The sequence below is a fragment of the Halocatena halophila genome (assembly GCA_027563145.1).
GTDB lineage: Archaea > Halobacteriota > Halobacteria > Halobacteriales > Haloarculaceae > Halocatena > Halocatena halophila.
Genome location: CP071306.1, coordinates 1,245,211 through 1,302,227 on the forward strand (window position 1 = coordinate 1,245,211; position 57,017 = coordinate 1,302,227).

Annotated in this window: 57 protein-coding genes and 1 pseudogene (2 of these 58 only partly in view); 32 read left to right on the top strand and 26 right to left on the bottom strand. The window is 59.0% G+C overall.

Annotated features, from left to right (window positions below):
- Positions 1-474: the 3' portion of an NUDIX domain-containing protein gene (locus JXQ78_RS06625; RefSeq protein ID WP_330632691.1), read on the top strand. 120 nt of this gene lie to the left of the window's left edge; 474 of the gene's 594 nt are visible here — the last part of the coding sequence; the start codon falls outside the window, past its left edge; the stop codon is at positions 472-474.
- Here JXQ78_RS06625 and JXQ78_RS06630 read toward each other — a convergent pair.
- Positions 457-960: a gamma carbonic anhydrase family protein gene (locus JXQ78_RS06630; RefSeq protein ID WP_330632692.1), complete on the bottom strand. Its 504-nt coding sequence runs from the start codon at positions 958-960 to the stop codon at positions 457-459. The genes JXQ78_RS06625 and JXQ78_RS06630 overlap by 18 nt on opposite strands.
- 79 nt (positions 961-1,039) lie before the next feature.
- Between JXQ78_RS06630 and JXQ78_RS06635 the strand changes: the two genes are divergently transcribed.
- The 5 genes and pseudogenes from JXQ78_RS06635 to JXQ78_RS19030 all read left to right on the top strand — a co-directional run.
- Positions 1,040-1,825 carry a BtpA/SgcQ family protein gene (locus tag JXQ78_RS06635; RefSeq protein WP_330632693.1) on the top strand — a complete coding sequence of 262 codons (786 nt, stop codon included), beginning with the start codon at positions 1,040-1,042 and terminating at the stop codon, positions 1,823-1,825.
- A gap of 49 nt (positions 1,826-1,874) precedes the next feature.
- Positions 1,875-2,855: a PLP-dependent cysteine synthase family protein gene (locus JXQ78_RS06640; protein WP_330632694.1), complete on the top strand. Its 981-nt coding sequence runs from the start codon at positions 1,875-1,877 to the stop codon at positions 2,853-2,855.
- 278 nt (positions 2,856-3,133) lie between these two features.
- Complete coding sequence (locus tag JXQ78_RS06645) at positions 3,134-4,495, top strand: hemolysin family protein (RefSeq protein WP_330632695.1); 1,362 nt, start codon at positions 3,134-3,136, stop codon at positions 4,493-4,495.
- A gap of 86 nt (positions 4,496-4,581) precedes the next feature.
- Positions 4,582-5,463: a universal stress protein gene (locus JXQ78_RS06650; protein WP_407934042.1), complete on the top strand. Its 882-nt coding sequence runs from the start codon at positions 4,582-4,584 to the stop codon at positions 5,461-5,463.
- A 154-nt stretch (positions 5,464-5,617) separates the two neighbouring features.
- Positions 5,618-5,806, top strand: a pseudogene (locus JXQ78_RS19030) (cysteine synthase); the annotation flags it as partial.
- Positions 5,807-5,816: 10 nt separating this feature from the next.
- Here the strand turns inward: JXQ78_RS19030 and JXQ78_RS06660 are convergent.
- On the bottom strand, positions 5,817-6,473 hold the full coding sequence (locus JXQ78_RS06660) for an HD domain-containing protein (RefSeq protein WP_330632698.1): 657 nt from the start codon (positions 6,471-6,473) through the stop codon (positions 5,817-5,819).
- A gap of 120 nt (positions 6,474-6,593) precedes the next feature.
- Between JXQ78_RS06660 and JXQ78_RS06665 the strand changes: the two genes are divergently transcribed.
- Positions 6,594-7,562: a hypothetical protein gene (locus JXQ78_RS06665; RefSeq protein WP_330632699.1), complete on the top strand. Its 969-nt coding sequence runs from the start codon at positions 6,594-6,596 to the stop codon at positions 7,560-7,562.
- Positions 7,563-7,762: 200 nt separating this feature from the next.
- Here JXQ78_RS06665 and JXQ78_RS06670 read toward each other — a convergent pair whose 3' ends face one another.
- From JXQ78_RS06670 to JXQ78_RS06680, 3 genes are all read right to left on the bottom strand, one after another.
- A complete protein-coding gene (locus JXQ78_RS06670; protein WP_330632700.1) occupies positions 7,763-8,464 on the bottom strand; it encodes a hypothetical protein in 702 nt (233 codons plus the stop codon).
- A gap of 170 nt (positions 8,465-8,634) precedes the next feature.
- Positions 8,635-9,528 carry an ABC transporter permease gene (locus JXQ78_RS06675; RefSeq protein ID WP_330632701.1) on the bottom strand — a complete coding sequence of 298 codons (894 nt, stop codon included), beginning with the start codon at positions 9,526-9,528 and terminating at the stop codon, positions 8,635-8,637.
- On the bottom strand, positions 9,525-10,610 hold the full coding sequence (locus JXQ78_RS06680) for an ABC transporter ATP-binding protein (RefSeq protein ID WP_330632702.1): 1,086 nt from the start codon (positions 10,608-10,610) through the stop codon (positions 9,525-9,527). The genes JXQ78_RS06675 and JXQ78_RS06680 overlap by 4 nt, the downstream gene beginning before the upstream one ends.
- 242 nt (positions 10,611-10,852) lie before the next feature.
- Here JXQ78_RS06680 and JXQ78_RS06685 point away from each other — a divergent pair, with 242 nt between their 5' ends.
- Positions 10,853-11,527 (top strand): helix-turn-helix domain-containing protein, encoded by a 675-nt coding sequence (locus JXQ78_RS06685; RefSeq protein ID WP_330632703.1) that lies wholly within the window; start codon positions 10,853-10,855, stop codon positions 11,525-11,527.
- A gap of 64 nt (positions 11,528-11,591) precedes the next feature.
- On the opposite strand, the gene JXQ78_RS06690 is transcribed toward JXQ78_RS06685, so the two are convergent.
- The 3 genes from JXQ78_RS06690 to JXQ78_RS06700 form a co-directional block, all read right to left on the bottom strand.
- Entirely contained in the window at positions 11,592-11,960 is a 369-nt protein-coding gene (locus tag JXQ78_RS06690; protein WP_330632704.1) for a hypothetical protein, read from the bottom strand.
- Between the two features lie 261 nt (positions 11,961-12,221).
- Positions 12,222-12,749: a hypothetical protein gene (locus JXQ78_RS06695; protein ID WP_330632705.1), complete on the bottom strand. Its 528-nt coding sequence runs from the start codon at positions 12,747-12,749 to the stop codon at positions 12,222-12,224.
- A 411-nt stretch (positions 12,750-13,160) separates the two neighbouring features.
- Entirely contained in the window at positions 13,161-13,634 is a 474-nt protein-coding gene (locus JXQ78_RS06700) for a plastocyanin/azurin family copper-binding protein (protein WP_330632706.1), read from the bottom strand.
- Positions 13,635-13,981: 347 nt separating this feature from the next.
- On the opposite strand from JXQ78_RS06700, the gene JXQ78_RS06705 reads away from it, so the two are divergent.
- Together JXQ78_RS06705 and JXQ78_RS06710 are read left to right on the top strand one after the other, a co-directional pair.
- A complete protein-coding gene (locus JXQ78_RS06705) occupies positions 13,982-14,854 on the top strand; it encodes a hypothetical protein (RefSeq protein WP_330632707.1) in 873 nt (290 codons plus the stop codon).
- A 126-nt stretch (positions 14,855-14,980) separates the two neighbouring features.
- Positions 14,981-15,826, top strand: coding sequence for a COG1361 family protein (locus JXQ78_RS06710; protein ID WP_330632708.1), 846 nt, complete (start codon positions 14,981-14,983; stop codon positions 15,824-15,826).
- Here JXQ78_RS06710 and gpmI read toward each other — a convergent pair.
- Positions 15,823-17,331, bottom strand: a complete 1,509-nt coding sequence (gene gpmI / locus JXQ78_RS06715) for a 2,3-bisphosphoglycerate-independent phosphoglycerate mutase (RefSeq protein WP_330632709.1) — start codon at positions 17,329-17,331, stop codon at positions 15,823-15,825. The genes JXQ78_RS06710 and gpmI overlap by 4 nt on opposite strands.
- A gap of 97 nt (positions 17,332-17,428) precedes the next feature.
- Here gpmI and JXQ78_RS06720 point away from each other — a divergent pair, with 97 nt between their 5' ends.
- From JXQ78_RS06720 to JXQ78_RS06730, 3 genes are all read left to right on the top strand, one after another.
- Positions 17,429-18,655 carry a DNA double-strand break repair nuclease NurA gene (locus tag JXQ78_RS06720; protein ID WP_330632710.1) on the top strand — a complete coding sequence of 409 codons (1,227 nt, stop codon included), beginning with the start codon at positions 17,429-17,431 and terminating at the stop codon, positions 18,653-18,655.
- A 60-nt stretch (positions 18,656-18,715) separates the two neighbouring features.
- The gene (locus JXQ78_RS06725; RefSeq protein WP_330632711.1) at positions 18,716-20,473 is read left to right on the top strand and encodes an ATP-binding protein; all 1,758 of its coding nucleotides are present in this window, start codon (positions 18,716-18,718) and stop codon (positions 20,471-20,473) included.
- A gap of 80 nt (positions 20,474-20,553) precedes the next feature.
- Positions 20,554-20,979 carry a universal stress protein gene (locus tag JXQ78_RS06730; RefSeq protein ID WP_330632712.1) on the top strand — a complete coding sequence of 142 codons (426 nt, stop codon included), beginning with the start codon at positions 20,554-20,556 and terminating at the stop codon, positions 20,977-20,979.
- Here JXQ78_RS06730 and JXQ78_RS06735 read toward each other — a convergent pair whose 3' ends face one another.
- From JXQ78_RS06735 to JXQ78_RS06760, 6 genes are read right to left on the bottom strand one after another with little or no spacing between them, the layout of a single operon-like run.
- Entirely contained in the window at positions 20,980-21,918 is a 939-nt protein-coding gene (locus JXQ78_RS06735; protein WP_330632713.1) for a DMT family transporter, read from the bottom strand. It lies immediately after the preceding gene.
- A gap of 21 nt (positions 21,919-21,939) precedes the next feature.
- Positions 21,940-23,160, bottom strand: a complete 1,221-nt coding sequence (locus tag JXQ78_RS06740; RefSeq protein ID WP_330632714.1) for an ABC transporter ATP-binding protein — start codon at positions 23,158-23,160, stop codon at positions 21,940-21,942.
- Positions 23,157-24,332, bottom strand: coding sequence for an ABC transporter ATP-binding protein (locus JXQ78_RS06745; protein WP_330632715.1), 1,176 nt, complete (start codon positions 24,330-24,332; stop codon positions 23,157-23,159). Before JXQ78_RS06745 ends, JXQ78_RS06740 begins: the two co-directional genes overlap by 4 nt.
- A complete protein-coding gene (locus JXQ78_RS06750; RefSeq protein WP_330632716.1) occupies positions 24,329-25,348 on the bottom strand; it encodes an ABC transporter permease in 1,020 nt (339 codons plus the stop codon). The genes JXQ78_RS06745 and JXQ78_RS06750 overlap by 4 nt, the downstream gene beginning before the upstream one ends.
- Positions 25,348-26,337 (bottom strand): ABC transporter permease, encoded by a 990-nt coding sequence (locus tag JXQ78_RS06755; protein ID WP_330632717.1) that lies wholly within the window; start codon positions 26,335-26,337, stop codon positions 25,348-25,350. Before JXQ78_RS06755 ends, JXQ78_RS06750 begins: the two co-directional genes overlap by 1 nt.
- A 3-nt stretch (positions 26,338-26,340) precedes the next feature.
- Positions 26,341-27,930 carry an ABC transporter substrate-binding protein gene (locus JXQ78_RS06760; protein ID WP_330632718.1) on the bottom strand — a complete coding sequence of 530 codons (1,590 nt, stop codon included), beginning with the start codon at positions 27,928-27,930 and terminating at the stop codon, positions 26,341-26,343.
- Between the two features lie 237 nt (positions 27,931-28,167).
- On the opposite strand from JXQ78_RS06760, the gene JXQ78_RS06765 reads away from it, so the two are divergent.
- Positions 28,168-28,803, top strand: coding sequence for a ribonuclease H family protein (locus JXQ78_RS06765; RefSeq protein ID WP_330632719.1), 636 nt, complete (start codon positions 28,168-28,170; stop codon positions 28,801-28,803).
- A 1-nt stretch (position 28,804) separates the two neighbouring features.
- Here the strand turns inward: JXQ78_RS06765 and JXQ78_RS06770 are convergent, their stop codons facing one another.
- Positions 28,805-30,532, bottom strand: a complete 1,728-nt coding sequence (locus tag JXQ78_RS06770; RefSeq protein ID WP_330632720.1) for a heme-binding protein — start codon at positions 30,530-30,532, stop codon at positions 28,805-28,807.
- A 119-nt stretch (positions 30,533-30,651) separates the two neighbouring features.
- Between JXQ78_RS06770 and JXQ78_RS06775 the strand changes: the two genes are divergently transcribed.
- From JXQ78_RS06775 to JXQ78_RS06785, 3 genes are all read left to right on the top strand, one after another.
- Positions 30,652-31,437, top strand: coding sequence for a PHP domain-containing protein (locus JXQ78_RS06775; RefSeq protein ID WP_330632721.1), 786 nt, complete (start codon positions 30,652-30,654; stop codon positions 31,435-31,437).
- Between the two features lie 28 nt (positions 31,438-31,465).
- Positions 31,466-31,945 carry a DUF3995 domain-containing protein gene (locus tag JXQ78_RS06780; RefSeq protein WP_330632722.1) on the top strand — a complete coding sequence of 160 codons (480 nt, stop codon included), beginning with the start codon at positions 31,466-31,468 and terminating at the stop codon, positions 31,943-31,945.
- Positions 31,946-32,059: 114 nt separating this feature from the next.
- Positions 32,060-32,485, top strand: a complete 426-nt coding sequence (locus JXQ78_RS06785) for an HIT family protein (protein WP_330632723.1) — start codon at positions 32,060-32,062, stop codon at positions 32,483-32,485.
- Here the strand turns inward: JXQ78_RS06785 and JXQ78_RS06790 are convergent, their stop codons facing one another.
- From JXQ78_RS06790 to pyrH, 4 genes are all read right to left on the bottom strand, one after another.
- The gene (locus JXQ78_RS06790) at positions 32,486-33,394 is read right to left on the bottom strand and encodes a hypothetical protein (RefSeq protein ID WP_330632724.1); all 909 of its coding nucleotides are present in this window, start codon (positions 33,392-33,394) and stop codon (positions 32,486-32,488) included. It lies immediately after the preceding gene.
- 75 nt (positions 33,395-33,469) lie between these two features.
- A complete protein-coding gene (locus JXQ78_RS06795; protein ID WP_330632725.1) occupies positions 33,470-35,251 on the bottom strand; it encodes a site-2 protease family protein in 1,782 nt (593 codons plus the stop codon).
- Positions 35,252-35,357: 106 nt separating this feature from the next.
- Positions 35,358-36,986 (bottom strand): lysine--tRNA ligase, encoded by a 1,629-nt coding sequence (gene lysS / locus JXQ78_RS06800; RefSeq protein ID WP_330632726.1) that lies wholly within the window; start codon positions 36,984-36,986, stop codon positions 35,358-35,360.
- A complete protein-coding gene (pyrH, locus tag JXQ78_RS06805; protein WP_330632727.1) occupies positions 36,983-37,663 on the bottom strand; it encodes a UMP kinase in 681 nt (226 codons plus the stop codon). Before pyrH ends, lysS begins: the two co-directional genes overlap by 4 nt.
- A 96-nt stretch (positions 37,664-37,759) precedes the next feature.
- On the opposite strand from pyrH, the gene JXQ78_RS06810 reads away from it, so the two are divergent.
- The 3 genes from JXQ78_RS06810 (at position 37,760) to JXQ78_RS06820 (ending at position 40,442) form a co-directional block, all read left to right on the top strand.
- Positions 37,760-38,653, top strand: coding sequence for a molybdopterin synthase (locus JXQ78_RS06810; protein WP_330632728.1), 894 nt, complete (start codon positions 37,760-37,762; stop codon positions 38,651-38,653).
- A 292-nt stretch (positions 38,654-38,945) separates the two neighbouring features.
- A complete protein-coding gene (locus JXQ78_RS06815) occupies positions 38,946-39,209 on the top strand; it encodes a DUF7123 family protein (RefSeq protein WP_330632729.1) in 264 nt (87 codons plus the stop codon).
- Positions 39,210-39,302: 93 nt separating this feature from the next.
- Entirely contained in the window at positions 39,303-40,442 is a 1,140-nt protein-coding gene (locus tag JXQ78_RS06820) for a site-2 protease family protein (RefSeq protein ID WP_330632730.1), read from the top strand.
- A 3-nt stretch (positions 40,443-40,445) separates the two neighbouring features.
- On the opposite strand, the gene JXQ78_RS06825 is transcribed toward JXQ78_RS06820, so the two are convergent.
- The 3 genes from JXQ78_RS06825 to thiL all read right to left on the bottom strand — a co-directional run bounded on the left by JXQ78_RS06825 (position 40,446) and on the right by thiL (position 43,333).
- Entirely contained in the window at positions 40,446-41,129 is a 684-nt protein-coding gene (locus JXQ78_RS06825) for a hypothetical protein (protein WP_330632731.1), read from the bottom strand.
- Complete coding sequence (locus JXQ78_RS06830; protein ID WP_330632732.1) at positions 41,129-42,319, bottom strand: outer membrane protein assembly factor BamB family protein; 1,191 nt, start codon at positions 42,317-42,319, stop codon at positions 41,129-41,131. Before JXQ78_RS06830 ends, JXQ78_RS06825 begins: the two co-directional genes overlap by 1 nt.
- 150 nt (positions 42,320-42,469) lie before the next feature.
- A complete protein-coding gene (gene thiL, locus JXQ78_RS06835; RefSeq protein ID WP_330632798.1) occupies positions 42,470-43,333 on the bottom strand; it encodes a thiamine-phosphate kinase in 864 nt (287 codons plus the stop codon).
- A gap of 97 nt (positions 43,334-43,430) precedes the next feature.
- Here thiL and JXQ78_RS06840 point away from each other — a divergent pair, with 97 nt between their 5' ends.
- The 8 genes from JXQ78_RS06840 to JXQ78_RS06875 all read left to right on the top strand — a co-directional run bounded on the left by JXQ78_RS06840 (position 43,431) and on the right by JXQ78_RS06875 (position 50,990).
- Positions 43,431-44,456 carry a lysylphosphatidylglycerol synthase transmembrane domain-containing protein gene (locus tag JXQ78_RS06840; protein WP_330632733.1) on the top strand — a complete coding sequence of 342 codons (1,026 nt, stop codon included), beginning with the start codon at positions 43,431-43,433 and terminating at the stop codon, positions 44,454-44,456.
- Between the two features lie 46 nt (positions 44,457-44,502).
- Positions 44,503-44,952, top strand: coding sequence for a 30S ribosomal protein S19e (locus JXQ78_RS06845; RefSeq protein ID WP_330632734.1), 450 nt, complete (start codon positions 44,503-44,505; stop codon positions 44,950-44,952).
- A 100-nt stretch (positions 44,953-45,052) separates the two neighbouring features.
- Positions 45,053-45,397: a DNA-binding protein gene (locus tag JXQ78_RS06850; protein ID WP_330632735.1), complete on the top strand. Its 345-nt coding sequence runs from the start codon at positions 45,053-45,055 to the stop codon at positions 45,395-45,397.
- A gap of 48 nt (positions 45,398-45,445) precedes the next feature.
- Positions 45,446-46,741: a histidine--tRNA ligase gene (gene hisS, locus JXQ78_RS06855; protein ID WP_330632736.1), complete on the top strand. Its 1,296-nt coding sequence runs from the start codon at positions 45,446-45,448 to the stop codon at positions 46,739-46,741.
- Positions 46,741-47,547 carry a tRNA pseudouridine(38-40) synthase TruA gene (gene truA / locus JXQ78_RS06860; protein WP_330632737.1) on the top strand — a complete coding sequence of 269 codons (807 nt, stop codon included), beginning with the start codon at positions 46,741-46,743 and terminating at the stop codon, positions 47,545-47,547. The genes hisS and truA overlap by 1 nt, the downstream gene beginning before the upstream one ends.
- Positions 47,548-47,637: 90 nt before the next feature.
- Complete coding sequence (locus JXQ78_RS06865; protein ID WP_330632738.1) at positions 47,638-48,570, top strand: hypothetical protein; 933 nt, start codon at positions 47,638-47,640, stop codon at positions 48,568-48,570.
- 67 nt (positions 48,571-48,637) lie between these two features.
- Positions 48,638-50,431 (top strand): oligoendopeptidase F, encoded by a 1,794-nt coding sequence (pepF, locus tag JXQ78_RS06870; protein WP_330632739.1) that lies wholly within the window; start codon positions 48,638-48,640, stop codon positions 50,429-50,431.
- A gap of 7 nt (positions 50,432-50,438) precedes the next feature.
- Positions 50,439-50,990: a GNAT family N-acetyltransferase gene (locus JXQ78_RS06875; RefSeq protein WP_330632740.1), complete on the top strand. Its 552-nt coding sequence runs from the start codon at positions 50,439-50,441 to the stop codon at positions 50,988-50,990.
- Here the strand turns inward: JXQ78_RS06875 and JXQ78_RS06880 are convergent.
- Both JXQ78_RS06880 and JXQ78_RS06885 read right to left on the bottom strand, forming a co-directional pair.
- Positions 50,948-51,529 carry a response regulator transcription factor gene (locus JXQ78_RS06880; RefSeq protein ID WP_330632741.1) on the bottom strand — a complete coding sequence of 194 codons (582 nt, stop codon included), beginning with the start codon at positions 51,527-51,529 and terminating at the stop codon, positions 50,948-50,950. The genes JXQ78_RS06875 and JXQ78_RS06880 overlap by 43 nt on opposite strands.
- Before the next feature lie 109 nt (positions 51,530-51,638).
- Complete coding sequence (locus JXQ78_RS06885) at positions 51,639-52,268, bottom strand: Sjogren's syndrome/scleroderma autoantigen 1 family protein (protein ID WP_330632742.1); 630 nt, start codon at positions 52,266-52,268, stop codon at positions 51,639-51,641.
- Between the two features lie 217 nt (positions 52,269-52,485).
- Here JXQ78_RS06885 and mdh point away from each other — a divergent pair, with 217 nt between their 5' ends.
- Complete coding sequence (mdh, locus tag JXQ78_RS06890) at positions 52,486-53,400, top strand: malate dehydrogenase (protein ID WP_330632743.1); 915 nt, start codon at positions 52,486-52,488, stop codon at positions 53,398-53,400.
- Between the two features lie 127 nt (positions 53,401-53,527).
- On the top strand, positions 53,528-54,283 hold the full coding sequence (locus tag JXQ78_RS06895; protein ID WP_330632744.1) for a bacteriorhodopsin: 756 nt from the start codon (positions 53,528-53,530) through the stop codon (positions 54,281-54,283).
- Here JXQ78_RS06895 and JXQ78_RS06900 read toward each other — a convergent pair.
- Positions 54,280-54,525, bottom strand: coding sequence for a ferredoxin (locus tag JXQ78_RS06900; RefSeq protein ID WP_330632745.1), 246 nt, complete (start codon positions 54,523-54,525; stop codon positions 54,280-54,282). The genes JXQ78_RS06895 and JXQ78_RS06900 overlap by 4 nt on opposite strands.
- A gap of 88 nt (positions 54,526-54,613) precedes the next feature.
- Between JXQ78_RS06900 and JXQ78_RS06905 the strand changes: the two genes are divergently transcribed.
- Positions 54,614-56,851 carry an ATP-dependent DNA helicase gene (locus tag JXQ78_RS06905; protein WP_330632746.1) on the top strand — a complete coding sequence of 746 codons (2,238 nt, stop codon included), beginning with the start codon at positions 54,614-54,616 and terminating at the stop codon, positions 56,849-56,851.
- Positions 56,848-57,017 carry the start of a KEOPS complex subunit Cgi121 gene (gene cgi121 / locus JXQ78_RS06910; protein WP_330632747.1) on the top strand. Its footprint extends 319 nt past the window's final position, so the window shows 170 of its 489 coding nt (coding positions 1-170); its start codon is at positions 56,848-56,850; its stop codon lies off the right edge, out of view. Before JXQ78_RS06905 ends, cgi121 begins: the two co-directional genes overlap by 4 nt.

Consider the following 57,017-nt stretch of genomic DNA (forward strand, 5'->3'; position numbering starts at 1 on the left):
CAGTGGCGTGCGCTCTCTGAAGATGGGTACGTCGGCAGTGCCTACGCGCTCGTTCGCCGCCAGCCAGCTGATCGACCGCCGCTGTCGGCGTCGATGCCCGACGACCTCGACGAACGGCCGTCAACGCTGCTGATCCGCCACCGTGGCGGGACGCTGTGGGCCGCGCCGGGTGGCGGCCACGAAGCCGGCGAAACCATGGCAGAGACCGTGGTCCGAGAGGTCACAGAAGAGACAGGGATCGACTGTACGCCAACGTCGATCAACCATTTCAGACACGAAATCTCAACCTGCGAGGGCTATGACGAGCGATTGCACTGTTTGCGCGTCTTCTTTCATGGGACGTATACGGATGGCTCGATTTCGATTCAGCCGAGCGAACTGAACGGCGCGGCCTGGTTCGAGACACCGCCCGAAGAAAGCCAGCTCACAACCGGCACACGGCGGTTGTATTCGGAGTCAATCGAGTTGTTCTGAGTGTTCCTGATAGCGGTTTGCGAGCTCAACGTAGTGATCGCCGGCGTACGTCCAGGGCGTTTCGTCATCGGTCCGTTTCACCTCTGCGGGCGTCCCAATCGCAAACGACTGCGGTGGGATGTCGGTGTTCTCCGTGACGACACTACCAGCGCCGATGAGCGCGCGATCGCCGATCGTCGCACCATCAAGCACTGTCGCCTGCATGCCGATCAGCGCCCGCTCACCGACCGTGGCCGCATGAACGATCGCGGTGTGACCAACCGTTGCGTAGGGGCCGATTTCGACGCCCTCGTGACAGACCGCATTGTCCTGAACGTTTGCGCCCTCCCTGATGACGATCTCGCCGTGATCGCCACGGAGCGTCGTGTTGGGCCAGATGCTCGCATCCTTCTCGATCGTCACGTCACCGATGATGACGGCCGTCTCATCTATGTACGCGGAGTCGTGAATCGTCGGTTCTGATCCCTCAAACGAACGGAGTACCATATCGAATCGCTGGGACACAGCGCTATAAATCGTCGGTCAGCATCCGAACGGAAAAGTAGACGCTCCTGCCAGAAGAGACATGGTACGCATCGACGGCTCGACCATCATTGGAATGGTCCATCTCAAGCCACTCGCTGGGGCACCGGGATTCGACGGCGATCGAGAAGCGATCATCGATCGCGCACTGTCTGATGCACGAACGCTCGCCGAGGGCGGTGTTGACGCCGTGTTGGTCGAAAACTTCGGCGACGCGCCGTTCTACCCCGACAACGTGCCACACCATGTGGTCGCGGAGATGACACGCGTAGGGACGGCCATTCAGAATGCAATCGACATCCCGGTGGGTATCAACGTGCTCAGAAACGATGCTACAGCAGCGCTCTCGGTCGCCGCGGCCACTGGTGGCGAGTTCATCCGCGTCAACGTCCACACCGGCGCGAAAGTCACCGATCAGGGACGAATCGACGGACGGGCCCACGAAACGCTCAGACTCCGCGAGCACATCGACGCAACGCAAGTACGCGTGTTCGCCGATGTGGGCGTCAAACACGCCAGCACACTCGGAACAGAATCGATCGACGACGAAACCAGAGATCTCATCGAACGCGGCAACGTTGATGCCGTGATCGTCTCCGGAGCCGCCACCGGCGAGTCGACCGATGCCGGCGAGCTACGAACGGTAACGGAAATTGCTCACCAGGCCTCGATACCGGTGCTCGTTGGTAGCGGCGCAACGCCCGACACCATCAGCGAACTGCTCACCATCGCAGACGGCGCTATCGTCGGCTCAGCATTGAAAGTCGATGGGAACCCATCCAAATCAGTGGATGGGGACCGCGTAGAGCAAATTGTGAGCGCCCGGTAGATCCCTCAGGGAACATTAATATGTCGCGTCGTGCAAGTATTGCCAGTTAATGACCGAACACGAGCAGCCGTTGTCCTCAGTCCTCGAGACAGTTGGCGAGACGCCGCTGGTTGCGATCGACGTTGGGCCGCCGTCGGTGGACGTGTACGCCAAACTGGAGACATTCAATCCTGGTGCGAGCGTGAAAGATCGCATTGGCCGCTACATGCTTCGAGCGATGTTAGACCGTGGTGAGATCGATCCCGGCGGGACGGTGATCGAGCCGACGGCCGGCAACACTGGAATCGGACTCGCGATTGCTGCCCAGCAGCTGGGATTGAACGCAATATTCGTGGTTCCCGAGCGGTTCAGCAAGGAGAAACAACAGCTCATGCAAGCGCTGGGTGCCCGTGTCGAAAACACCCCGACAGAAGACGAAATGAGCGGTGCTGTCGATCGAGCCCACGAGCTTGCCGACGAAATCGATAACAGCGTCGTTCCCCAGCAGTTTGCGAATCCGTTGAATACGGAGGCCCACTACGCGACGACCGGCCCGGAGATCTATGGAGCACTCGCAGACGAGGTTGGTGCGATCGTTGTCGGCTGTGGCACCGCTGGAACACTGATGGGGATCGCCAAATACGCCAGAGAACAGAACGGTGACACGCATATCTGTGCCGTCGAACCGGAAGGCTCGGTGTACGGTTCGTTGCTCGATGGGTCCCCAGAGCACGAGGAGTATAAGATCGAAGGAATCGGTACCTCGGATCCCACCACGAACGAACTGTTCGATCCTACACTGGTCGATACAATCGAGCAAGTGAGCGATCGCGATGCACACACCGAGCTGAAACGGCTGGCACGAGAAGAGGGCCATCTCGTCGGCTCAAGCGCAGGCGCTGCGAGCCACGCTGCCAGGGCTGTCGCAAACCGGATTGACCGGGACGAGCTCTCAGTTCCACACCAGACCGTCGTCACAGTGTTTCCCGACACAAGCGAGCGCTATCTCTCGAAGGGGATTTATAATTCATTCGAAGAGTGGAGCGGATGAGCTGACTCATCGTGTCCCGAAAGCGCATGCTCGTAGTATGGAAGTGCGATTGAGCGTGCCAGCGCAGGAAGATCGTCACTCATCGCACATTTGAATGCTAACGTATACTGATCGATGAAAACTCCCCTCCCAATCCGAAGTCCAGTGACAGTCAAAACCCAGACGGTCCGATGAAGTTGAAACAGTTATTTCTTCCCACAATTCCTTCATTCTATCGAAAACAGACCGTAGAGGCGTGCACAAGTGTTAATTCTGGCCACAAGTAATAGCCAACACTGATGAGGATACCCGGACTCACAGTAGCATCTGCGGGAGGTAGCATATTGTACACGGTACCGATAGTAGGTGTCGAACTGGGACAATCAGAAATCACTGCCATCGGCATCGTTCTGATTTTGCTCCTTCTCATGGGATCAGGATTTTTTTCGTCTTCCGAGATCGCGTTGTTTTCACTGCCAGTGCATCGCGTTGATGCGATGATTGAGGAGGGAAAGCGGGGAGCACAGGTGGTCAAATCGCTCAAAGAAGACCCACACCGCTTGCTCGTGACGATCCTGGTTGGCAACAACATGGTCAACATCACGATGTCCTCGATTTCGACGACTGTCGTCGGGTTTTATTTCGATCCTGGAACCGCCGTGCTCGTCTCTTCGTTCGGGATCACGTCGATGGTCTTGCTGTTCGGTGAGAGTGCGCCCAAGTCCTACGCCGTCGAGAACACTGGCAAGTGGGCCCGGACAGTCGCCCCACCACTGAAAATTATCGGTAAACTGCTCTGGCCACTCATCACGCTCTTCTATTATTTGACCAGAGCCGTCAACAAACTCACTGGTGGCGGCACATCAATCGAATCGTCGTACGTTACCCGCACCGAGTTGCAGAATATGATCAACACCGGGGAGCGCGAGGGCGTCCTCAACGAGGAGGAACGTCAGATGCTCCAGCGAACGCTCCGATTCACCGATGCGACCGCCAAGGAAGTGATGACTCCCCGTCTCGACATTCAGGCGATCGAGGGCGAAGCGACCATTCAGGAGGCGATCGCCGCGTGCATAGAGGCAGGACACGCTCGGATGCCCGTGTACGAGCAGTCGCTCGACAACGTGATCGGTGTGTTCGACATCCGTGAACTCCCAGATGGCTCTCAGGCGACACACAGTGACCAGACGGTCGATTCGGTGGCAACCCCCACATTGCACGTTCCTGAATCGAAAAACGTCGACGAGCTCCTTTCGGAAATGCGCGAAGAGCGGATGCACATGGTCATCGTGGTTGATGAATTCGGAGCCATGGAGGGGCTTATCACGATGGAAGACGTGATCGAAGAGATCGTCGGTGAGATTCTCGGTGGTGGTGAAGAACATCCGATCGAGTTCGTCAACGACGACACCGTGCTGGTCGATGGGTCTGTCAACATCGAACAGGTCAACGAGGCGCTTGCGGTCGTACTCCCCGAGGGTGAGGAATTCGAGACGATCGCTGGCTTTCTGTTCAATCGGGCCGGCCGACTCGTCGATCAAGGCGAGGAATTCACCTACGAAAACATCACACTGCGCGCTGAACAGCTCGATAACACCCGTATCCAGAAGGTTCGCGTCTCCGTCGATCGTGACCCAAAAGAACCTACCGAAGAGGAGTAGTGGTCGTCGATGAGAGCCCGGAGATACCGACGGCACTGCTGGCACAACCATTAGGGAACCGGCCCTCATACAGCCCCCACCGGATCATGTACGAGTCCATTCTCATTCCATATGACGGCAGTGACGGTGCAGCCACGATTCTCCATCACGCCGGCGAACTCGCTCACTGGGCTGGTGCGACAGTCCAGGTCCTCTACGTCGCAGATACAACACGGGATAGCGTCACCGTTATCAAGGGCAACACGGTCGATGCACTCGCAGAACGGGGCGAAACCGTCGTTTCAGAGGCAGGCGACACGCTCGATTCGCTCGGTGTGGAATACAGCACGGACGTCGTGCAGGGCAATCCAGCACCGACGATCGCCGAGTACGCAGAGCGCTACGGGTACGATCTCGTCGTACTGCCAACGCACGGACGGACTGGACTCTCTCGGTATCTCATCGGCAGCACAACCGAGAAGGTGGTGCGTCTTTCATCAGTTCCGGTGTTGACAGCCCGAATGCAGCCGGACGAACAGTTTGCGTTCCCTTACGACGACGTGCTCATCCCCACCGACGGAAGCGAGACAGCAGCGCATGCAGCAACCCACGGGCTGTCGCTTGCCTCGTCACTGGCGGCAACGGTTCATGTGCTCTCTGTCGTGGACGCGAACACTCACGACACTGATCTACTCTCGACAGAGTCCGCAAAAGCCCCTGTGCAACCAGCACAGGATGCTATCGACGAGCTGGTTTCGATGGCGGCCGAACAGGGCATCGACACTGTAGAGCAACATCTCGAAACGGACAGTCCAGTGGATGGCATTCTCGACTGCATCGAGACGAATGATATCGACGCCGTCGTTATGGGAACGACTGGGCGGCGTGGCACAGAGCGCATTTTGCTCGGAAGCGTTGCTGAAACAGCTGTCCGGTCAGTGCCAGTGCCGGTCATCACCGTCGGTTCCGAGGATGCTGCTCACGAGTGATCACACGTGCACTGATCACGATCCGTCATCGATCCTGATTTCCTGTTGGACAGCCGAAGCTGCGATACTGGCAGGAACATTGAGCAGTTCGATCATCCCTACTGGCGCATTCTGACAGCCTGGCCTGTCGATCGTTTCGAGTGGGGATTCGGACCAAGAGAAGGGCCATCTCGTCGGCTCAAGCGCAAGCGCTGCGAGCCACGCTGCCAGGACTGTCGCAAACCGGATTGACCGGGACGAGCTCTCAGTTCCACACCAGACCGTCGTCACAGTGTTTCCCGACACGAGCGAGCGCTATCTCTCGAAGGGGATTTATGGCTCGTTCGAAGGGTGGGACGGGTGAAAGTGGACGATCACGCAGTATCTAACTCCGCGTCAAACCGTTCGAAAAATGTCTCGACGAACGCCCAGCGGGATTCGCCGAGCCGTCTGGCTCCAGGAGTGTGTAACGCCGCAAGGCGCTCTTTCGCCCACCCCTTGAGCAGGGCTACGTCCGGTCGGTCCGGTGGCGTCAGCTCGTGTGCTGAACCGACATCGAGGCTCGCGTACGCCGATCCCGCTCGACCGGATCGCTCACCAACGATACACGCCAGTCGGACGATGCCAATCGCGCCGATCGCATCTAGCTTATCCGCATCGAACAGGAGTCGTGCCTCTGGCGTGTCCGGTGTTGGCGAGCTATCACGAATCGAGTGCGAGCGGATACACGCACAGATCCGTTCGACGCGCTCGGAGTTGACCCCTGCGTCGGTGAGAAGCACTCTGGCTTTTTTCGCACCCCAGCGGTCGTGATCGTCGATCGACCCGGTTCGTTCTCGTGGGCGTCCGATATCGTGCAACCAGGCCCCAGCTGCGAGCAGTTCGAGATCAACGGATTCATCGAGTGTGTCAGCCAGTCGAATAGAGAGATCACGCACCCTGGCGGCGTGATACTGATCGTGGCCAGGGAGTGCATCCTCATAGTACGGAATAGCGAGCGAACGAGCGAGTGAGGAGAGGTTCGGTGACATCGACAGAGACTCTCCGCTACGCACAGGGAGATGTTTCGATTACATACCGATTCTCAGCGGCTGGTACTTCCCTCAAAACCTATATAATACCGACAGTTATTGGGAGATAGATCGTCACAAATGACATACCGACCACCATATCACGGCCAGGGGCTTGCCGTGATTGGCGTCTGTCTCGTCGTCGTTCTCACAGGATGTCTTGGTGGTAGCTTCGACGGTTCCCAGGAGGGACCACCCTCTGCAACCAACACCAGCAACGGTGGGACGGAGTACACCGAGACGATGGGGCCCATCCCTCCGATGAGTGAAAAAACGAACGCCGTGATGGAGGAGCTCGATGAGAAACACGACAGAATATCTAGTTATGAGGCGTCCATCACCGAACGAACGGTGACAGAGCTTTCGAACGGAAGCACGATGGAACACGTCATGAACTGGCACGTGCAGGTGAAATACACCGACGATGGCGTGCTCACCAACGTTTCCCGATGGTCGCCAGACACGGCCGAGAAAAAGTCGTTCCACATCCGAAATCGGAGTGCCGAAATCACCTACCTCCCTGATCAAAACGAATATGCAATCGAACGATACGACCGCTCTCGGAATACTGACCGAGAGAATCCCGGATACGCCCACTTCAGATCGTACAATGGCGAGTACAATATCTTCGATGCAAATCCCGCGGAGTTGAAACGCGAAAACGCGATCGAATTCGCGGGCAACGAAACAGTTCGTGGAGAAAAAGCGTACGTAATCGAGCTCGATGGAAATCCAAACGGAGGACACAAAGCGTACTACGCCGCCCAGACGTTCTACGTCGACACCGATACTGGCGTCGTGTTGAAACAGACGGCACAGAAACCCCACCTCGATTCGATGGCAAACATAACGGTCGATGAGCTAGAGGACCCAGGAGACAGAAGCGTTAGGAACGACACCGACGATCCCGACGATGCGGTGTATCTCGGTGATAAGACGATTACCACCACGTATACGAACGTGAGCGTCAACAGCGTTTCTGATGATGCGTTCACGCTGGATCTCACCGCAGACGACGATGTAGAAGTCATCTCCGACGACGAAGGGTAGCTCACGGCGGGCACCACTCACTGGGGAGCAACAACACAACTGGATATAGAACTGCTATATTCCGAAGGGTTTTTTACCTATATTATTTTCAGAGTAATACAATGGGCGCAAAAAAGGTGCAGTGTGATAACTGTGGGTTCTGGACGGAGATTGACACCACAACCAACGGGAACAAGCTCTGTCGTCGCTGTTCAGAAAAATTATACTACTGAGTCCTGGTGCGGTCGGTTGGCGAGTTCGGCGAGTGCCTCGACGCCCGCCTCGTAGACGCCGGTGGCGATCTGATTGAGAGCGGGAAGATTCCAGCGTTGTTGGAGCGTCGAAAAGCGATCGCGCATTTGTTTTCCTTCCTCAATTGCCTGTTCGTATCGTTCGATGGAGTCATCGTGGACGTAGAAGACAAATCGCGTGTATGCGATCTCTTGTGGGCTAAACTGGCCCGTTCGGACGAGATCACTCGGTTGCGTTCGCTCGCCGGGCGGCGTTGTGGCGAAAAACTCGATTGCGGATGGCGGGTAGCCGAGGATGGTACCGAGTCGTCTGTGCCAGGCGAGATTGCCCACGGTTTTATCAGTCGATGGGAGAAGATCCAGGCGGCCACCGTTCGGTGCGACGAACCAGTCGCTTGCGACGCCAGGACCGATCCGTCGCGTGGAGAGGTCGAACAGCTCACAGAGCTCGAACAGGCCTCGATGGGGTGCCCACCGGTGGTTCGGGAATGCAAATTCGTGGGCAGTGATATCCGCGGCGGGTTTATCGCCCGCAAGCACGAGCGCGAACAACAGCGGATCCCGATACCAGACTGGTTGCTCGACGTACCGTGCACAGTAGGCACGCAAAGCCTCGTGCTGTGCGGGGGTGCAATCATCCGCGCGCGGCGAAATCGTGGAGGGGACGAGCACGGTCGCTCCGTTGACGTTCGAACAACTAAACTACTCCGGGAGAAACCCAGGAGATAGGTTCTGAGAGTGGAATATTCAACTGTCCTGGTGGTGTGACGGCGCTACGGATGGTCGTCTGGTGGTATCGCGACGCGCTTGCACCATTGGATAGCTATGTAGTTCTCCTGGGATCAATCGACCTGTGAGCTCGATACGCGGTGCAACAAGACGGCGGCGATCCCACCCAGTACGATGTCGAGCACACCGAGCAGTACGATCGCTGGCACAATCGTGTTCCAGATGCCAGAAAACGCCGTCACATTGATCACCGAGAGGACATCTTGGCCGAGCATCAGCGCACGGAGGGCATCTACGCCGTATGTGACCGGATTGACTGTTGCCAGGACCTGCATCCACTCCGGGAGAAAACTGATTGGCAGAAACGCGCTTGAGGAGAAAAGCAACGGGTAGTGCGTCATATACATCCAGATACTGGCCGATTCAATATCTTGTGTCACGAGCGCGATGATGATTGAGAAGGCCGTAAACCACAGCGAATACACGATGACAATGGCGAAGATTCCGAGTACGCCTCCCAGTCCCGTCTGGATGTAGGGCCCGACCGAGCCACCGGAACCGATCCACAAGAGCAGGTATCCGAGCACGAGAACGATCGCCGATTGGAAGGCGATCCTGAGCACATCAGCGAGGGCTTTTCCAAGAAATATCGCCCCCCGGTGGGTTGGTGAGACGAGTATTTTTTCGAACATGCCACTATCCATGTCCTGGATCAGTCCCGTTCCAGATTGGATGGCTACCGTCATGGCAGTGACAATGATGATCGCCGGCGTGAGAAAGGTGATATAGTTGATGTCTGCTCCGAACAGGTCTTGAATCGGCCCGCCGGCAAGTTTCCCGAACACCTGCGTAAACAATATCAGAAAGATAAACGGCGATAGCAGTGCCTCGAACACTATACTCGCGTTACGGACGGCTTTCTTGAGCCAGCGTTTGAGCGTGACCCACACGTCGACAGAGAAGCTGTTGCCAGCCGCCAGTCGTTCGGCTGTGTCGGTCGTACTCATCGATCCCCCTCGTCCTGGGCGAGGGCTTCCGGTTGGGCACGACTGTTACCCAAGCTTCGCTCGTCAATATTGCCAGACTGCGTCTGGCTGTTAACCGGAACGTCTCGCGTTCCGGTGATAGCGAGGAAGACGTCGTCAAGCGTCGGTGATCGAACGTCGAACCCTGTCACCGTGAGGCCCGCATCTCGCAGCGCGACGAGGAGGTCGGTCCCCTCTCGGCGCGCGTGCTCGGACGCGATAGCGATACCTTCGTCGGTGGTCTCGATCGTACAGTCCGCGAATACACCTGACTCACGGGCGACTCGTTGGGCGTGCGCTCGGTGATCGGCAGTCGAGCCTTCGATCGTGAGTTCGAGGATGTCACCGCCGACCTGCGATTTGAGCGCATCCGGTGAATCGGTGGCGACGAGTTTGCCATCTTGAATCACCGACAGACGGTCACAGAGTTCGTCGGCCTCTGCCAGATACTGCGTTGTAAGAAACAGGGTCGTCCCCTGCCGATTGATTGCCCGGAAGTACTCCCACAGGCGGTTTCTGGCCCGCGGATCCAACCCGGTCGTCGGTTCGTCCAAGAAGACGAGTTGGGGCTCATGCACGAGTGCAGTCGCGATATCGAGACGCTTTTTCATCCCACCTGAGAAATCGCTGGGCTGCTTGTCCGCGACATCCACGAGATCGACGAGTGCTAACAGGTCATCAATCCGCTCAGCTCGCTTGCTCCGGGGGACGCCGTACATCTCACAGGCGAACTGGATGTTCTCGCGGGCGGTGAGTTCCGTATCGATACTCGTCTCCTGGGCCATGTAGCCAATCGACGACCGAACCGCTCGAGAATCAGTAACCACGTCGTAGCCGTTGACGGTCACCGATCCGCCAGTGGGCTCTAACAACGTTACGAACGTTTTGATTGCGCTAGTTTTCCCCGCGCCGTTCGGGCCCAAAAATCCGAAGCATTCGCCCCGAGGAATCTCGAGATCGATGCCGCGTACTGCATGGGTGCCATCCGCGTACGTGAGTTCGACGTTGTTCGCCGTGATCGCAGTCGTGCATGTCGTTGGTGTTTCGGTCGATTCAGTTACCATGGTCGTTCGATCTTGCTTTCTGGTCGTTCTGAGTGTCTGTACATCCGCCGTTGATGGGCTTCAGGATTAGTTCATCCATCAACTGAAGAGAAACGCCGTTCCACAACAGGAATTACCCCGATTATAATCGGGTTATTTATATGGAGTAGCGGTTTGGATCACGTGTATGCCCAGACCGATTCCAGCGGTGCTCGGGAGAGGAGACCGGAGAGCAACACAATGAGTGCGTCGTTCCACCGAGTATGAGATACATCACGGTTGTCTTCTCTCTGAGTGAAGAGTACGTTCGTTCACAGAGCGAGCAGGGAACAACCACAGATCCGAGAGAGATCTGGATGGATGGGACGCTCATCGCAACACAGGAGGCAATTCAGTACCAGAACCTGCTTGAGGATGGGACCGCCGTTGCGATCGTCCAGTTTCGTGGGGATGCTGACCGGTTCGAATCGATAGCAGACGAGGAACCAGAGATCATCTCCTGTGCAGTGACGGGCGGTGATCCGTGGCTGGCGTATCTCCAGTTCGAACCGGAAGCATTGCAAATGACACTGTTCGAGCTTTTCGACAGGGAAGCGATCAGCATTGATTGGCCGATGCGAGAGACACCCGATGGATTACGAGTCACGCTGTTCGGAGAAGACGCAGCGCTGCAGCGAATGATGACCAGCATTCCCCAGGAGATGGAGTTTCGCCTCGAACGGGCCGGCGAATACCGACCGGAGCTAGCCGATCCCATTGCTCAGTTGACGGACAGACAAAAAGAGATCGTCCGGACGGCAATCGCTGCGGGCTATTACGAGCTGCCACGGCGTGCAACGCAAGCGGATATAGCCGACGAGCTCGGCCTGGCGCAGGGGACAGTTGGAGAGCATCTTCGCCGCGCAGAGGCGAAGATCATCCAGTCGGTCGTTGTTTGAGGCGACTGCAAGGGACAACCAAAAAAGGATCATAATTCGCTACTCGCTCTCAGTGACAGTCAGATCACCGATCTTCAATGGTGTAGGTGATGCCGTCGTTTGGGGGGATATCGATGTATCCGTGGAAATAGAACGTGTCCTCGTAGTTGGCGTAGACGGTGCCGTCGAGTCCATAATCGTACCACGTTCCATCATATTTGATGGCCTGTGGGTATTCGAACGACGAATCCGTTCCGTTTTCATCGGGGCCATCACCACCCCAGATTGGCTTCGTCGAATAGATTATGTAGCGGGTGCGATCAGCGACACCCCGCACAGTGACCCGATTCGCGGCCTGTGCGTGGATCCCCTCGGAGGTCTCGCTTGCTGTCGCCGTTTTTGCGCCAGCAGTGATGCCAGCAATGCCGAGCATTCCGGCTGCAGCCCCTTTCAAAAACCCACGCCTGCTGTCTGTGTGAGTTTCAGAGTTGATTCGATTCTCTGTTGATGCAGATCGATTGTTTTGTTCTTTAACTACCATTTACTTACCATTGCCGCATCTGAAGAGATGTGCGCCCCACCCATAAATTCATCGTCGATTTATTAATTATAATTAAATTCTGGTATTTTACATTTGATACGGTGTCGTTTGATAATTCAGGAGTTCATCCCGTTCGATCGCGATTGCTTGAGCGAGAAAGAACGGCGGCCGTTCTTACTCGGTCGTGATCCGTGCCAGCGCGGGGTGCTGGTCTTCGAGGCCGGTTGGACAGCCGAGACTGCGATAACGTCCATACGAATCGAGCAGCTCGATCAGTCCAGCAGCTGCACTTGAACAGCCAGGTCGGTCGATCGTTTCGAGTGGTGATTTGGGATCCGTTGCGGGGAAGGTGAGCTGATGGATTTCGCCAGTTCGGGTTTCGTGGTAGCGGACTTTAGCGCCCGTATCGAAGGTTGCGGCCACCACTGTTTCTCCGGTGGCGTGATAGCGCGTGATCCGCTCAATACCGGGTAAGTGTTCGTAGGCGGTTCGTTCGCTTGCGAGATCGGCCATTGTGAGGATCTGTTCGATTCTGGTGGCGTGCGGACAGCCAGTCGATTGACACGGGCGACACCACGTTCCCTGGCCGATATCCACCACGTGATAGAGCTCCGCTTCGGAGAGTTCGTCGCGTGAATCCACAGTGGAAAGGTTCACGCAGTTGCGGTCGTCGTCCCTGAACAGAAAGAGGGGCAGCGTCATCGTCGCCCCCAGAGTGGACAGCCAAGGTGGTGATCGCGATGACCACGGAGCTGGCGGCGACAGACGACACAGCTGTGGCTGTAGTGGTTCAACGAGTCGGTACAATTACGGTTGCGTGTGTTCTCCCATTGCATGGGCAATCGCTTCTCGTGAGAGCCCAGCGTCGGGTGCTTGGACCACCCGGCGCATTCAACACGAACGCGCAACGCCCCGTGGCGCATCTGTGCTCTCGTGTTGCATTGCCTTCCCGATCGCTTATAAAGTTATGTAGGAATAATTGTGAAAGACTGTTCGAATAACAGGTTTGTGGGAGAGTGCTCCATCGAAGAATGAATTAGGCACTGGATTGGGGTCACGATTCACGTCACTGAGGAAACGCCTCGCTCCATATCCAACGATGAAATTCCAATACTAATGTGTAGATGTCTCAGACTGAGTACCTGAATCTGCAACCACGACTGCTCCTTTCATCCCCGATTCTTTGTGGGGCTCACAGTAATAGTAGTGCGTGCCAGGAGACTTGAACGTATGCGTGAAGATACCATTTGGCTTGGGATCACTGCTATCAAACTTCTCGTCTGTGGCTACGACATTGTGACCTCCCCATCCATCCCATTTCCATGTTACGGTCGTTCCTGGGGAGATTTTGATCGCGGCCGGTTCGAACTTGTAAATATCATCTGCGTTATTATGCCGTTGCGATTCATTCCAAGATGTTTGGGGGTGTTCTGGTGTATTTAGTTCATCGGGACCGACCGTTACAGCAACCGATTTATTACCAATCATATATTGAATGGAATCATCATACCCTTTCGCATGAGCGAGCCAATTCTCAACGCTTTCCGGTTCTTCATCCTCTGACTGACATCCTGCTAACAGTCCCATAACTGCGATACTCCCGGCGGCCCGGAGAACTGTTCGTCTCCCGGTTTGTTGGTTGTATGTCACTATTTCTGTTGTCCAATATATAAGTGGAAATGACATATTCCCTGCGACTCGTTCGACGTACCATCCGAACAACGCGGCGACGACGAATCAGACATCTACTACTCATTCGATTGGCCTGGAGACCGAACGTTTCGATCGATACGAATCAAGAACAAGTGATGATACCCCAACTAATGAACCACTCTGTGGGTCTAGACCACCATCGCTTCAACCACCTTTAGAATAGCCCTATCTGTATTCCAGTACACCACAAAGAATTTACAAAACCCCTCAGATGAGCCACCATGCGACGGCGCACGCTTCTCTCTGCCTGTGGACTCGCGCTCTCGGGGCTCGCTGGCTGTTCAAGCAACACCGGCGAGGAGGAAACAACACCGACCGAAACGCCCGAACCAACTGTCGTAGTCAATGAAACACCATCCCGTCCGGGACCAGTCACGTTTCTCTCACTCCAGCCAAAGTTAGTACGAGTCAATAGGTATGCCGCAGAATTGACTCGTGGTGAAAAATCACAGTATCTCTATCTCGACCTCGATTTTACGGACGAAAAACCGCCAGCGCGCGAGGATTTCACCGTCGAGTTCAGTGGCAGAACGATCTATCCGATGGCCAGGGTCAACACCATGTCGATTCTCAACAACTACGGCCCAGAATACACCAGACACCGAGGAACCGGATGGCTTCTCTTCGAGTTGCCAGCAACGGGTGACGCAACCGACGCCAGATTGCGCTGGTCAGACGACGAATGGATTCCAACCGAACGCATTCGAACGCGACTCGCTGAGCAACACCCACGGTTTTCGGCTAATATCTCAATGGAAACGAAGATCTCTCCAGGATCAGTGCCGTCGATCACGGTCGAAATGACGAATGAGGGCTCCATTGCGGGACGGTTCCTGGGAACGCTCAATCGAGGTGGCCCCAAACAGGGGGGAGCCACGCGCCTCCGTGGTTTCTCCGAATTTCCAGTCGCCAAAATCTCAGAATTCATCCCAGCTGGTAAAACGAAACGAATCAATCTGACAGAATCTGACGAATCATTCGACGTACCACCCGAACAACGTGGGGACGACGAAGAGGATCTCTACTACTCGTTCGATTGGCCCGGATCCAGATCGAGGAAAATCGTACGAGTCGAGATCAAAAACGAACAGTGACGATACCTGACGACCAAGTAGCCACGCTGGAAATGCAACCTCCATCGCTGCAATCTCCATTTGAGCAGCTCTGTCTGCATTTCAGTACACCACAAGGAATTTACAATTCCCTCCAGATAAGCCACCATGCGACGGCGTACGCTTCTCTGTGCTTGTGGGATCGCACTCTCTGGGTTCGCTGGCTGTTCGAGTAACACCGGCGAGGAGGGAAAGGAAACGACGGAACATCCGACCGAAACGCCCGAGCCGACCGTCGTAGCCGACCCAACGACGATCCCCACCGGACCGATCTCATTGCTGGCACTCCAGCCGGCGCTGGTGAAAATCGATACAGACGTGGCACGATTCAGCGGGGGTAATAGCACACAGTATCTGTATCTCCATTTCGAATTCACCGACAAAAAACCGCCAGCACACGAAGATCTCACGTTCCAGTTCGACGGCGAGAGCCACGAGCCGATCGCGAAAACCCACTCAATTCTCAACAGCTACGGCGCACAGTACACCAGGCGGCGTGGGAAAGGATGGGTCCTTTTCGAGTTGCCAGCGTCAGGCGACGGGAACAACGCCGGATTGTGCTGGCCCAACGGCGAGTGGACGCCATCCAGTCAGCTCCAAAATCGACTCGCCATGCCCCACCCATCGCTTTCGGCCGACGTATCGATCGAGGAAACGATTGCTCCGGGCTCGGTGCCCACAATCACGGTTGAAGTGACGAACGAGGGCTCCATTGCGGGCCGATTCGTGGGAGCGCTCAGTCGATCCGGTCCCGAAGCCACCGCAATGCCCGTTGGCGAAGTCACCGAACTCGTCCCCGCTGGCGAGTCGAAAACAATCGAAGTGACCGAATCGAACGAATCGTTCGACGTATCCGCCGACCAACGGAATGACGGCGAACGAGACCTCTCCTACGAATTCACATACGACGGAAACAAAATCACTCAATCAGTGCGGATCACGACGGACAACTAGCGACGATACTCGACGAGTGGGGTGCCATCCATTGTGTCTGGAATCTCGAGTTCCATCGCCTCGAGCACGGTTGGAGCGACATCAGCGAGCGTGCCACCGTCCCGAATGGCGGCCACGTCATCAGCGACCGCCACGAACGGCACCGGATTCGTGGTGTGTGCGGTGTGGGGATCATCTGCTGGCCCCATCTCGTCTGCGTTCCCGTGATCAGCGAGCACGAAGAGATCCGCGCCGGCGTTGCGCGCCGCCTCGACAAGCCGACCGAGCTGTTCGTCCACCGCCTCCACCGCAGCGACGGCAGCTTCATAGTCGCCGGTATGACCGACCATATCCGGATTGGCGTAGTTGAGAACGAGCAACGAGGGATCCTCCGTCTCGATGGCCGCTATCGCCTCGTCGGTGAGCGAGTGGGCGTTCATTTCGGGCTGCTCGTCATACGTGGGCACATCCGGACTCTTCACGATCGTCCGTTGTTCGCCGTCGAACTCGACCTCACGACCGCCGTTGAGAAAGTAGGTCACGTGCGCATACTTCTCCGACTCGGCGAGTCGATACTGCGTCTTGCCGGCATCGGCAACAACCTCACCCAGCGTCTCCGTCGGCTCGTTCGGTGGAAACACCACCGGAAGATCGAACGTGCTGTCGTACTCGGTCATCGTGACGATCTCGGTGGCCGGTGGATCGGTGTCGAACGACCACTCCGGACGGATGTCTGCGAGCATGCGCACCAGCTGGCGAGCGCGATCAGCCCGGAAGTTGAACCAGAGCACCGCATCACCATCAGAGAGCGCCGGCGCGCCCTCGATGAGCGTGGGTACGACGTACTCGTCGGTGACATCCTCCTCGTAGGAGCGCTCCAGCGCCGTGATGGCGTCGGGGGCAACACGCTCGGCGTCGCGATTGACGATCGCATCGTAGGCGCGTCTGGTCCGCTCGAAGTTCTCGTCACGATCCATCGCGTAGTAACGACCGGAAACGGTGGCGATTGCACCCGTGCCGACGCGATCAATCACCGCCGAGAGGTCGGCAAGATACTCCACGCCACCAGTGGGTGCGGTGTCGCGTCCATCAGTGAACGCGTGCGTAACCGCATCAACGCCCTCGTCTGCGAGCAGTTCGAGCAGTGCGTGAAGATGGCGCTGGGCGGAGTGGACGCCGCCATCGCTCAGTAGTCCACAGAGATGCACCCGCCCATCGTGCTCGCGTGCGAACTCGATCGCGTCCTGAATCGCCCCATTGTCAGCGAGCGAGCCGTCATCGATCGCCCGATTGATCCGCGTCGAGCTCTGCAGAATCACCCGTCCAGCCCCGATCGTGAGATGACCGACCTCGCTGTTGCCCATCTGCCCCTCGGGCAGCCCTACCGAATGGCCATCCGTCCGAAGCGTTGTCGAACGAAAGCGTTGTGTGAGCCGATCCATCGTGGGTGTCCGAGCGCCCCCAACCGCATCGCGGAAGCCACTCCCGATTCCCCAGCCATCGAGCACAACCAGCGCAGCGTCCATACCGAACGCTGGCGAGCGATCAGTAACTAGCCTTCGCTTATGAGAGGACCACTCGACACTCGGGGGCTTTTTACCACCGGCCGGCGACATCACCACCGTGACTCTCGATCCGGTCCATTTCAAGGGAATCACGCAGCTCGCCGATCGGATCCAGCGGGACGCAAGCCTGATGGACTACCGCGATCTCGCCGAAGCGATCTGGACCGAACAGCTCGACCCGCTGGAATGGCAGGGAAGAACGCTGCTCGAACCGATTGGTGAGCTCTCGCGTCGCAAGGTGTCGATCGAAGGGATTGCGCTGGCCGACGATCCGTTCGAAACACGCCACGGACTGGATTCGGGAACGATCAACCCAACGACGTTCAAAAACGGCCTCGTGCTCGACGTTGCCCAGGCCGTGATGAGCGCCATTCCATCGGATCTCGACCTCCATCGTCGTCGAACCGTTGTAATGACCGTCCACTCGAACGACGCGACGATCGATTTTCATGGTGGCTGGCGACGGCGCGACGACGGGTTCATGCGAAAACGCGTGCTCCACACCCCGCGCGTGAGCCGTGGCGAATCCGCCGTTGTCCACGATCTCGCGCTGTATCTCGCAGAAAGCGAGCACGTCCTCGAACAGGCCGACCGCGTCGAAGAGCTGCTGGTGCTCGACGGCCCGATCTACCCGCGTGGACTGCTGAACTGGCAGCGCAGCGAAGAGCTACGACGACTGCTCGACGACAACGAACGGCCACACGACGTGATCGAGAACTACATCCGCATCGTCGAGCGGTTCGCAGAACGCGACGTTCCCCTGGTTGGCTTCGTGAAAACGCCGCTGTCGCGAATGATCACCAGAACCGTCGAGAAACGGCGTGGAAACGCACCGTGGGTCAACGACGCCGCCTTCTTTTCACAGCTGTTAGAGCCCGATGACGACGAGGCACTGACGTTCACCAACTGGTTCCGATCACGCGGCGGCCAGGATGAGCTGCTATCGGCCGACGGTGACGCCTGTGGCGTCGAACGGCGGCGCGACCCCGCCGAGTACGAGGTTACCTACTGTGTGATCTACGATCCTCGCGACGGGATCGTCTACCGACTGGAAGCGCCTGCCGTCTTTACCCGGGATAAAACCCGGCGTGAACAGCTCACCCGGCAGATTCTCAAAGGCGTGGCCGTCGAACAGGGGCCACCGCTGGCTGTGGAGAAAGCAGACAGCTTAGCGAAAATCAGCAAAGACGAAACCCGAGCGCTCCAGTCCGCACTCGAACAGACGCTCGAAGCCGAACGCGACAGCAGCTACGACGCCAAACGAACGGAGCGCTGGGGCCTCTGAGAGACCATCAATTCGGACGAACTGAAAAAGCTGTTAGTAGCTCCTCCTCCCATACGGCGTATGGAGGAGTTCGAGGACGTCACGGAGGTGACCTTCGACGACGAGTCCCTGAGTGAAACGTTCGATGAGCTTTCTGTTTCTCAGCAGGGACAGGACCACGGCATCGGCATGTTGTCCGCGTCCGAAGGGCTAAAAATCGACGAGGAGCCCGACGACACCTGCCTGCGGGCGTATATCACCGTCGAGAACCGACAGGACGTTCGCATTGGCACGTATCTGCTCGTTCCGTATCCCGACGAAGAGCGGCTGTTTGCCCGGATCACGGGACTGGAGTACGCCCAGGAGTTTCGCTCGGACGACGCCAACGAGATCCATGCCAGGCGAGCAATGCGCTCCGAGGAGATCGACGAGCACGATTATAAGTTCATCGCGACGCTTGAGCCGGTGGCCGTGCTGTACGAACAACACGAGGAGCTCACCCGACGGATGACCGACCGGGTGCCGATGCCAGAAACGATCGTCGAGCGGGCAACGGACACCGAAGAGATCAAAACGGGGCTGAAAATCCCGGACACTGGTGTGTTTCTCGGCCATCTTGCAGTCGGTGGCCAGAAAGTCAAAACAGCGGCGGAACCACCAACGATCGATTATCGGCTTGATGACTCCGATGAGGGTGGCGACCCCCTCGTCTTTCGGCACTCGCTGATCGCCGGTGGCACCGGATCGGGAAAAACCCACGCCGCAAAGAACATCCTCAGGCAGTATTTCGAACGCCGCTATGAGATGCCCGACGGTCGTTCGCCCCAGCTGGCGCTTGTGCAGTTCGATCCACAGGACGAGTACGCACAGCTCCACGACGACAACGACACACTGACGACAGAAACGGCTCGTCAGTACGACCAGGAAAGCATTGCTCACGGTGGCCACGAGGATACGAAAGCGTTCGTTCCCGTCGTCGGATCGGCCAGCTACGGCGGTGGACACCACCGCGCCGAACAGGTTCCGTTCACAATTTCGTTCTCGATGGTGCAGTCCAATCCATGGCTCATCGCCCGAGGCGGACTCAATGAAAACCAGTATCCCGCACTCATCGATCTGATCAAGCGATTTTTCAGCGAGCAACCGGACGGCAGCTACCGGGCGTTTCGCGAGTTTTTATCGGATGATCTTCGCGAGCGACTGAGCGACAGCGGTCGGATTCATGAGGCGACGTTCAACGCCGTCCGGAGACGCACCGGCGGCTTCGGGCCGATCTTCGACCAGGACGCACCACCGATCACCGACCTCGTCGAACAGTTCGTCAGACCCGGTGGCGTCAGCGTTGTGCCTACCTATCATCTCAATAGCGCACGCGCGAAAGAGACGGTCGTGCTCGCGCTGGCGAATCTTCTCATCAGCCAGAAGCTCTCGAACGACGCCGACTACGAGCGGATCGCACACACACCGCTCGTCATCGGCATGGACGAGGCACACAACTTCCTCACCGACGCCGATACGCCACAGGCACAAAAGGTGATCCAATCGTTCACAGAAGCCGCAAAACAGGGCCGAAAAGAGCGCCTCGGACTGTTTCTTATCACGCAGGATCCACAGGATATCGCCGACCCGGTGTTCAAACAGATCAACACCACGATTGTCCTCAATCTCGGCGACGAGGACGCCATCAAGGCCGTCAATATCCCGCGTAGCCTCGAATCGAAAGTACCGTACATGGAGAAGGGACAGATGGTCGTCTACTCACCCGACAATTCAGAACCCGTCGAAATTATCGGATTATCGAACTGCGTTACCAGACACGGCCGCGAAAGCACTGAATAGGGCCCAAATCTTCTACATTGAAACGATCAGCTTTCCGAGCTACCGGTGAATTCTTATCCGGATGCAGACTATCAGTAGATATGGTGCGGCATGTGCTCATTCCACACGATGGTTCCGAACCGGCAGAGCGTGCGCTTACGCACGTGACCGAGGCGATGGCGGACGCCCGGGTGACGCTGTTGTGCGTGATCGACCCGTCTGCGGGCTTTGGTGCTGGTGCTGGCGCTCCCGGCGCAGCAGAGGTGTGGTATCGATCCGAAAAAGAACGCGTCGAAGATCGACTGACCGACGCACAGTCGACGATCGAAGAGCGTGGGATGAACGCGCGGACAGAGGTGAAGATGGGCCAACCCGCCCGGACGATCGTTGATCACGTCCACGACACCGACGTTGATCGGGTGGTGATGGGCAGCCACGGGCGACGCGGCGTGTCTCGGCTCTTGCTCGGGAGCGTTGCCGAAACGGTCGTTCGTAACTCTCCGGTCCCTGTGACGGTGGTTCCGTGATCAGTCGTCCGCTGGTGGATGCGATGTCGATCGAACGTCGGAAATCGCATTCCGGAGTGCCGTTCGCTTGAGAAGAACGAAACCAATGAGCACGATAGAAAAGCCGAGCACGCCCTGGAGCGTGATTCGCTCACCGAGCACGAGAAAGCCCGAGATCGCCGCAACAGGCGGTGCAGTGTACGAAACGAGATTGATCTCGATTGGACCAAGCCGTTCTAGCAACTCGAAATAGATCAGAAAGCCGATCGCTGAGGAGAAAATCGAGAGATACCCGAGCGCAAGCAGTGCCTCACCCGGATGAGCGATCGACTGCATCGATTCGCCGAGTAAGAGACTCAGCCCGTGCATCAACAGCGCACCGCCAACCATCGAGTAGGCCTCCATCGATTCGATCGGCAGGCCGGTGTCGGACCGCTGGGTGAGCACGCTCCCGAACGAAAACGAGAGCGTTGCTACAAAGATCAATCCAGTGGCAATCACGTCGCTGGCGAGGAGATTCGACGGATCTGGATCCGTCAGGACGATCACGCCAACGAGCCCTAACAGCATGCCGAGCCAGCCAATCGGCGAGAGCCGTTCGTCTGGCAGGAGGACGCGCGCACAGCCAGTGGTCAACACCGGATTGAGCGAGACGACAATGGCCGCAGTCGCGCTGGTCACCGCCGGATCCTGTTCACCGATGAACAACAGTGCGTGATAGATTGCGATCAGAAACACCGATCCAATGGCGATTTGCACCCACTGCGCTCGTCCGCGTGGAATCGGGTCCTCAAGCACGTACCAGGCGTACCCGAGCATGAAGACGCCGGCGATGTCGTAGCGAAGCGCGGCGAACAACACCGGCGGAAAGCCAAGATCGAGCCCTGCTTTGATCGCCATGAACGCAGAGCCCCACACCACTGCGAGAACGCCAAACAATCCAAGGGTACGATAGCGCACGTTGGGCCTCAGTATGCTGTCTCACTCACAGTTGTGATCCCGGCAATCGGCGTCGGCGTGCAGATGACAGCTCACGCGGTGGGGTGTCGTGTGTTCGTCGGGAGAAGTGGTTTCACAGACGCTCTCGAACGTCGCATCGAGCCGGTCGAGGGCTTTCGTCCGATCGCCGGTCTCGAGGGCAGCGATTGCCTCCTCGATTGCTTGCTGGACAGTCGCTGTACAGTCTGAGCAATCGAATTCGTCCAGTGCGACCGATTCACCACGTTCAATCTGGCTGCGGAGTCGAAACACGGCTCGGTAGGTCGCCTGATCGATCTCGAGATCGGCGGGTGGGATGATTTTCGGACAGCGGGTGTGGAATCGACAGCCCGACGGTGGATCGCTGGGTGAGGGGAGCGCCCCCGCAAGATGATCGATCGATCGGTCGCGTTCGTTCGCGCGCGCCCGCGGAACGCTCTCGAGCAACGCGCTCGTATAGGGGTGTGCCGGCGCGTCAAACACCCGTTCGAGTGGACCAACTTCGACGAGTTCGCCCAGATACATCACGGCGACACGATCACAGAGCGAGCTGACGACCGAAAGATCGTGGGTGATAAACAGATACGTCAGTTCCAGTTCGTCCTGGAGTTCGGCGAGCAGCGAAAGGATCTGTGCCTGGACCGACACATCAAGCGCACTCACAGGCTCATCGAGGACGATGAACGACGGTTCGAGCGCCAACGCGCGAGCGATCGCCACGCGCTGGCACTGGCCACCGGAGAGTTCGTGGGGATAGCGGGGGGCCATCACAGCCGACAGCTCGACCCGTTCGAGCAAATCACGAGCTCGGTTGTGGCGCTCACGTTCGGTGCCGATCTCGTTGACAACGAGCGGTTCGCAGATGATTTCCTCGACTGTCATTCTGGGATCGAGGCTCGAAAACGGCTCTTGAAAGACGATCGCTGTTTCCTGGCGAAAGCGGCGTCGCTCGGCTGCAGTCTGGGCTGCGATTGGCCTGCCGTCGAATGCCACCGTTCCGGCTGAGGGCTCCTGGAGTCCGAGCAGCAGCTGTCCAGTCGTCGATTTCCCACAGCCAGATTCACCAACCAGCCCCACAGTCTCTCCACGTTCGATTGAGAGCGAAACGTCATCGACCGCAGTGATCGTCGAACCCTCACGGCCGCGAAGCCGATCGAGAATGGAGACGCCATCGGTAAACCGCTTTGTGAGTCCGGACGCGCCGATGAGCGGATGATCGCTCACTGGTGATCACGCTCCATCTGTTGGGCTGTGCCACCGCCAAGCGCGTCGTCCGGGTCGAACGCTCGGTCTGTGAGCACACAGCGGGCTGTATGGCGCTCAGTCTCGTCCACCGGACGTTCTTCGGGATGCTCTTGACAGTCAGTCATCGCTTTCGGACAGCGGTCTGCGAAATAACAGCCCTCTGGGAGCTCGTCGGCGTGTAATCCAATCATTCGCCCGGAGAGCGACGCTGGTGGCGTCACAGTGGTGTCGAGATCCGGAACTGCCCCAAGCAATCCCTGGGTGTAGGGATGAACCGGCGCGTCGAACAGCCGATCGATCGGGGCGCGTTCGACGAGTTCGCCGGCATACATCACGCCCACACGGTCGCTGTGATGTGCAACGACTCCGAGATCGTGCGTGATCATCACGACCGAAAGCGCCGTCTCGGCCTGGATCTCTTTCAGCAGCGAGAGGATCTGTGCCTGTATCGTCACATCGAGCGCGGTCGTTGGCTCATCGGCGAGCAACAGCCGTGGTTCGCCGGCAATCGCCTGTGCGATCATCGCCCGCTGGAGCATGCCACCGGAGAATTCGTTAGGATGCTGTTCGGCTCGCTTCGCCGGATCTGGAATGCCAACGCGCTCTAGGAGTTCGATTGCCCGCTCGCGACTCGATTCGCTCACGAAGCTACGGGTTGGAAGCAATGAATCACGAAGGAGCGAACCGAGTCCATATCCCTCCGTTCTGGCCCGCGTCGAGCGGGGTCGGGCCGACGCCCGCTGCTGGACCTCGACGGCTTTGGCGATCTGTGTGCCGACCGTCGCGGACGGATCGAACGATGACATCGGATCCTGAAACACCATGGCGATTTCGGTGCCACGGAGCGACCGACGGGCGGACGCAGGGAGTGTTGTCAGATCGACGAACTCGCCGTCGACTTCGTGTTTACCCGTTGTCGCCGCGAGCTCGGGAGCACGAAACCAGAGCGAACCACCAGTAATCGTACCGGCCGCGGGAAGCAATCCGGCGATCGAAAGCGCCGTGGCAGACTTTCCGGAACCGGATTCGCCGACCAGACCGAACGACTCGCCATCTTCGACGGTGAACGACACCGACTCGACGGCGTGAACGCGTCCATCCTCGGTGTCGAACCTGGCGGTGAGATCGCGAACGCGAAGAAGATCAGTCACGGGCCACCACCACCTCCGGCATCGATACCGGGATCAAGCGCATCACGAAACCAGTCGCCGATGAGATTGACAGCGAACACGGCGAACACGATCGCGAATCCGGGGATCGTCGTCACCCACCATGCGGTCGAGAGCAGATCACGGCCCTGACTCACATCGAAGCCCCACGAGAGCGTCGTCCCGGTAAAGCCCAGAAACGCCAGCGCGCTCTCTAGCAAGACGATGGTTGCGACCTGGATCGTTGCCATCACGAGAATCGGCGTGAGCGCGTTGGGGAGCACGTGGTGACGGATGATGTACCGATCGCTGGCACCGACGCTGCGGGCTGCGAGAACGTATGGGGCGTTTGCCAGCCCCATCGCCTCGCCGCGTGCAATGCGAGCGAGCCAGACCCAGTTGACGAGACCCACCACCAGCACGACGGTTCCCGGAAGAACGACGTGTGAGGGCATCGACGGCGTGATCCCGAGGACAACCCACGGATCCGGAATGCGAACCGTGGCGGTGCCAAACAGCCCAACCAGCGCAACCGCTAGCACCAGCGACGGAAACGCCAGCATGACATCACCGCTGCGCATCAACGCATCGTCAATCCGGCCACCGTAGTAGCCAGCGATCAGCCCAGTGGGAACCCCAATGATCGCGGCGACTGCCGTACCGAGTATCCCGACGAGTAGCGACGTGCGAGCGCCGTACAGAACGCGAGAGAGCATGTCCCGACCGAGCGCGTCCGTTCCGAGGGGATAGGTCCACGTGGCGCTGACGGTCGTCGTTTCGGTCACCGTTTTGACCTCGCCGTCTACGAGCTGTGAGCTGGTCTGTTCGGTCTGGCCGCTGAAACCGATCGGCGGGCGAAGCTTCTCGTCCAGTTGTTGTGTGGTGGGATCGTGTGGCGTGAGCACTGGCGCACAGAGTGCCCCCACGACGAGCAGCCCGAACATCACGACGCCAAGCTTCGGGAGCAGCTGTCGCCGGAGTGTGCGACGAAGGGCGCGACGCGTCCGTGGTGTGATCATCACTCGATCGACACCTCCGGATCAAGCTGTGCGTAGATACCGTCGACGACGGCGTTGATCACCACGAAGCCGACGCCGATGACGATGAGACAGCCCTGCACGACCATCCAGTCGCGGTCATTGATTGCGTCGATCAGTAACGATCCCAGTCCGTGCCAGGCGAACACTCGCTCGGTTATCACCGCACCGCCGATCAGTGTGCCGAGCTGGAGACCAAGCACCGTCACCACCGGGACGAGCGCGTTCCGGAGCACGTGCTGGTAACGGATCACAACCGGTGGGAGCCCCGAGGAGCGAAGCGTCCGCACGTACGGTTCTTCGAGCTCTTCGAGGACGCCACTGCGTGTGAGTCGCGTGAGGAGTGCGGTGAAGTACGTCCCAAGCGTCACTGCCGGGAGCGTCAAATGGATGAGCCAGCGCCCGGCCAGCTGTGGCGCATACAGCACGTCGATCGCAGAGATTACCTCGCCGTTCGCACGCGCCGGGCCACTCACCGGAAACCACCCCATTCCGACGGCAAACACCAGCACCAGCACGAGCCCGAGCCAGAAGTTCGGCGTGCTAATACCGACGAGCGAGAAGCTCGTGGCGGCGTAATCGGTTGGCGTGTGTCTGCGGGTTGCGCTCACGACGCCGAGTGGGATCGCGATCGTAATCGCGACGATCGTTGCTGCAATCGCCAGATCAAGCGTCTGTGGCAACCGACTGGCGAGGAGCTGTCGAACTGGTGTGTTGGTCACATAGGAATGACCAAGATCGAATCGGAGCAGATCGCCGAGATAGTGTGCGTACTGCACATAAATGGGCTCGTGCAACGACAGTTCTTTGGCGATCTCGGCTTTGAGCTGTGGGCTTGCATCCAGGGGAGCGATCGTCGTCACGACCGAGCCGGGCGTGCTGTAGCGCAACAGAAAGACGACAGTAACGATCGCCCAGACGACCACCACGCCGTGACCAAGGCGTCGAGCGAGAAAGCGTCCAGAAACCATCGATCAGTTTGACCGAGCGATAGTGGCTGCCTCGATGCGTTCATCGCGGCGGGCCGTCCACTCAAGGCGCTGGTCAACTGCGTAGACGCTGAACTGCTGGTGGAGAAAGATCCACGGCGCCATATCGTGGTAGTTGCTGTTTACCGCCGACAACAGCTCCTGACGTTTGGACTGATCGGTCGTCTGTAATGACTTTTGGACCTCTTCGTCCAGCGATTCGGCACAGAACGAACTCAGCACCTCACCACAGCCGAGCGTTGGAATGAGTGTTTTCGTCGCGTCGAACGTCGCATTCCCCCAGCCGATGAGATACATGTGTGGCATCGTCGTCCGGTCGCCGTCGGTGAGCTCGCCGATGAGCGCGTTCGTTTCGCGCTGTTGCAGATCGGCAGAGACGTTCGAAAGCGAATCGATCATTCCAACGACCGCCTGGGCAATCTCGACGTCTTTTAGATATCGGCCCTGTGGAGTGTGAAGCGTCACGGACGCCCCGGAATAGCCACTCTCCTCGATGAGCCGTTCGGCGCGGTCGGGATTGTGCGGATACGGCTCGATCGAGTCGTCAAAGCCGACGAACTCCTCGAGCGTGGGTTGGCCAGTCCCTTTGCCAAACCCGTTCAGAATGTCCTCGACGATGCTTTCGAGATCGACGGCGTAGTTCATCGCCTGCCGGAATTTTTGGCTATCGAACGGTTCAACGTCGGATCGCATCGCCACGTACAGAATGCGCGTGCTCGGCGCGGTGGCAAGCGTTGCCGAGTCGTTGGATTCGATCCGCTGTACCTCCTGTGGCGGGACGTTAACCACGAGATCCGATTCGCCCTCAAGCAGCGAATTCACCCGCACACTCGCCTCCGATGCTGCATCAATCGTCAGTGCCGTCGGCCCAGGCGTCGGTCCCCAGTACGACTCGAACGGCTCGAACGCCACGCGGGTGTTCGGTTCGTAGGCCGTCTGTTCGAACGGCCCCGTGCCGTTCATCTCCTGTGTCACCGTCTCTTCGCCCGACTCAGTCACCCACTGCTTTTCGACGATGTCACAGTAGGTCGCCAGCTGGTTGACGACAAGCGGATTTGGCCCTTCAGTCAGCACATCGACCGCATGTTCGCCGTCTACTGCCTGAGCGTCGGTAATCCCGGAGAGCTGATCGCGCTGGGCGCTCTCAATGCCAACGGATGGATCGACGATTCGACGGATCGAAAACACGACATCAGCGGGCGTAAGCGTTGATCCGCTGTGAAACGAGACGTCCTCTCGCAACGTGAACCGGACTCGGCCGGCCTCCTGTCGTTCATACCCTGTTGCGAGCCGCTCGGTCACCGCACCGGATGCATCGCGAGCGAGCAACCCCTCGTAGGCCTGTCGAACCACGTTCTCAGTCGGCGTTGAACGGTGGTTGTGCGGATCAAGGGTGTCCGGAGCCGTTCCCTGCGTGATCGTGACCGACAGAGAATCCCCTGTTGTCGCCGTGTCGGTCGATTGCTCGGGCGTGTCGGACAAACAGCCCGACAACGACACCGTCGCCACGACCGTCCCGAGTGAACGGAGCACCGATCGGCGATCGATCGCCCGCCCGTCATCCATATCAGACATACTACATCCCATGTATCTTAGTTTTATATATTTCATGGTCATTATTTACTCCGAAATAGTAGCAAATGCACTATTCGGCGCAGAACGCACGCCATCGAACCGGATGAGATCATACTAGCATCGCTACAGTTCGTCAATCTATTCCGACCCCATCCAGCACTAGTTTATTGGTTTTAGCTGGCTAAATCTTCTACCAGGCAACAGCAGATTTAAGGTTACCGAGGAGTATCCTTCGATATGGCCGCATATGGCCGGCCGACCTTGCGAGATCTGTTTGATGAATCGCCGACTCCCCACATCGCACATCCGCCACGAACCCACCATCGTGATTTTTACGTCGCAACGGATGGGTCGTTCAGCGATTCAGGAGGCGGACTCGGTGTTATCATCGAAACCCGTGATGGAGAGTGTGTCGCACGACGATCGCTCCCAGACGACGTTCCGGACAACAACGTCGCGGAGTATCGTGCGTTGCATCTCGGTCTCGACATTCTCGACGCCCGGGTTCCGGGCGACACACGGGTTGGAGTACTCATCGATCATGACAACCTGGCAGCCAACGTCAACAGAGCGACGATCGCCACCAAACAGCCACAGATCGGGCCGCCACACCCGTTTCAGATTCCCACCCAGTCACACCACCACTGGCGGGGGATTCGAGCCCGGATCGCAAGCCTGGGCGAGTTACGGGCGGCCCGCCTCGACAGCGGCGTGAACCCAGCACATCCGCTGGCGAACGCACCCGAGCAGTACGCCCACGTCAACGACGAACCCGACCGGTGTGTGTTGCCACCAACACCGATCGACAGACAGCCCGCAGAAGGCGTGCCGCCGCCGTCGCGAGCGAATCGCCCGCGACACGCGAGCGACTGACTCAGGCCAGAAAGACGTGGCGTGGTCGGTCGGCGAGCACGTCCCGTCCCCACTGGACGGTGTCGGAAAACGCATCGGAGCGGAAAAACGACATCGCGTCTTCTTTTGAATCCCACTCGCTTGCGATGAACATGTCGTTTTCATCAGCCGTATTGATCAACACGTCAGTGTTGCGGTGGCCATCCATCTCCGCTAGCAGTTCTTCCACCTCGTCGAACGTCTCTACAAACGCCGATCGGTGGTCGGATTTGACAGTGTAGAACATGCCCATGGTGCCAAAGCCTTCATCGGTTGCACCGGCACGACCGACCACCTGCGGGAGTTCGGCGAGATACTCGCTGGCGGTGTCTGCTGCACTTTTCGTCTTCCAGAGGCTCACGACGGCCGAGCGGTCGCCGTGACGGGCCTGATAAATGTTCGTCCCCTGGTGGGTGTCGTATCTATCGAAGCCGTCGCTGAGGTCGGACACTGCAGGAGTGAGATCGCCGATCGGCGCGGTAGAGTAGACCACGAGCGCGAACACGTCTTCGCCGTGTGGCTGTCCGGCGTAGATGTCGAGCGAGTCAAGCGAATCACGAACGTCCTCGGCGGGTGCGGCGGCGGTTGGTGTCGGGGATTTCTCTTCTGTCGCCGCCGTTAGGGCACCGATCGTCGGTTCATCCGCGCCGGGAAGATCCGCCAGAAAGCCAGCAGCCGTCTCCGCCGCACGTTCGGTCGTCCAGAGGCTCACCACGGTTGGCCCCTCGTGAACCTCGGTTTCGATGTGGCTGTCGTAATGCTCGAAATTGCCGCGGAGATCCTCAATCGCGTTCGCCACCGTTTCGCGATCGGTGTCGGCCTCAACCACAACGGCGTGTGGGGTGGCGTCGTCAGGGGCCTCAACGGAAATTCCGAGCGATTCGATCGTCTCGGTCACGTCCGTCGTTGGCTCGGACGACGATTCATAGGCCGACAGCGTTCCACCGGCCATAAACGTCTCGAGTGCGCTCGGATCGAATCGGCGACCGAAGTAGAATGTGCCGAACTCCCCGTAGCGTGAGGTTGACGGATCGAATCGCATCTCATACAACAGTCGTTTAATCTGCGTTGGATCGTCAGCAAACAGCGTGACACCCCACTCGTGGTCATCGAAGCCGATAGAGCTGGTGATGATCTGCGTGACCTTCCCGGCGTAGCGCCGGCCGATCTCGCCGTGATTCGACATCAAATCGGCCCGGTCGTCGAACGGGAGATCGTACCAGTTGTGCTCTGGACCGCGGCGTTTGTCCATCGGGTAGAAACAGACGTGTTCGGCGACAGGAATCTGAGGTCGGATCCGCGATTCGATGTAGCGTGCGGTGCCCGAGTCGGCGACCTCCTCGCCCTCGAAATACTCCTGTGACATGTATCCAGACACTTCCGTCACCGAGACGAACGATGCCGTTTGCTCGGTGAAGCGAGCAAAGGAGGTCCGCTCGAACGCGCGTTCTGCGGTCTCGAGCGCGGCCGTCGTCTCCCTGAGATGGAGGATCATGAGATCGGCTTTGTGTCCCATGATCGCAAAGGTCGCTGAACCCCCCTCGCTGCCCGCCACGTCCGCTAGCGATTCGTGGGCTTCGAGAAAGTCAACGCCCGATTCGAGTGCCCGCTCGCGTTCGTGCTCGGGGGCAGCCTGCCACGCGTCCCAGTCGATCGTCCGGAAGTCGTGCAGGGCATACCACCCCTCCTCGGTCTGTGGTGCAGTGGGCATACAGCAGGTTCGATTCCACCGACCAAGAGCCCTTTGAGACGGGAACGGAATGGGATCGGACAGATGAACACTCGCAACCAACAACCAGTTACTCGACCGCTGCAAATCCCGACCCAGCCGTGATTGACCACGATTATCACACCCACTCGATCTACTCTGACGGGCGATTTCTTCGGCAGATGCTCGGGGCGGCCAGCGACGCTGGGCTTTCTGGAGTTGGGTTCGCCGATCACTGTGTCGTCTCCGACCGAGCACCGATGGTCGAGCACCGTAACGCCCTGGGATTTGCACTCGATACGATCTACGAGCGGCGACGAGCGGCAATCGAACATTTCCGCGAGGAGTTCGAGATCAATATCTACGACGCCGTCGAGATGGATTACGACCCTCGCGACGAGACGGCCATCGAAGCGTTTCTCGAGCGAGCGAACTTCCAGTACGCCATCGGGAGCGTGCATCTCCTTGACGGCGTGCACATCCAGTACGAACCGTATTTTGCCGACAAATCCGAATCCGAGCGGACTGCGCTCGTCGAGAACTATTTCGAGAAGCTCCTCGCGCTGATTGATTCGGAGCTGTTTGAGCTGGCCGCCCACATCGATCTGATCGAGCGCAACCCTGCACTCCGTGGCTTTGCAACCGAGTCACAGTACCGACGGGTGGCCAAAGCGCTCGAACGCTCGCGGACGGTCACCGAGCTGAACGCTGGGCGTCTGTTGGCTGATTTTGGTTCGGTCCACCCAGTAGCACCGTTTTTCGAGATTCTCCGGGAGCACGGGGTGTCGTTCACCGTCGGAACCGACGCTCACACGCCAGCGGAGCTCACTGATAGAGTTCCAGCACTCGCCGACGAATTCGAAGCGCGGGGTCTCGAACCCGCCGAACTCTCCATCGAGAGCAAGTAGTACGACGCTCCAAAAGATACACCAGAGAATGTGTGCGTACTTGTCAGGAACGGTGTCGAGATGGGCCGGCTACGCGGCGAGTCTCTGGATGTTCGTGTTCGCTGCAATGAGTTTCTACTGGGGGCTCGGTGGAACGGCGGGGCTTGAAACGGTCGCGATCGGCCAGGAGTTTGCGGGAAAACCCTGGTTCATCGCCGTTCTCTGGCTTACAGGCGGACTGAAACTGATCGGGGGCGTGCTCGCGCTCGCACTGGTCCAATCGTGGGGGCAGCTGTTTCCACGTCGGTTGGTTCTCATTTTCGCGTGGGGTGTGAGCCTCCTGCTCGTCGTTCACGGCGTTGATTTCGTGATTCAGGGTGCACTCACAGAGCATGGATTCATCACCAACACCACGACAGCCCCCTGGACGACGGCACATTGGCAGACGTTCGTCTGGGGACCGTGGTGGCTTCTCGGTGGACTCTTGTTCAGCCTGGCGACGTGGGGCTATCAGCGACGAACTGCCTGAGAGAAGACACCGCTGCTAGTTGGAGTAGAAGACGCTACCTACCGTACGCTGGAGATAGTATGAGAACAGCTGGTGTTTCCGAACGATTATTTGGCCGACGGTAGACCAGCGACCATGACGAACACAACATCAACGGATGATTGTGTGTTCTGTCGAATCGCCACAGGGACCGAACGCGCACAGATCGTCCTCCGGAGTGCCACCAGCTGTGCGTTTCTGGACCACGCCCCAGCAGCGCCCGGTCACGTTCTCGTGATCCCAACCGAGCACGTCGAAACGCTCCCAGCGATGGAGCCAGAACGCGCTGGAGCGCTGTTCGAAACCGTCCAGCATGTTTCCGACGCAATCGATCGCGTTTGCTCGCCCGACGGGATTTCTATCATCCAATCGAACGGCCGCGCTGCGGGCCAGGAGGTGTTCCACGCGCACGTTCACGTGATTCCCCGCTCGGTGGACGATCAGATCACGCTATCGTGGGAGCCAACACCCGCCGATCCGAATGGTGCCATCGCCGAAGGGCTCGAACGGGAACTTGCCTGATCAGGCCTCGATCTCATCAAGCGGGAACTCAAGGAGCCGATCACCGCTCTCAGAACAGGTGACCGTGAGCACGTCGTGGGACTGACAGCACGATTCGACGACCTCCTGGCCGTACTCGATCTGGCCGCCGTCCTGGGGACACTCCTCAAGAAAGAGCCGAATGCCGTTGAGGAGCTGGCCCTTTTGCTGTGGCGAGCGTTCATCCCACGCGGGATCGTACGCCTCAAGCGCACTCGCCGCGCCAACATCGGCGAGCAACGCCGCCTGCGATGGCCACTGACCGACGATGCGTTCTTGCTGGCGAAGCGTCCGTCCGTTCTCGTGCTGTTCGATCGAAAACTCATCACCGTCCGTTTCGACGCCAAACGATTCTCCAACTGCCGCGCCGTCCGGTGGCGTTTCTTCGAGGGCGTCGATGGCGCTACTCCAGCGCTCGGCGAACGAATCAGTGAGACAGAGATCGTCTTCGTTGGCACACGGCTCAAGCACGCCTAGCTCGAGAAAGAGCGCGTCCGGATCGATCGCGTTGGTGGTGGACCCCTGCGCACCGTCCGAATCATCAGCCTGCTCTGTATCGGATTCGGTCGGCGCTGCTGTATCCGTCTCAGCCTCGACGCCGCCGGTGAAACCGCTGGCAACGGGCGCTTCGGGCTCCTTGCCAAACAGTGCGAGGACGCTTTCTGGCAGATATCGCTTGGTCAGCGTCGGCGTCCCCGGGACGACATACCCCCGCAGATAGATCACCGCAGCCGCGAGCGTGAATGCCACCGCTCCCAGGAGTCGTGAGCGCCAGGAAAGTACCAGGCTCACCACACCGGCGATCAAGAGATTCACGGTCGTACAGGGAAGACACCGGTTATCGCCGGTGTACTCTGGTTGTCGCAACGTCTCAACGATGTCAGTTTTCATCACGTACCAACAGTGTTCCAGAAACCCATCTACGTTTCGATTATCATACGTTTTCGGACAGTTCTATAAGTGGGATTAGCCGCCAAACAGCTGCGGACCAAACACCATCAACACGAGCCCGGCTCCCATGGTGAGTCCGATGGTCGTCGTCACCATCCGAGTGAGTCGCCTGCCATCGCCCACGTTCAGCCGTGAGACAACCGCTTCGGTGGTTGATCTGAGAATGTGACCGCCATCGAGCGGATAGGCCGGCACACAGTTGAAAAATCCGAGATTGATGTTGATCCAGCCGGTCCAGAACAGCAAATTCGCGATGAGGAACAGCCAGCCACCCAAAAATGAGAGCGGGCCCTCAACAGTGTAAAAGTTCGTCACTGGCTCGACGAAGCCGGCAAAGTTGTAGGACGTCGCACCGAGTGCCCCTGCGAACGGAAGCGAGAGCGCCTGAATCGAGTGCGAAAGAAAGCCCATCGGCGAGAGCCCGCTCGTTCCACCGAGGCTCGCGAGGAACTGCTCGGCAGGATACTCGAAGATGCCGAAATCGTCGATCGTGTTCCCGCCGATCCCTGGAATGATCGTCACGCCGATGTAGCCGTGGTCTGCAGGGCCATCAGTGAGCGTCGTGGTGAACTGTCGTTTCTCACCATCGACAACAGCTGTCACCTGTACAGTGTCTCCCGGTGTCGTGGCTTCGAGCGCTGCGCTGAGCTCGTCAGCACTGACAATCCGTTCGCCATCGAACCGAGTGATGACGAACTGACTGGCGTTGGTGATTTCCGAGCGATTCGCCAGGGGACTCTCCTCAGTCAATCCCTGGACAGCCGCTCCACCAACGAGCTCGAACTCCGTGCGATTTGTCGTGACGGTAACCCGTGGATTTGATTCGAGCAAACTCCGGAGCTCGGCGCGTGTTGAGACGTTCGAGCCGTTTACCGACTGAATATGGACCGGCTGGCCGGAGTCATTGGCCGCTCCATCGAGAGCACCGGCCGCAGATCGCGTCACGAACAGCTCGCGGGTGACACGCTCCGTTCGCTCGCCATCACCGGTCGCAACGGTCACCTCAACCGTTTTATCCTCAATCTCTGTGAGCCGGCGGTTGAGCGCGTCCGCATCAGCGACCGATTCGCCGTTGATCGCGGTGATTCGATCGCCACGCTCGATTCCCGCTTGATCCGCTGGCGAACCAGTGACGATGTCGCCGACGGGCGCGCCAGGCGCAACCGATACCGCACCCATTACCGGCCCGAACAACAACAGAAAGCCGACGATCGTCACCGCGAAATTGTTGGTGACGCCGGCGGCAAACATGCGCGTCTGACTCCCCCGATCTGCCTTCAGTCGGCTCATCTCTTCGGGCTCGACGAACGCCCCGATCGGAATAATCGCCAGCATTGCAAGCCCCATTGAATCGATCTCGATGTCGCCAACGCGACAGAACAGCCCGTGACCGCCCTCGTGAACGACCAAGCCAACGAGCAAGCCAAACACGATCTCCGGGGCGACAGAAAGCGGCAGAAAGTCGTTGACGCCGGGGATCACCAGTACGTTCTGTGGTTCGTTCACGACGGTTGGCTGTGGATTCACCACTGCCTGAATGCCCGCAATGAGCACCATCAAAAAGACACCAGCCATCATGACGATCGCGATGCCAACACCGAAATTGCCGTAGGCACGCCAGAATCTGCGGGGCTGTGAGAGCCGATCGAGCAACACCTTCCCGTACTGGGTGTGAAGGGTGGTGATCGGCCCCTGTGTTCTGATCTGCTCGGGGAGCCATCCCTGTTGCTGTGCGATCGTCATCACGAACCAGTAGAACATGAGGCCACCGAGCACCAACCAGAGCGTATCGACCATCGTTCGTCTCAAACAGTGGTACTCGTATGAGCCTTATCTTCTTTCAGGTCGAGAAGTCCCCGTTCGATAGGCGGGTTTGGTCCACCTTACTGCATTCACTGGCCGCTTACGCTTCGAGCCGGAGTCGGCTCACGACAAACGATTCGTCGAGCGCACCGAGGAACGGTCCAAGTCGGGGGCCCTGTGGTTGGCCCAAAAAGAGCTGATAGCCCAGCTCGAACAGTCGGCCAACCTCGATATCGTTCGACCGGGCCGACTCGTAGATCTGTTCTTGAATCGCGTCGTCGTCAAGCTCCGTGCTCTCGATCGCCGTTGCCAGCGCTTCAAGCGCAGTCGCTTCCGACGCAGTGGGATTCACGTCGGGGAGCGTTTCTGCCAGCCGGTAATTGTACTCGTTGTCCGTCTCGACGGCCCAGGTGCGTGCCTTTTCCACTCGACTGAGCGCGTCGTCGATGGCCTGGTCGGGCGCTGATTCGGGGAGATGGCCGCTGCGACGCGCCATCGTCTCGCGCAGTTGTTCGTCGTCGGTCATGCCCAGCACGGCGGCAAACGTGTACGGAATGCGAATTCGGTCCGTATCGACGGCGTCGACACAGTGTGGATAGGCCCGCTCTGCAAACGCCGACTCTCGATCGGCACCCTCGATTCGATCGAAGTAGATCGCCTCGAAGCGATCGAACTCATCGACAAGCTGATCGAACCGCGAAACGTCGAAATCACGGGCTCGCTTCGGTGGCTTCGTGAAGAAATAGCGAAACACCTCGCGTTCGATCATCGAAAGTACCGTATCCACGGTGATGACGTGACCAGACGACGAAGAGAGCGCCTCGCCGTTGTAGGTGAACCACTCATACACCATCGGCACTGGTGGATCGATCTCGAAGATAGTGTCTGCAATCTCCTTGCCGCTCGGCCAGGAGCCCTCGGCGTGGTCTTTGCCAAACGGCTCGAAATCAACGTCGAGCACCATCCACTGGGCTGGCCACTCAAAGCGCCACGGGAGCTTTCCCTCCCTGAACGTGGCCGTTCCCGCGTGACCACAGCCCTCGATCGTCTGGTTGCCGGCCTCAACGCTCTCACAGACGTAATCGACGGTGCCAGCGTCGAGATCGACAGCAGTGACGCTCTCGGTCAGATGGCCACAGTTTGAACACTGCGGCGAGAACGGTACGTAGGAGTCATCAACCTTCTCCTGGTACTCCCCGAGCACGGTTCGTGCCTCCTCGCGGTTTTTGAGTGCCGTCCGAACGGCCGGCTCGAACGTGCCATCGGCGTACAGCTCCGTGTTCGAGACGATCTCGATCGGCACGTCAAGTGCGTTTGCGCTCCGTTCGAGCAGCGTCGTCTGATGGGCACCAAACGACGAACAACAGCCAAAGGGGTCGGGAACGTCGGTGAGGGGCTTGCCCAGATTCTCACCGAGGGCACTGGCATTGATATCGCCCAGCCCGACGATTTCGCCATCGAGCGACGCCAGCGTACGGGGCATCTTTCGGAGCCGATCTTTATCGTCTGCGGTGAACACCTGCCGAACGTCATAGCCCCGATCGCGCAACGACTCGGCCACGAAATAGCCGCGCATGATCTCATTGGTGTGACCGATGTGTGGCACACCCGAGGGCGAAACGCCTCCCTTGATGATGATCGGTTCGTCCGGATCACTCGCGAGAATCTCATCGGCGACTGAATCGGCCCAGAACGCCCGGCGATCATCGGGGGACTCTGCGCTGCTCACGGCACCACCTCGGTCCCCTCGTGTGATCCGTCTTCGATTGCACGACGAACCGCCGCGGGATCGGTGCCGTCCAGGACGACCGTCCGGGTACCGGATCGCTGGATCAGCTTTGCGGCCAGCAGATCGACGGGTGCGTTCGAGCCGGCGTGCATTTCGATGTCGCCGATGATGTTCACCAGTTCGTCGGTTGCAAGCGACTCGAACTTCTCTGCCGTGCTCGACTGTGAAGGATCCTCGCTGTAGACGCCATCGACACTGGTCGCAAAGACGAGCAGCTCCGCATCGACGGTTTCAGCGAGCGCAGCCGCGACCGCATCGGTCGTCTGTCCCGGAATCATCCCGCCCATCACCGGTACGTCACCGTCAAACAGCGCGCCAGCCGCCACTTCGTACGCTTCGGGCGGAACCTGTCGTGCGGTCTCACCCAGCGCTGCGATCAACAGTCGTGCGTTCAGTCGGGTCACCCCAATGCCAAGCTGATCGAGCGCCATCTCGTTCGCACCGATCGCACGCGCGGTTTCAATATACTCCCGTGCGATCGATCCCCCACCAACAACGACGCCAACGTCATGGCCCGCAGCCCGAATCGCCTCGATACTGTCGGCGTACGCTTCTACCCGCTCACCGTCAAGATCTGGAGCGAGAACGCTGCCACCGACAGAAACGATAGCTCTCATTGGAACGAAATAGCCTGCTGGCCCGCTTAAGAGTTATTAAGCGCGGAATCCGACAGCCCCACAACCTCTATTGCGATCGCTCTCCCTACGCCAGATATGCACACCGTGTCCATTGTGGGTGAGGACGCCAGCGTGCTCCTCGAACGGCTCGTCGGTCGGCTTTCAGCCCGGGGGTCCCTTGCCACCATCACCAAGCGAAGCTCGGTTAGCAGTCAGGCTTCGCCTGACGACATTACCAGAATCGAAGATTCTGGCGACATCACCGAACTTCCAGCACAGCCGGCCCCCGGTCACGAAAACGCGATTCACTACACCGCCGCTGGTGCTGACGTGGCGTATGGCCACGCCGCCGAGGGCTGGAGTGGGTATGGGACGACCGACCGGTCGATCGAGGAGCTCATCGACGATCTCGCCGGCAAATACGACTACTGCTTGCTCGAGGGCCACACCGGCGGAGCCGTCGAGACGATCGCCGTCGGCGAGATGGATACGGATACACCCTTGTTGGAGATCGACGACCCCGAAACCTGTGCGCTAGAACCAATACTCGAACAAATCGACGACACCACCCCACACGTCACGCTCGAGACGCTCGTGAACGACGTACAGACGGTGTCGGCCGAATCACAGGCGGGGGCGATCGCGACGTTCACCGGGCGCGTGCGTGCGAAAGAGCATCCTGACGATACCCCAACCGAGTATCTCTCCTTCGAGATGTACGAAAAAGTGGCCAGCGACCGGCTCGATACGATTCGCGAAGAACTCGAGGCCCGAGAGGGCGTCCATGCCGTCCGGTTTCACCACAGAACCGGCGTCATCGAACGCGGCGAAGAGATCGTATACGTCGTCGTGCTGGCCGGTCACCGACGCGAAGCGTTTCGAACCGTCGAAGACGGAATCGACCGCCTGAAAGCGGAGGTGCCGATCTTCAAAAAAGAAGTCACAACCGATGAAACGTTCTGGGTGCACGACCAGGCGGACCAACAGTGATACGACCCAGTGCGCGAGGAGAACAATTATACACCATGAGAATTTGAATTAAATATGGCCCAAGGACATGCCACATCTATGAAATATTCCTGAGAAAACCAACCAGATTGAATATGTGTTCGGTGAAACGTCACGAGAACCGGTTATAAAATATCTCTGGCGTTCTCTGCCGGTTGTAAAACGTATGTTTCACCTCGATTTATTCGGCTTTACTCCCAGCAGTCGTGAAATAGTTTCAATGTTCCTCCAGTTATATGCAGGTATCCACACTACGAGCTACTGTGGTGAAAGCATGAGCGCAACTCCCTCTCAACAGACCGCTGATGTCTCCGCTGGTAACAAAGAGTCTCGGCTCCGCGAGTATCTCTACACGCAGGCCGTCGAAGGCAACGGCGAGGTCTACTTCAAAAGCAAGTTTATCGCTGATGATGTCGATCTCTCGCCGAAGGAAATCGGCGCACTGATGTGCAAACTGACCGACACCGTCACGGAGATTGAGATCGAAAAATGGTCGTACACAAGCGCAACGACGTGGCGGGTGAGGACAACAAACTAGGCACTCGCTGTTGGCTTCATCCACTCTCTGGCAGGTCCCTTCTGGCGCTTTTTTGCCCGAGATTTATTTTTGCTCGGGTCTTCCACTTCCATAATGGCCGAGTCCGACGACCCTCTCGGTGGCCCGGCGGTCGAGACGCTCGATCCGGTGTTTGCTGTTTCCGAGGTTCGCCGTGAGAACGACCGGCTTGTGTATCTTGGCGAGCCAGCCATCGCGCCGGCTGCTGTCGAACGGAAGGTATGGCCCCTGTTTCGTGAACACGGCTATGAAGTGCACCTAACAACGGTCACGGATGGAGCGACTGATCCGATCACAGGCGTCGATATTTCGACACCTCGACAGGCACTGATCGCAGAGCCACGGTCGCTCGGTATCGACGGCATTCCATGGAACAACCTCATTTTCGCGATGTTGACGCTGGTGACGACACTGTATGCGGGTGTGCGCTGGTATGGCATCGAGAACGCCCACCCGCTGGCGGTGCTTCAGACCTGGCCGTTTGCCGTCGCCGTGCTTGGTGTGCTCGGTGTGCACGAACTTGGTCACTACGTTATGAGTCGCTATCACCGCGTCCACGCGAGTCTGCCGTATTTCATCCCCGTGCCGACGATCTTCGGGACGATGGGTGCCGTGATCAAGATGAAAGGCCGGATTCCCTCGCGGAAAGCGCTGTTCGACATCGGCGTTGCAGGACCGCTTGCCGGACTACTGGCCGCCATCATCGTGACGACAATCGGTCTCCAGCTCGATCCCGTTGCGGTCGACGGCCCGATCTACCAGATAACGGGATTGAACTATCCACCGCTGATTCAGCTCATCGCCATGGCGACCGGCGAATCACTCACGTTCACCGACGGGCTGTGGATCAATCCGGTCGTGGTTGGCGGCTGGGTCGGTATGTTCATCACGTTTTTGAATCTGCTACCCGTCGGCCAGCTTGATGGCGGCCACCTCATGCGAGCGATGATCGGCCAGCGCCAGGAGACCATCGGCGTACTCGTTCCGGCCGCGTTGTTTTTGCTCGGGGGATATCTGCTCATCGTGCGTGCGTTTGCGCTAGAGGCAGTCTTTCTCTGGTTTTTCTGGGGGATCATCACCACAGTGTTCGCGTATGCCGGTCCTGCCCATCCGATGCGAGAAGAGCCACTTGACACTCGACGGATGGCGCTCGGCATCGGGACGTTCGTGCTTGGGGTGGGCTGTTTCACGCCCGTGCCGTTCGAGCTCGTCTAACGATCACTCGGTGTGAGCCAGAAAGCCAGCAACCAGACTCGCGTGAACAACACCCACGACTGCAGAAAGCATTGGCCCACTCCGTGTATCCATTGCGGCGAGCTGATAGCCCCCAAGAACGACAAGGGTGGCTCCAACAACTGAGAGCCAGCTTCGTCGTGTAACCGTTACGCTCATCGGAATCGCACGGCTGAACGGAATGCCCTCAATAAGCAATCCGGGAAGAACGAACAGCAGTGCAAACCCACAGATAGTGATGGTCGTGCTCAGCGCTGTCCACACTGGTCCGGGCGTGTACGGGAGCACGATCCAGCTTGGCACCGTGAGCAGTCCATACCGAACGAGCCCCTTCGGCGAGAGAGAGACACCACGGAGCCGGGCGAACAGCCAGCCACCACAGCCGATCGTCACCGAATACTCAAGTAACAACAGCCAGAGGGCCCACAGCTGCCACGTTGGCTCAAGTCCCATCAGTGCTGGTCGAGAGAACGTTACCTGAGAGATGAGCTGAACGCTGACGGTCGGTGGTGCCGCTGAAAACGATCTAGCCGCCATATGTGCGATCGGTGATTCCTGTAGGAGTCGATCGAGACCCTGGATGAACAGGCCGGCACCGAGTCCGACCGCCACTGTTTCGGGGGAACCTCGCAGGCGGTGGACGGCATCGTAGATGAGCGAAGATCCCATCAGCCGACCCCCAGCGCGTAGATCGATCGACCGTCCGAACAGTACACGCCCTCACCAGCCGCAATGATGGCAGAAATCGGCCGGTCATCGAACGGAGCGGCCGTCTGCCAGAGCGTTTCGCCAGAGGCTGCATCTACTGCACCCACACCTCCGTCAGCAGTAGGGAAATAGACGGCCTCATTCGCGACCGCTGGAGCCTGAAATGCTGATAAGCCCGTCGGAACGAGGGCTGATCGCCACCGTTCGCGCCCATCAGAGAGTGAATATGCACCAATCGACCGACCGTCCGCTTCGGGAACAACCGCATACACCGCCTCGTCGGTGACCGCCGGGGCACTCGCATACGGCAGGTGACCTGTGGATGATTGTCGCCAGCAAACCGAGCCATCCGCGCGCAAACACGCGGTCGTCCCACCGTCACGGACGATAAACCCGTCCGGAATCGCCACCACGCTGTCGGGCAACAGCCCAGAGGGCTGTACGGCAGTCGTCTGATCGCCCGTCTCCACGTCGAACCCACGGAGTTGCTCGCCATCAACGGTGTAAACCGTTCCGTGAGCGAGTGATGGTCTAGATCCAGACCCAGAGCGACGCCAGCGAACCACCCCCTCAGTGGGTTCGACCACTGCGAGTTCGTCTCCCGTGTCGATGACGACATCCCGACCGTCGGTCACGGGTGGAACGAGCCCGTCCGTATCCGTGCCATTCACGGTGTGGTTCCAGCGAACGGTGCCCGAACCCGGATCGTCCGGCAGTGTCAACGCTCGAATGGCCGCGCCGGAAGACAGAATCAACGACTCGTTGCGGTAGACGGCTGACGGAACGAGCGCGCCGCGAGACACATCGGAGCTGCGGTGGGTCAGCGTCGGTTCGCCAGTGACGATATCGACACCCACAATATCGACACCAATGCCGTACACCGTTCCCTCACCAACCAGCACCGGAGAGAGCGGTTCGAGCGCACGGTCACGTACCCGCCAGCGCAGTCGCACGCCCGTTCTGGGAGCAGTAGCGTACGGATTGTGCCACGTCCCGGCGGGATCGTAACCGTGCACTGGCCACGATCCCGGCGGCGGCGTCGAGTACCGCGTCGGTGGTTTGTAGCGCTCGTACACTGACCAGAGCGGAACGACGCCTACCACACCCCCACAGAGACTGAGCATGCCGCGCCGAGACGGTGACCAGTTCATTGACAGTGAATATCATCGTATGCTCAAAAATCAACTGGAACGGAACCATACAGCACAGTAACAAGTTCTCTGTACCATCCAGAGATGACAGTTTAGAAGAGAGATATGAGAAATATGATGGTAACTGACTGTTTTCGGCGACGGCCGGACTCAGTGCGTGAATCCTCGATCCTGGAGTTCAGTACCATCGATCGTCACCGCATCGTCGTCCGTCACACGGCCGATTGGCGTCACCGGAACGTCACACGCCGACTGGACCGCTTCGACAGATCCGGTTGTGAACACCAGCTCAAAATCCTCGCCAAAATGAAGTCCGTACTCGGTCACCTCCGAGGGGCTATCGGCAACCGCTCGGACACGGTCGTCAATCGGGATCGCAGCCCGTCGGACGGAGATGCCACAGTTGCTCGCCGCTGCGAGCTGGTGGAGCGACCGTGCCAGGCCGTCGCTTGAGTCCATCATTGCGCCCGCGTGTGGGGCGATTGCCTCGCCAGCGACGGTTCGAGGTTCGAATCGAAACAGTTCGTTTGCGAGCTCTGGGTCCGCATCGAACAGTTCCAGGGCCGCTGCGCTGCGCCCGAACGTTCCAGTGACACAGACGGTTTCGCCAGCCGTCGCTCCGGACCGACAGACCGGGTGTGCACTCGTTCCAATCGCCGTCGTTGCGACGGTGAACTCGTTGTGTCCGTCGAGGTCGCCACCGACGTACTCTGCGCCGACGAGCGAGCAAACGTCACTTGCTCCCTCGAGAAATGCCGACAGTGACGATGACTCGAACGACGGCGCACCGTACACCGCAACGGCAGCGGTGGGAGTAGCACCCATTGCGGCAATGTCCGAGAGCGACGCTCCTACCGCCCGCCATCCCGCCGTGTAGCGCGTGGTTCCATCGGGAAAATCCGTCGTCTCGTGGAGCATATCCGTCGATATCACCGTCTCGCCGACTACCGCTGCGTCGTCACCAGCAGCTCCGACCAGCCCCTCGATCAACCCGAGCGCACTCCGCTCATCCATGTCACAGCCAAACGGGTTGGACACCATAACACCCCTCCGATCGCCACAGTCTCGAACGATCCGGTGGATTGAAGCAGCTAATCGTTGGTAACACGGTATGGCCGTCCGGAATCGAACGACGCTACTCGGGTTTGGAGGAGGGCTATTGCTGCTCGGGCTGTTGCTCTCCATTCTCGGCGTCGATCAGACGCTCGACGCTCTTGGACGGGCGAACCCATCGATACTCGTGGTGCTCCCGCTCGTGTTTTGTGTCTGGCTCACCGCGTGGGGATTGTTATTACGTGTGGTCATCGGCGCGGTCGACGGGGGTATCCGCGTTCGGACGGCTGTGCTGGTGTATGCTGGAGCGCTGTTTGCAAACAACGTCACGCCGTTCGGCCAGGCCGGCGGCGAGCCGGTGAGCGCATTTCTCGTCGCCGAAGCCGCAGATGCGGAGTACGAAACCGGGCTGGCGGCGATCGCCAGTGCTGATGCCATCCATTTTGTCCCCTCGCTATCATTTGCCACGGTCGGACTGGGATGGGTGGCGGTGACGGCCGCGCTGACCGAACAGCTCAGAGCCGCTGCCGTCGTCGTTGGTGTAATCGCCGTTATCATCGTCGCCGGCATCGGTATCGGACTGCGATATCAAACGCATCTCGAACGCGCAATCGTTCGTCTGCTGTGGCCGATCGGTCGCACGATCTGTCGGCTCATTCCTCAGCGAACGGTGCCATCCAGGTCGGCGATCGAAAAACGGGTTACCGGGTTTTTCAGCGCCGTGAGTCGAGTGGGGAGCGATCGAGAACGGCTATTGCTCGCACTGGGCTGGTCTGCGCTGGGCTGGCTGGCGCTGGCCACGTGTCTCTGGCTGTCGCTGTTATCGCTGGGCACAGCCGTGGCGTTTACGATCCCGCTGCTCGTCGTGCCGCTTGGCTCGATCGCATCAGTCACGCCACTGCCAGGTGGAATTGGCGGCATCGAATCAGTGTTGGCGGCGTTGCTCGTCTCACTGGGTGTCGCTCCGCCAGTGGCTGGCGCGGCCGTAATCATTCATCGAACGGTCACATATCTGCTTCCGACGCTGCTCGGTGGCGGTGTGGCGTGGCTGCTGGGCGTTCGATCGACGACAGAGCCCAGCTGAGTCGGCATCGATGTGTTTAAACAGCGCGCGAGTGGATAGATCCGTAATGACGACGTTCTACGACGTGCCGGCGGACGCGCTCATCGAGGCGATCGCCCAGAAGCTCGACATCGAACCACCCGAGTGGAATGAGTACACCAAATCCGGTGTCTCACGCGAACTGCCACCCGAACAGGACGACTTCTGGCAGGTCAGAGCGGCCAGTCTCCTGCGGACCGTCGCCAAAGACGGGCCGGTGGGTGTCGAACGACTGCGAACGGCCTACGGCGGCTCAAAGCAGGGATCGACCCGGTACCGGGTTCGACCGGATCAGAAAACCGGTGCCAGCGGCAATATCATCCGGACAATTCTCCAGCAGCTCGAAGCAGAGGGCTACATCGAAACCGGTGAGGGCGAGGGCCGCCGGATTTCTGGCGACGGCCGCGCGCTGCTCGATGAGACTGCTTCTGAAGTGCTCGAAGAACTCGACCGACCAGAGCTAGAGCGCTACGCCTGAATTTCGTTTCACGAAGCCGATTCGAACCACGCACGAAGCGACAGCTATGGACGGGCGCTGGCCCGTCACGGTTTTGTGTCGCGCTCGCTAACGGTTTGGCATGCCGAGTGAGGACGAGCTCGAAGAGCTTCGTCAGAAGAAGATGGAACAGCTCAAAGAACAGCAGGAATCGCAGGATGTCGACGAGGAGGCAATGCAGGCCCAGCAAGAACAGGCCGAAGCCCAGAAAAAAGCCATCCTGCGCCAGAGCCTGACCGATGGCGCGCGAAAACGGCTCAACACCGTGAAAATGTCGAAACCCGAACACGGAGAACAGATCGAGCGCCAAATCGTCGCGCTTGCCCAGAGCGGTCGTGTGCAGGGGAAAATCGACGAAGAGCAGATGAAACAGCTCCTCAGTGAGCTGACGCCGGACTCGAAGAGCTTCAACATCCGCCATCGGTAGTCCACTCGCTACCGCCGAGTTGAAGTGTATCTGCTGAGAGGTGTGGGTATGGACGACCCTATCAAAGGCTTTCGTGATTTCTATCCCGACGAGATGGGTCCCCGTCGGGCAGTCATCGATACGATCGAAGCGGTGAGCCGCCGCTATGGCTATCGTGAGATCGGAACACCGGCACTCGAGCCGACACAGCTCTATATTGATAAGAGCGGCGAGGAGATCGTCGAAGAGCTCTACTCGTTCACTGACCAGGGCGGTCGCGAACTGGCGCTCACACCGGAGCTGACCCCAACAGTCGCCCGGATGGTGGTGGCAAAACAGCAGGCGCTATCGAAGCCGATCAAGTGGCGATCGACACGGCCGTTTTGGCGGTATGAAGAGCCCCAGCAGGGCCGCTTTCGGGAGTTTTATCAGACGAACGTTGACTGCTTTGGGTCGGCCGAGCCAATGGCCGACGCCGAGATCCTCGCGCTGACGGCCAACTCGCTGACAGCACTGGGCTTAGACCGCGAGTCGTTCGAATTTCGCATCAGCCACCGGGATATCCTCGGCGGGCTACTGGAGTCATTCGACGCCGATGTGGACGTTGGGGGGGCGATTCGGGCGGTGGATAAGCGCGAGAAAATTGATCTTGCGACGTATTACGAGCTGCTCGAAGACAGCGGGCTGACGACAGAGCAAGCGAGCACGTTCGACGAACTGCTAGCCGTCGAGTCGCTCGATGAGCTCCTCGAATACGCAGAAGGCGACCGTCTCAGGTCGGCAATCACCAACCTTCAGGACGTGTTTGCGAACGCCGAAGAGCTAGGCGTGCGCCAGTACTGTTCGCTCTCGCTCGATACGGCCCGTGGACTGGATTACTACACCGGGACGGTGTTCGAGTGTTTCGACTCAACGGGCAGCGTCTCCCGTGCCGTATTCGGCGGTGGACGCTACGACGAACTGATCGAGGGCTACGGCGGACAGCCGACACCGGCCGTGGGCGTGGCGTTCGGACACGCAACACTCGCGCTATTGCTCGATAACGCGGGGGTATTGCCCGATGAGTCACTGCAGACGGATTACTACGTGTTGACCGTCGGCGAGACGCGTGCCGTCGCCACCGAGATCGTCCAGTCGCTGCGCAAGAACGGACACGTCGTCGAGACGGACATCGCCGACCGGAGCTTTGGCTCGCAGATGGGCTATGCCGACAGCATTGGGGCCGAAACCGTCATCATCGTTGGCGAGCGCGATCTCGAAAACGACGAGGTGACGATCAAAGCGATGGACTCCGGCGAGCAGACGACCGTCCCCCTCGCTGCCATCCGCGAGGACACGTCACCAACGTACGACGACTACGCCTGATGGTCCATCGGGCGTTTCGGCTCGCGTACGACGGCACGGACTATCACGGATTTCAGCGCCAGCCCACAGTGACGACCGTCGAAGGGGAGCTGTTCGCTGCGCTTGGTCGGCTCGGCGTGTTCGATGGCGAGCACCGCCCATCGGGCTACGCCGCCGCCGGACGAACGGATCGTGGCGTGTCGGCTCTCGCACAGACCGTGGGACTCGAGACGCCGGACTGGCTCACGCCGCGAGCACTCAACAGCGAGCTTCCCGCATCGATCCGTGCGTGGGCAATGGCGAAAACAGACCCATCGTTTCACGCGACGCACGACGCGAAACGCCGGACGTACACGTATTATCTGCTCGAAGAAACCGTCGAGCTACACCGGATACAGACTGCACTGGCGTCACTCTCGGGGACACACGACTTTCGTGCGCTCACGCCAGACGACGACAACACGACACGAACCTTGCAGACAGCCCTCCGTGTCGAAGCGCCGTTCATTGTGGTGACACTCGAGGCAGATGGATTCCCACGGCAGCTCGTTCGTCGAATCGTGGGATTGCTCACTGCGATCGGCCGGGGCGAACGCGACGATCTCGAGGCCGTTCTGGCGGCCGAAACACTCAGTGGACCCGATGGCGTCCAGGTCGCACCACCAGAACCGCTCGTATTGTGTGACGTGGTATATCCCGGCCTGTCGTTCGACCGGGACGGGGAGGCCGCCACGTCCGCGATCGAGGTGTTCGAACGAAATCACCAGCAGCTCACAACACGGGCTCGCGTCGCACGGACAATCAAACGCGGCGTCGAACCAGAGTGAATCCGCCGAATTCTGGCGGTAAGCTCCGGTTTACAGTCAGAAGTGCGAGTATACTTAGGTGGCTACGTGTGCCCGTCAGTACTGGCAACAATGAACCGACCGTACAGCGACGAACGGCGTACAACTGCCAGCGGGCGGTACGACTGGCTTCGGCGCTACGGCGCGACGGCCAGCGTACTCCTCATGGTGACGGTGGTCGTCGGAGCCTCAACAGTGGGGTTGACCGGAATCGTCACAGCACAGGACAACGGAGGCGGTGATCCAGGGACGTTCGGCGTCAAACAGGGCGAGACCTGTTATACGGTCTCGCCAATGGGTGATGGCTCGGACAACGTGGTTTCGTGGTACGACTATCGGACGCACGGCCATGGCTATAGCTCACGCGGCACCGACGATCTACAGGTCCAGGACACCAGCCAGTTCTTCTTTTATAAGGGGAACGGTGGACTGAGCCTCGTTTTCCTTCACGATAAGTTCACCGGGAACAGAACGGAAGGCGGCGGTGCGATCACGTTCGTGATGAAAGGACTGCCGGTTACTGGTGGCTGGACGGTCAAAGACGACGGCTACGGCGGTGCTGACGATCGGTTTACCTACAACAAGTCGATGGCTACGGCCACGTGGGGCTGGGCCGGCGGTCGGAGCGATGGCGGTGTCTATCGCGCAAATCCGTCTTCGTGGGATCGAACCGTCACGATCACGCCGAAATTCAACAAGGAGGCCAACTCCTACCCCTACCCCGGCTGGGAGGGTGAGGGGACCATGAATCAGGTCCAGCGTTGGATCGTTCGGTCCGGTGATGGGAAAGCTCACGCACTGAATCTCTATGAAGACGTGCAGATCTTCCCGGGGACGTGTGATGAGCCCAAATCCGGTTCCGACGGAGATTCTGATGGATCGAGTGCGAGCGATGACGCAGGCGGTGTGAAAACGATCGCGTCCGGGCCAGGTTTCAACGTGGTGCTGACGACACTGGCGCTGGCAGTTGCGTTGATCGGCATCCTGGCTCGCAGACGACTGTAGTCCACAGTTACGCTGTTCTTTTTTGAAGGGACGATGCCCTTAACCGATCGGGGGCGTACGCACAGGTATGAGTACGGTGCCCGAACGCGATGACATTGATGAGCAGTATAAGTGGGATCTATCGGATCTGTTTGCGGACGAAACGGCGTTCGAGCAGAGCGTCGCTGAGACCGAGGAGTTGATCGATGAGCTAGCGACCTACGAAGGCCGCGTCACAGAGGACCCCGAGACGCTTGCCGATGTGCTAGATTGCTCCGAGCGATTGATGCGGACCGTCTCGAACGTGGCGACGTACACCCGATTGAAAACCAGCGAAGACACTCGTAACCAGGAGTATCAGGCGCTCTCTGCGCGAGCAGAATCGCTCACTGCCACCGCGCGATCGACCGCCGGATTCATCGATCCAGAGCTCCAGGAATGCTCTGCGACAGAGATCGAGGAGATGATCGAGGCGAATCCAGCTCTCGAGGAGTACGAGCAGTATTTCGACGATGTGCTCCGAATGAAACCACACACGCGATCGACGGCGATCGAGCAGTTGCTTGGAGAGCTCAGCGAGGTTACCAGTGCGCCCAGCGAGATTTACAAACTGCTGACGAACGCCGACATGCGATTTCCAACGGTTGAAGATCCATCCGGTGACGCCGTCGAAATCACGCAAGCAAACTTCACCACGCTGCAGAAAACGCCGGATCGGGCCTTCCGAAAGGAGGTGTACACGTCGTTCTACGACGAGTGGGAAACTGTCCGGAACGCCGTCGGTGCAGCGCTCAAAAACAGCGTGACAAACGACGTGAAACAGGCACAGGCGCACAACTACGACACCGCCAGGGAAGCCGCGCTCCATCCAAAAAAGATCCCGCCTGCGGTGTATGACACCCTCGTCGGAACGGTCAACGACAATCTCGACACACTCCACCAGCATCTCGAGCTCAAACGCGAGGTGCTCGGCGTCGATGCGCTCCGGATGTGGGACGTGTATATGTCACTTACTGGGAACGAAAGTCCGGAAATCTCCTACGAGCAGGCCTCAGAGTACGTCACGGCGGCTGTCTCTCCATTGGGTGAGGACTATCAGAACCAGCTCGCCGATGGGCTCGAGAGTCGCTGGGTGGATGTCTATGAGAACGCGGGCAAGCAATCAGGAGCCTACAGCAGCGGGACATACGACACCCAGCCATACATTATGATGAATTACCAGGACGACATTTCGTCTCTGTTCACGCTTGCTCACGAGCTGGGCCACTCGATGCACAGCTACTACTCGAACGAGCACCAGCCGTTCGTTTACGCGAACTACGAGATCTTCGTCGCCGAAGTCGCAAGCACGGTCAACGAGACACTGCTCACGCATCATCTACTGGAAACCGTCGAGGACGAAACCCTGCGCCGGCACGTGCTCGATGAGTATCTCGAGCGGTTCCGATCGACGTTGTTGCGCCAGACGATGTTCGCGGAGTTCGAACACCGGGTCCACGAAATCGTCGAAGGGGGCGGCGCACTGACGCCTGACAGGTTCGACGAGTGCTATGGTGAGCTCAAAGGGCGCTATCTCGACCCGGTCGTGATGGACGATCGCATTGCTCGTGAGTGGATGCGGATTCCACACTTCTACATGGGCTACTACGTCTATCAGTACGCCACGGGGATCAGCGCGGCCGTCGCGATCGTCGAGCAGCTGCTCGATCCGGACCAGCCAGACGCCGCCGATCGTTATCTGGACTTTCTCAGCTCGGGGTCGAGCGACTATCCACTCGAGTTGCTCCGCGAAGCGGGCGTCGACATGGCCTCACCAGCACCAATCGAAACCGCGTTCGAAACGTACGAGTCGTATCTCGATCGTTACGATTCGCTGGTCTGACGGGACGATGGCTGGCCATTCCATTGCGTCAGGCTCGCGGGTTGTGCTTCGAACGCTCGAATCCGAAGACCTGGCGTTCAAAGGACGAGGAGTAAGCGAGCCGGCGTTGCGGATACCGATGGGAAATCCCATCCAATCGCGTGAACAGCTGTCAGTGCCGGATTCCCCCGACAGCGAGCAGTTCATCGTGACCCTGGAAGCTGGTCCGCTACTGGAATCGCTCGAACTCGACGAAGAACGCCGAATCGGGCTCACCAGTGTCAGCGACGGCTCGGAAAAGCGCCCGGAGATCGGCTACTGGCTGCTCCCAGCAGTGCACGGCCACGGTCTCGGCACCGAGGCCGTCTCACTGTTGCTTTCGAGCGTCTTCAGTCGGTATGACGCTCCGACCGTCGGTGCACAGGCGTTCGCCAACAACGACGCCTCTCGTGCATTGCTCGAATCACTCGGCTTCGAAAAAGAGGGACAACGCAGAAACTTCGCGTTCGTCGACGGCGAGTACCGCGATCTGGTCTGTTACGGGCTCGATCGCTCGGTCTGGCAATCATCAACACCGTGACGAAGCAAACTGATGAACGCGCCGTCGTCCATGGCAGCCGTTCGTTCGTCGAGATCGCGTTGTAGCGTCTCGATATCGGCATCGATCGCTTCGATCGTTTCAACGTCGAGATCATCTGTGCTATACAGCGACGCTCGCCGCTCAAGTAGCTCGAACAGCTGTTGTTCTTTCTCGAGATATGACTCCTGATCGAGCATCTGGTCGACGGCACGCAGCAGTTCGTCTTTGGTGATCGGTTTCGTGATCGCCGCATCCGCACCAGCTTCGATCAGATCGAAGTTCGACTCGACCGCCGTGGCCATCACGATCTTACATTCAAGCTCGCGCTCGCGGACATGTTCGATCACTTCGCGACCGGTCATCGACGGCAACAGCCGATCGAGCACGATCACGTCAACGTCCTCATCAACTAGCTCAAGGGCCCCATCGCCGGTCTGCGCCGTCCGTATCGTATGCGAATCGGACAACCAGTGGCGGTAGATCTCGATCAGCGACGGCTCGTCTTCGACGAGCAAAACGACGGGCGAGGAATCACTCATTGCTCCGCAATTACACGCCAAAATGATTAAGATTCCGATTATCCAATCCAATCAGCATCGTTGTATTAGAGATCCAACTCGATTGCAATTTTCAGATCATCGGAGTGGGTTAGGGACTCGACGTTCGGTCGAGCGCACGAAGCGCTGACGCCGCGTCTTCGACGGCCAGAAGATACGACCGGGCTCGATCGGGGTCTTCGATTGTATCCGCCTGGGTGGCAAACCGGGTGATCGTCCGTTCGAGTGCCGTTCTGGCCTCCTCAAGAGAGCTGGCTCCGGCTGGTGGCGACTCCCTGGGATGCTGGGGTGTGGCGGACTCACTCCGGGGCGTTCTCGACGGCTCGGGTGACCGATCCGTAGCGTCCGTATCGCGAGCAGCCGACGGCGTAGTCGTCGATTCGGTCGGGGACGGTTGTGAATCATCGCCCGAACCAGCCGGCTCGGTGGCTGTGGTTTCTGCGGAATCTGTGGCCGGCGTCGAAGTTGATGACTCCGCGTTCGAGGCGTCGGCCTCCTGAGCGTGGGCATCGGTGCTGTCTTCAGTGTGACAGGTGGGACAAAACTCCGTCCCATCGTGGCGGAACAGCGGATCGCCACAGGTGTCACAGTGGGTGTCGGTCATCGTCGCTCCTTGCAAGAGGAGTTCACTCATGCGGGCCGTCGCCTCCCGTTTTTTCTGATCGCGTTCGAACTGGCGTTTCAGCTTTTCGCGCTCGGCCTGCTCGTCGAACTCGCTCATACACCATCAAATGTGATCGATCTCAAAAAGAACTCCGACCAATGCCGCTTAGCCGCGAAACCGAACGATGGTAACGAACCACACGATATTTGGGAGCCACTGGTAGCTTGTTCTGTTCGTTCAAAAAGAGATGGTAACACTGAACAGTTTGTGTGCTACCACTGGTGAAATGGCGCTTTTCGACACGTTTAACCAGCCCGTGAGACGATTTTGTGATATGGTAAAAGTAAGCGTTGTCGGTGCAGCGGGGACGGTCGGTGCGGCGGCTGGATACAACATCGCACTTCGAGATGTGGCCGACGAACTGGTGTTTGTCGACATTCCGGACATGGAAGACACCACGATCGGACAGGCAGCCGACGTGAACCACGGTGTTGCCTACGATTCGAACACCACGATTCGCCAGGGCGAGTACGAAGACACTGCTGGCTCCGATGTCGTGGTGATTACCGCTGGCATTCCACGCAAGCCCGGACAGACTCGACTTGATCTGGCCGAAGACAACGCACCGATCATGGAGGAGATTGGCGCGTCGCTGGCCGAGCACAACGACGACTTCGTGACAATCACCACCTCCAACCCGGTCGATCTGCTCAACCGTCACCTCTATGAGGCCGGTGATCGGGCTCGCCAGCAGGTGATCGGTTTCGGTGGGCGACTCGACAGCGCTCGGTTCCGATACGTGCTGGCCGAAGAGTTCGATGCGCCCGTCCAGAACGTCGAAGCCACGATTCTCGGCGAGCACGGCGACGCACAGGTGCCTGTCTTCTCGAAAGTCCGCGTCGATGGCACCGATCCGTCGTTCACCGACGACGAAAAAGAGCGGCTTCTGGAGAATCTCCAGGAGAGCGCAATGAACGTGATCGAACGGAAAGGTGCAACCGAGTGGGGACCAGCCACCGGCGTCGGTCATATGGTCGAAGCCGTGCTCCGTGACACCGGCACCGTTCTCCCCGGCTCGATCGTGCTCGACGGCGAGTTCGGCCACGACGGTGTCGGACTTGGCGTGCCGGTCAAGCTCGGCGCAAACGGCGTCGAAGAAATCGTCGAATGGGACCTTTCGGAGCACGAACAGCAACTGTTCGATGACGCCGCAGAGAAGCTCACCGAGCAGTATCAGTCGATCGCATGATGCGACCGTAACGTATTGTAATTTTTACCATACTTCGAACGATCGGGCGAGCCGACGGGGTAACACCGGTGTCGTCCGTCAGATCGAAAGGTCAATTATAAGTCAGACAGTCTCGATAGCTGGTTCGATGGCAGTGTTGCTACAGACCAGTGCGATCGAAAGCGGCCAGCTCTGGTTTCTCATCGGAACGGTCGCATTTCTCGCTGGGTTGGGTGTCTTCGTGCGTGTCGGGGGTCGGTCTTCGACCGGACGGCGCCTCTCAGTGCTCTCGATCGGCTTGGCGTTCGCCGGAACCGTGACGTATCTACTGTTGAGTCTGGGCTATGGATCGCTACAGGTCACGTTCGGGGGCGTGTCCCAGCGAGTCTACTGGCTCCACTATCTGGACTGGCTGGTTACGTTCCCGCTGGTGTTGCTCGCGCTGGGGACCATCGCGGGCGCGAGCCGCCGGACGGTTGGGGCGACGGTCGGGTTTTCCATCTCGCTGGTCGTGTTCGGGTTGACGAGCGCGCTCACCACTCAGGCGCTGGCCGGATACGACGCGATTACCGTCCGCTATGGGCTGTTCGGGTTGAGCGTCGTTGCGCTCGTGGCGGTCGTCGTTCTCCTTGCTCGTCCGATTTCGCGGTCGGCAGCACAGCAGGCGACTGAAGTGGCGCTGGTGTACAGCATGCTCAGAAATGTCGTCATCGTGCTGCTCGTGCTCTATGGGCTCGGCTGGCTGGCGACCCAGCTGCTGGGTGTCGTGCCGGTAGTCGTGGCGCTCGCAGGCTATCTGCTGTTGGATCTATTGCTCAAGCTTGGCGTCGGCTGGCTGGTGCTCAGCAATCGAGCCACAATGAACGATGCCACAGACAGCAAGCCCAGAACGCTTGGATCTTAAGGGATCAGCTGTTCGCCATCGTCGTCATAGACAGTGATCGCATCCACCGGACAGACGCGGGCGGAAAATTTGGCGTCCAGTTCAGCATCTGGCGGCACCTCGCGGGAGAATAGGTCCTCGTCGGTCTCGGTTCCATCGAGTAGCACCGCCTTGCCGGCGGTCTCGTCGGCCTCGAATCCGTCCCATTCTGCAACACACTGAAACATCCCGATACAGGTGTCACGGTCGTACTCGATCTTCATGCTCTCGGGTTGGTAAACCCCACCCAAAGGCCTGTCGCTGGCCACTGCTTCGACAACCCTTAAACCCGATACCGAACTACCACCGACAATGGAAGTCGCATCGGTTCCCGAGATTCCGTCCTGGCTCCCCGAGCTGCTCGCAGACGACGGCGTGACGGAGCTGTACCCGCCACAGTCGGCAGCTGTGGAGGCGGGTATCACCACTGGCGAAAGCGTGGTGGCAAGCGTCCCAACGGCCAGCGGAAAAACCCTCGTTGCAACGCTCGCGATGCTCTCGAGCATCGAACGGGGTGGCAAGGCGCTGTATATCGTTCCGTTGCGTGCGCTTGCGAGCGAAAAACACGAGGAATTCGAACGATTCGAAGCATATGGCCTCTCCATCGGCGTTTCGACCGGTAATTACGAATCCAGCGGCGAGTGGCTCGCCGATGCTGATGTGATCGTTGCCACCAGCGAGAAAGTGGACTCATTGCTTCGAAACAACGCCCCGTGGATGGACGACCTGTCGTGTGTCGTCGCCGATGAGGTTCACCTGGTCGATGATGACCACCGCGGACCAACGCTTGAGGTGACACTCGCCCGACTGAAAGGGCTCGCCGCCGATCCCCAGATCGTGGCTCTTTCGGCGACGGTTGGCAACGCTGGGGAGGTAGCAACCTGGTTGGACGCAACCCTCGTCGAGTCGGAGTGGCGACCGATCGAGCTGCGGGCTGGCGTCCACTACGGACAAGCAGCGCATTTCGACGACGGCTCCACCGAAGAGCTGCCGGTCACAAGCGGTGAGAAACCGACCGAAGCGATCGTCCGTGACACCCTCGATGATGGTGGATCGACGCTAGTGTTTGTCAACTCCCGTCGGAACGCAAAAGGTGCGGGAAAACGCCTGGCCGGCGTCGTCGGCGAACGACTTACTGCCGACGAGCGGAGCGAACTCGCAGAAATCGCCGCCGAGATTCGCGACGTGAGCGACACGCAAACGAACGACGAGCTGGCGAACGCCGTCGAACACGGTGGTGCGTTCCACCATGCTGGCCTGTCGCGTCGCAGCCGCTCGCTAATCGAGGATGCGTTCCGAGATCGGCTGTTGAAGGTAGTTGCCGCCACGCCAACGCTTGCGGCCGGCGTGAACACCCCGTCGCGACGCGTCGTCGTTCGGGACTGGCGGCGCTATGATGGTTCTGTCGGCGGGATGGCACCGCTGTCCGTGCTCGAGGTACATCAGATGTTCGGGCGAGCGGGCCGTCCCGGACGAGATCCCTATGGTGAGGCGCTGTTGCTCGCAAACAGCCACGACGAGCTCGATGAACTGTTCGAGCAGTACGTCTGGGCCTCGCCCGAACCGGTCGAATCGAAGCTGGCTGCCGAACCGGCACTGCGGACGCACGTGCTGTCGACGGTCGCTTCCGGAGTCGCACGAACGCGAGATGAGCTACTGGCGTTTCTCAAAGAGACGCTGTACGCCACCCAGACCGAGAACGCAGCCCACCTCGAATCGGTCATGGACGACTGTGTCGCGTATCTGGATGCGAATGAGTTTCTGACGTTCGACAGATCGGACGGATCGCTAGCTGCGACGAGTCTTGGCCACACCGTCTCGCGACTCTACCTCGATCCGATGAGCGCCGCCGAAATCGTCGATGGACTGCGTGGAGTGAGCGATCCGACGCCGCTCGGACTCTACCATCTCGTCGCCCGGACGCCCGATATGTACGAACTATATCTCAGATCGGGTGACCGTGAGGCGTACACGATGACGGCCTACGAGCGCGAAACGGAGTTCCTCGGCGCGATGCCCTCCGAGTTCGAAGAAGCCAGATTCGAGGAGTGGCTCTCTGCACTAAAAACCGCCAAACTGCTCGAAGACTGGGCGAGCGAACGTGACGAAGACCGGATCACTGACGACTACGGCGTTGGTCCCGGAGACATACGCGGGAAAGTTGATACCGCCGAGTGGCTGCTCCGAGGAGCAGAACAGCTCGCAGTCGAGCTCGAACTCTCCGTCGGACCAGCAATCCGCCGGGCGAGAAAGCGGGTTGAATATGGCGTCAGCGAGGAGCTGATCGATCTCGCCGGCGTGCACAACGTCGGTCGAAAGCGAGCACGACGCCTGTTCGACGCTGGTATCGAAACACGAGCGGATCTCAGAACGGCGGAGAAGGCCACCGTGCTCGGCGCGGTTCGTGGGCGAACGAAAACCGCTGAGGGTATTCTTGAGGCCGTCGGTCACCCCAATCCGTCGATGGCAGGCGTAACCGAACCAGGCTCCGACACGTCGGGGGGATCACCGCCAGCTGACGGTCAATCGACGCTGGGGGATTTCCCATGAGACTCCTCGAAGGGATCGTAACGGTTGGCGATCTCGATGGCTTTATCGCGACGCTTGGTGCGATCGGCGACGCACACGACGCCACCGTGCAGGCGTTCGACGCACGATATGTCACCGGACGATCGCATCTACAGCGTGCACTCGAACTGGCCGACAGGGCGTTCGA

Coding starts and splice junctions, on each gene's coding strand:
- JXQ78_RS06630 (WP_330632692.1), bottom strand. CDS start 960: ATGGTACTCCGTTCGTTTGAGGGATCAGAACCGACGATTCACGACTCC.
- JXQ78_RS06635 (WP_330632693.1), top strand. CDS start 1,040: ATGGTACGCATCGACGGCTCGACCATCATTGGAATGGTCCATCTCAAG.
- JXQ78_RS06640 (WP_330632694.1), top strand. CDS start 1,875: ATGACCGAACACGAGCAGCCGTTGTCCTCAGTCCTCGAGACAGTTGGC.
- JXQ78_RS06645 (WP_330632695.1), top strand. CDS start 3,134: ATGAGGATACCCGGACTCACAGTAGCATCTGCGGGAGGTAGCATATTG.
- JXQ78_RS06650 (WP_407934042.1), top strand. CDS start 4,582: ATGTACGAGTCCATTCTCATTCCATATGACGGCAGTGACGGTGCAGCC.
- JXQ78_RS06660 (WP_330632698.1), bottom strand. CDS start 6,473: ATGTCACCGAACCTCTCCTCACTCGCTCGTTCGCTCGCTATTCCGTAC.
- JXQ78_RS06665 (WP_330632699.1), top strand. CDS start 6,594: ATGACATACCGACCACCATATCACGGCCAGGGGCTTGCCGTGATTGGC.
- JXQ78_RS06675 (WP_330632701.1), bottom strand. CDS start 9,528: ATGAGTACGACCGACACAGCCGAACGACTGGCGGCTGGCAACAGCTTC.
- JXQ78_RS06680 (WP_330632702.1), bottom strand. CDS start 10,610: ATGGTAACTGAATCGACCGAAACACCAACGACATGCACGACTGCGATC.
- JXQ78_RS06685 (WP_330632703.1), top strand. CDS start 10,853: ATGAGATACATCACGGTTGTCTTCTCTCTGAGTGAAGAGTACGTTCGT.
- JXQ78_RS06695 (WP_330632705.1), bottom strand. CDS start 12,749: ATGACGCTGCCCCTCTTTCTGTTCAGGGACGACGACCGCAACTGCGTG.
- JXQ78_RS06700 (WP_330632706.1), bottom strand. CDS start 13,634: ATGGGACTGTTAGCAGGATGTCAGTCAGAGGATGAAGAACCGGAAAGC.
- JXQ78_RS06705 (WP_330632707.1), top strand. CDS start 13,982: ATGCGACGGCGCACGCTTCTCTCTGCCTGTGGACTCGCGCTCTCGGGG.
- JXQ78_RS06710 (WP_330632708.1), top strand. CDS start 14,981: ATGCGACGGCGTACGCTTCTCTGTGCTTGTGGGATCGCACTCTCTGGG.
- gpmI (WP_330632709.1), bottom strand. CDS start 17,331: ATGGACGCTGCGCTGGTTGTGCTCGATGGCTGGGGAATCGGGAGTGGC.
- JXQ78_RS06725 (WP_330632711.1), top strand. CDS start 18,716: ATGGAGGAGTTCGAGGACGTCACGGAGGTGACCTTCGACGACGAGTCC.
- JXQ78_RS06730 (WP_330632712.1), top strand. CDS start 20,554: ATGGTGCGGCATGTGCTCATTCCACACGATGGTTCCGAACCGGCAGAG.
- JXQ78_RS06750 (WP_330632716.1), bottom strand. CDS start 25,348: ATGATCACACCACGGACGCGTCGCGCCCTTCGTCGCACACTCCGGCGA.
- JXQ78_RS06755 (WP_330632717.1), bottom strand. CDS start 26,337: ATGGTTTCTGGACGCTTTCTCGCTCGACGCCTTGGTCACGGCGTGGTG.
- JXQ78_RS06760 (WP_330632718.1), bottom strand. CDS start 27,930: ATGTCTGATATGGATGACGGGCGGGCGATCGATCGCCGATCGGTGCTC.
- JXQ78_RS06765 (WP_330632719.1), top strand. CDS start 28,168: ATGGCCGCATATGGCCGGCCGACCTTGCGAGATCTGTTTGATGAATCG.
- JXQ78_RS06770 (WP_330632720.1), bottom strand. CDS start 30,532: ATGCCCACTGCACCACAGACCGAGGAGGGGTGGTATGCCCTGCACGAC.
- JXQ78_RS06780 (WP_330632722.1), top strand. CDS start 31,466: ATGTGTGCGTACTTGTCAGGAACGGTGTCGAGATGGGCCGGCTACGCG.
- JXQ78_RS06785 (WP_330632723.1), top strand. CDS start 32,060: ATGACGAACACAACATCAACGGATGATTGTGTGTTCTGTCGAATCGCC.
- JXQ78_RS06790 (WP_330632724.1), bottom strand. CDS start 33,394: ATGAAAACTGACATCGTTGAGACGTTGCGACAACCAGAGTACACCGGC.
- JXQ78_RS06795 (WP_330632725.1), bottom strand. CDS start 35,251: ATGGTCGATACGCTCTGGTTGGTGCTCGGTGGCCTCATGTTCTACTGG.
- pyrH (WP_330632727.1), bottom strand. CDS start 37,663: ATGAGAGCTATCGTTTCTGTCGGTGGCAGCGTTCTCGCTCCAGATCTT.
- JXQ78_RS06810 (WP_330632728.1), top strand. CDS start 37,760: ATGCACACCGTGTCCATTGTGGGTGAGGACGCCAGCGTGCTCCTCGAA.
- JXQ78_RS06815 (WP_330632729.1), top strand. CDS start 38,946: ATGAGCGCAACTCCCTCTCAACAGACCGCTGATGTCTCCGCTGGTAAC.
- JXQ78_RS06820 (WP_330632730.1), top strand. CDS start 39,303: ATGGCCGAGTCCGACGACCCTCTCGGTGGCCCGGCGGTCGAGACGCTC.
- JXQ78_RS06825 (WP_330632731.1), bottom strand. CDS start 41,129: ATGGGATCTTCGCTCATCTACGATGCCGTCCACCGCCTGCGAGGTTCC.
- JXQ78_RS06830 (WP_330632732.1), bottom strand. CDS start 42,319: ATGAACTGGTCACCGTCTCGGCGCGGCATGCTCAGTCTCTGTGGGGGT.
- thiL (WP_330632798.1), bottom strand. CDS start 43,333: ATGGATGAGCGGAGTGCGCTCGGGTTGATCGAGGGGCTGGTCGGAGCT.
- JXQ78_RS06840 (WP_330632733.1), top strand. CDS start 43,431: ATGGCCGTCCGGAATCGAACGACGCTACTCGGGTTTGGAGGAGGGCTA.
- JXQ78_RS06845 (WP_330632734.1), top strand. CDS start 44,503: ATGACGACGTTCTACGACGTGCCGGCGGACGCGCTCATCGAGGCGATC.
- JXQ78_RS06850 (WP_330632735.1), top strand. CDS start 45,053: ATGCCGAGTGAGGACGAGCTCGAAGAGCTTCGTCAGAAGAAGATGGAA.
- hisS (WP_330632736.1), top strand. CDS start 45,446: ATGGACGACCCTATCAAAGGCTTTCGTGATTTCTATCCCGACGAGATG.
- truA (WP_330632737.1), top strand. CDS start 46,741: ATGGTCCATCGGGCGTTTCGGCTCGCGTACGACGGCACGGACTATCAC.
- JXQ78_RS06865 (WP_330632738.1), top strand. CDS start 47,638: ATGAACCGACCGTACAGCGACGAACGGCGTACAACTGCCAGCGGGCGG.
- pepF (WP_330632739.1), top strand. CDS start 48,638: ATGAGTACGGTGCCCGAACGCGATGACATTGATGAGCAGTATAAGTGG.
- JXQ78_RS06875 (WP_330632740.1), top strand. CDS start 50,439: ATGGCTGGCCATTCCATTGCGTCAGGCTCGCGGGTTGTGCTTCGAACG.
- JXQ78_RS06880 (WP_330632741.1), bottom strand. CDS start 51,529: ATGAGTGATTCCTCGCCCGTCGTTTTGCTCGTCGAAGACGAGCCGTCG.
- JXQ78_RS06885 (WP_330632742.1), bottom strand. CDS start 52,268: ATGAGCGAGTTCGACGAGCAGGCCGAGCGCGAAAAGCTGAAACGCCAG.
- mdh (WP_330632743.1), top strand. CDS start 52,486: ATGGTAAAAGTAAGCGTTGTCGGTGCAGCGGGGACGGTCGGTGCGGCG.
- JXQ78_RS06895 (WP_330632744.1), top strand. CDS start 53,528: ATGGCAGTGTTGCTACAGACCAGTGCGATCGAAAGCGGCCAGCTCTGG.
- JXQ78_RS06900 (WP_330632745.1), bottom strand. CDS start 54,525: ATGAAGATCGAGTACGACCGTGACACCTGTATCGGGATGTTTCAGTGT.
- JXQ78_RS06905 (WP_330632746.1), top strand. CDS start 54,614: ATGGAAGTCGCATCGGTTCCCGAGATTCCGTCCTGGCTCCCCGAGCTG.